The 57,671-nt window shown below is 61.1% G+C and carries 50 protein-coding genes (2 of these 50 running past the window's edge); 28 read left to right on the forward strand and 22 right to left on the reverse strand.

Annotated features, from left to right (window positions below; all coding sequences use genetic code 11):
• The 3 genes in view from P9L99_12250 to P9L99_12260 are tightly spaced (at most 34 nt apart) and all read right to left on the reverse strand, a layout consistent with a single transcriptional unit that may run on beyond the window.
• On the reverse strand, positions 1–540 hold the start of the coding sequence (locus P9L99_12250; protein ID MDP8224124.1) for an efflux RND transporter periplasmic adaptor subunit. 672 nt of this gene lie to the left of the window's left edge; the window shows 540 of its 1,212 coding nt (coding positions 1–540); it begins with the start codon at positions 538–540; its stop codon lies beyond the left edge, outside the window.
• 4 nt (positions 541–544) lie between these two features.
• Positions 545–1,888, reverse strand: a complete 1,344-nt coding sequence (locus tag P9L99_12255) for a TolC family protein (GenBank protein MDP8224125.1) — start codon at positions 1,886–1,888, stop codon at positions 545–547.
• 34 nt (positions 1,889–1,922) lie between these two features.
• A complete protein-coding gene (locus P9L99_12260; GenBank protein MDP8224126.1) occupies positions 1,923–2,546 on the reverse strand; it encodes a PadR family transcriptional regulator in 624 nt (207 codons plus the stop codon).
• Positions 2,547–2,688: 142 nt separating this feature from the next.
• Here P9L99_12260 and P9L99_12265 point away from each other — a divergent pair, with 142 nt between their 5' ends.
• Positions 2,689–3,528, forward strand: coding sequence for a hypothetical protein (locus P9L99_12265; GenBank protein ID MDP8224127.1), 840 nt, complete (start codon positions 2,689–2,691; stop codon positions 3,526–3,528).
• Positions 3,529–3,541: 13 nt separating this feature from the next.
• Here P9L99_12265 and P9L99_12270 read toward each other — a convergent pair whose 3' ends face one another.
• Complete coding sequence (locus P9L99_12270; protein MDP8224128.1) at positions 3,542–4,882, reverse strand: alpha/beta hydrolase-fold protein; 1,341 nt, start codon at positions 4,880–4,882, stop codon at positions 3,542–3,544.
• A gap of 163 nt (positions 4,883–5,045) precedes the next feature.
• On the opposite strand from P9L99_12270, the gene P9L99_12275 reads away from it, so the two are divergent.
• A complete protein-coding gene (locus P9L99_12275; protein MDP8224129.1) occupies positions 5,046–6,644 on the forward strand; it encodes a hypothetical protein in 1,599 nt (532 codons plus the stop codon).
• Positions 6,645–6,716: 72 nt separating this feature from the next.
• Here the strand turns inward: P9L99_12275 and P9L99_12280 are convergent, their stop codons facing one another.
• Positions 6,717–7,220, reverse strand: a complete 504-nt coding sequence (locus P9L99_12280) for a hypothetical protein (GenBank protein ID MDP8224130.1) — start codon at positions 7,218–7,220, stop codon at positions 6,717–6,719.
• A 150-nt stretch (positions 7,221–7,370) separates the two neighbouring features.
• Between P9L99_12280 and P9L99_12285 the strand changes: the two genes are divergently transcribed.
• The 6 genes from P9L99_12285 to P9L99_12310 all read left to right on the forward strand — a co-directional run bounded on the left by P9L99_12285 (position 7,371) and on the right by P9L99_12310 (position 11,860).
• Positions 7,371–7,733 (forward strand): hypothetical protein, encoded by a 363-nt coding sequence (locus tag P9L99_12285; protein ID MDP8224131.1) that lies wholly within the window; start codon positions 7,371–7,373, stop codon positions 7,731–7,733.
• A 7-nt stretch (positions 7,734–7,740) separates the two neighbouring features.
• A complete protein-coding gene (gene mltG / locus P9L99_12290) occupies positions 7,741–8,811 on the forward strand; it encodes an endolytic transglycosylase MltG (GenBank protein MDP8224132.1) in 1,071 nt (356 codons plus the stop codon).
• Positions 8,808–9,317: a hypothetical protein gene (locus P9L99_12295; protein ID MDP8224133.1), complete on the forward strand. Its 510-nt coding sequence runs from the start codon at positions 8,808–8,810 to the stop codon at positions 9,315–9,317. The genes mltG and P9L99_12295 overlap by 4 nt, the downstream gene beginning before the upstream one ends.
• A gap of 71 nt (positions 9,318–9,388) precedes the next feature.
• Positions 9,389–10,444, forward strand: coding sequence for an alpha/beta hydrolase (locus P9L99_12300; GenBank protein ID MDP8224134.1), 1,056 nt, complete (start codon positions 9,389–9,391; stop codon positions 10,442–10,444).
• 56 nt (positions 10,445–10,500) lie between these two features.
• Positions 10,501–10,950: a hypothetical protein gene (locus P9L99_12305; GenBank protein ID MDP8224135.1), complete on the forward strand. Its 450-nt coding sequence runs from the start codon at positions 10,501–10,503 to the stop codon at positions 10,948–10,950.
• A 13-nt stretch (positions 10,951–10,963) separates the two neighbouring features.
• A complete protein-coding gene (locus P9L99_12310) occupies positions 10,964–11,860 on the forward strand; it encodes a polyprenyl synthetase family protein (protein ID MDP8224136.1) in 897 nt (298 codons plus the stop codon).
• A 71-nt stretch (positions 11,861–11,931) separates the two neighbouring features.
• Here P9L99_12310 and P9L99_12315 read toward each other — a convergent pair whose 3' ends face one another.
• The 4 genes from P9L99_12315 to P9L99_12330 form a co-directional block, all read right to left on the reverse strand.
• Positions 11,932–12,645, reverse strand: a complete 714-nt coding sequence (locus tag P9L99_12315; protein ID MDP8224137.1) for a hypothetical protein — start codon at positions 12,643–12,645, stop codon at positions 11,932–11,934.
• Positions 12,646–12,737: 92 nt separating this feature from the next.
• Positions 12,738–13,859, reverse strand: a complete 1,122-nt coding sequence (locus P9L99_12320; GenBank protein MDP8224138.1) for a hypothetical protein — start codon at positions 13,857–13,859, stop codon at positions 12,738–12,740.
• A 226-nt stretch (positions 13,860–14,085) separates the two neighbouring features.
• Positions 14,086–15,036, reverse strand: a complete 951-nt coding sequence (locus P9L99_12325; protein ID MDP8224139.1) for a transketolase C-terminal domain-containing protein — start codon at positions 15,034–15,036, stop codon at positions 14,086–14,088.
• Complete coding sequence (locus P9L99_12330; GenBank protein ID MDP8224140.1) at positions 15,033–15,872, reverse strand: transketolase; 840 nt, start codon at positions 15,870–15,872, stop codon at positions 15,033–15,035. The genes P9L99_12325 and P9L99_12330 overlap by 4 nt, the downstream gene beginning before the upstream one ends.
• A 182-nt stretch (positions 15,873–16,054) precedes the next feature.
• Between P9L99_12330 and P9L99_12335 the strand changes: the two genes are divergently transcribed.
• The 3 genes from P9L99_12335 to P9L99_12345 all read left to right on the forward strand — a co-directional run bounded on the left by P9L99_12335 (position 16,055) and on the right by P9L99_12345 (position 20,028).
• Positions 16,055–17,233, forward strand: a complete 1,179-nt coding sequence (locus P9L99_12335; GenBank protein ID MDP8224141.1) for a tetratricopeptide repeat protein — start codon at positions 16,055–16,057, stop codon at positions 17,231–17,233.
• Positions 17,226–18,503 carry a CAP domain-containing protein gene (locus P9L99_12340; GenBank protein ID MDP8224142.1) on the forward strand — a complete coding sequence of 426 codons (1,278 nt, stop codon included), beginning with the start codon at positions 17,226–17,228 and terminating at the stop codon, positions 18,501–18,503. The genes P9L99_12335 and P9L99_12340 overlap by 8 nt, the downstream gene beginning before the upstream one ends.
• A gap of 97 nt (positions 18,504–18,600) precedes the next feature.
• Positions 18,601–20,028, forward strand: coding sequence for an NCS2 family permease (locus P9L99_12345; protein MDP8224143.1), 1,428 nt, complete (start codon positions 18,601–18,603; stop codon positions 20,026–20,028).
• On the opposite strand, the gene P9L99_12350 is transcribed toward P9L99_12345, so the two are convergent.
• The gene (locus P9L99_12350) at positions 20,025–20,771 is read right to left on the reverse strand and encodes a hypothetical protein (protein MDP8224144.1); all 747 of its coding nucleotides are present in this window, start codon (positions 20,769–20,771) and stop codon (positions 20,025–20,027) included. The two genes, P9L99_12345 and P9L99_12350, sit on opposite strands and share 4 nt — an antisense overlap.
• 65 nt (positions 20,772–20,836) lie before the next feature.
• Positions 20,837–21,475, reverse strand: a complete 639-nt coding sequence (locus P9L99_12355; GenBank protein ID MDP8224145.1) for a hypothetical protein — start codon at positions 21,473–21,475, stop codon at positions 20,837–20,839.
• 89 nt (positions 21,476–21,564) lie between these two features.
• Here P9L99_12355 and P9L99_12360 point away from each other — a divergent pair, with 89 nt between their 5' ends.
• Genes P9L99_12360 through P9L99_12375 form a run of 4 tightly spaced genes read left to right on the forward strand, consistent with a single transcriptional unit; the run spans position 21,565 to position 26,784 of the window.
• Positions 21,565–23,076, forward strand: coding sequence for a radical SAM protein (locus P9L99_12360; protein MDP8224146.1), 1,512 nt, complete (start codon positions 21,565–21,567; stop codon positions 23,074–23,076).
• Positions 23,073–24,341: a radical SAM protein gene (locus P9L99_12365; GenBank protein ID MDP8224147.1), complete on the forward strand. Its 1,269-nt coding sequence runs from the start codon at positions 23,073–23,075 to the stop codon at positions 24,339–24,341. The genes P9L99_12360 and P9L99_12365 overlap by 4 nt, the downstream gene beginning before the upstream one ends.
• Positions 24,338–25,843, forward strand: coding sequence for a radical SAM protein (locus tag P9L99_12370; GenBank protein MDP8224148.1), 1,506 nt, complete (start codon positions 24,338–24,340; stop codon positions 25,841–25,843). Before P9L99_12365 ends, P9L99_12370 begins: the two co-directional genes overlap by 4 nt.
• A complete protein-coding gene (locus P9L99_12375; GenBank protein MDP8224149.1) occupies positions 25,840–26,784 on the forward strand; it encodes a radical SAM protein in 945 nt (314 codons plus the stop codon). The genes P9L99_12370 and P9L99_12375 overlap by 4 nt, the downstream gene beginning before the upstream one ends.
• On the opposite strand, the gene galK is transcribed toward P9L99_12375, so the two are convergent.
• The 4 genes from galK to P9L99_12395 are packed head-to-tail and all read right to left on the reverse strand — an operon-like array spanning position 26,773 to position 32,061.
• Positions 26,773–27,939, reverse strand: a complete 1,167-nt coding sequence (gene galK / locus P9L99_12380) for a galactokinase (GenBank protein ID MDP8224150.1) — start codon at positions 27,937–27,939, stop codon at positions 26,773–26,775. The genes P9L99_12375 and galK overlap by 12 nt on opposite strands.
• Positions 27,923–29,398 (reverse strand): GAF domain-containing protein, encoded by a 1,476-nt coding sequence (locus P9L99_12385; protein ID MDP8224151.1) that lies wholly within the window; start codon positions 29,396–29,398, stop codon positions 27,923–27,925. Before P9L99_12385 ends, galK begins: the two co-directional genes overlap by 17 nt.
• Entirely contained in the window at positions 29,385–30,395 is a 1,011-nt protein-coding gene (galT, locus tag P9L99_12390; GenBank protein MDP8224152.1) for a galactose-1-phosphate uridylyltransferase, read from the reverse strand. The genes P9L99_12385 and galT overlap by 14 nt, the downstream gene beginning before the upstream one ends.
• Positions 30,391–32,061 carry a glycosyltransferase family 39 protein gene (locus P9L99_12395; protein MDP8224153.1) on the reverse strand — a complete coding sequence of 557 codons (1,671 nt, stop codon included), beginning with the start codon at positions 32,059–32,061 and terminating at the stop codon, positions 30,391–30,393. The genes galT and P9L99_12395 overlap by 5 nt, the downstream gene beginning before the upstream one ends.
• Before the next feature lie 149 nt (positions 32,062–32,210).
• On the opposite strand from P9L99_12395, the gene P9L99_12400 reads away from it, so the two are divergent.
• The 3 genes from P9L99_12400 to tatC all read left to right on the forward strand — a co-directional run bounded on the left by P9L99_12400 (position 32,211) and on the right by tatC (position 34,534).
• Complete coding sequence (locus P9L99_12400; protein ID MDP8224154.1) at positions 32,211–32,768, forward strand: hydrolase; 558 nt, start codon at positions 32,211–32,213, stop codon at positions 32,766–32,768.
• Between the two features lie 15 nt (positions 32,769–32,783).
• The gene (locus tag P9L99_12405; GenBank protein MDP8224155.1) at positions 32,784–33,569 is read left to right on the forward strand and encodes a hypothetical protein; all 786 of its coding nucleotides are present in this window, start codon (positions 32,784–32,786) and stop codon (positions 33,567–33,569) included.
• Between the two features lie 200 nt (positions 33,570–33,769).
• Entirely contained in the window at positions 33,770–34,534 is a 765-nt protein-coding gene (tatC, locus tag P9L99_12410) for a twin-arginine translocase subunit TatC (GenBank protein ID MDP8224156.1), read from the forward strand.
• Here the strand turns inward: tatC and P9L99_12415 are convergent.
• Positions 34,531–36,468 carry an FG-GAP-like repeat-containing protein gene (locus P9L99_12415; GenBank protein MDP8224157.1) on the reverse strand — a complete coding sequence of 646 codons (1,938 nt, stop codon included), beginning with the start codon at positions 36,466–36,468 and terminating at the stop codon, positions 34,531–34,533. The two genes, tatC and P9L99_12415, sit on opposite strands and share 4 nt — an antisense overlap.
• Positions 36,468–38,219 (reverse strand): OmpA family protein, encoded by a 1,752-nt coding sequence (locus tag P9L99_12420; GenBank protein MDP8224158.1) that lies wholly within the window; start codon positions 38,217–38,219, stop codon positions 36,468–36,470. The genes P9L99_12415 and P9L99_12420 overlap by 1 nt, the downstream gene beginning before the upstream one ends.
• Before the next feature lie 251 nt (positions 38,220–38,470).
• Between P9L99_12420 and P9L99_12425 the strand changes: the two genes are divergently transcribed.
• Together P9L99_12425 and P9L99_12430 are read left to right on the forward strand one after the other, a co-directional pair.
• Positions 38,471–38,833: a PAS domain-containing protein gene (locus tag P9L99_12425; GenBank protein MDP8224159.1), complete on the forward strand. Its 363-nt coding sequence runs from the start codon at positions 38,471–38,473 to the stop codon at positions 38,831–38,833.
• Positions 38,834–38,960: 127 nt separating this feature from the next.
• A complete protein-coding gene (locus P9L99_12430) occupies positions 38,961–40,877 on the forward strand; it encodes a pyruvate carboxylase subunit B (GenBank protein ID MDP8224160.1) in 1,917 nt (638 codons plus the stop codon).
• A 9-nt stretch (positions 40,878–40,886) separates the two neighbouring features.
• Here P9L99_12430 and P9L99_12435 read toward each other — a convergent pair whose 3' ends face one another.
• Complete coding sequence (locus P9L99_12435; GenBank protein ID MDP8224161.1) at positions 40,887–42,737, reverse strand: aldehyde ferredoxin oxidoreductase N-terminal domain-containing protein; 1,851 nt, start codon at positions 42,735–42,737, stop codon at positions 40,887–40,889.
• A 283-nt stretch (positions 42,738–43,020) separates the two neighbouring features.
• Here P9L99_12435 and P9L99_12440 point away from each other — a divergent pair, with 283 nt between their 5' ends.
• The 6 genes from P9L99_12440 to P9L99_12465 all read left to right on the forward strand — a co-directional run bounded on the left by P9L99_12440 (position 43,021) and on the right by P9L99_12465 (position 51,336).
• Entirely contained in the window at positions 43,021–44,526 is a 1,506-nt protein-coding gene (locus P9L99_12440) for a Do family serine endopeptidase (protein MDP8224162.1), read from the forward strand.
• Positions 44,527–44,781: 255 nt separating this feature from the next.
• Positions 44,782–45,651 (forward strand): helical backbone metal receptor, encoded by an 870-nt coding sequence (locus tag P9L99_12445; protein MDP8224163.1) that lies wholly within the window; start codon positions 44,782–44,784, stop codon positions 45,649–45,651.
• The gene (locus tag P9L99_12450; protein MDP8224164.1) at positions 45,648–46,433 is read left to right on the forward strand and encodes a heme ABC transporter ATP-binding protein; all 786 of its coding nucleotides are present in this window, start codon (positions 45,648–45,650) and stop codon (positions 46,431–46,433) included. The genes P9L99_12445 and P9L99_12450 overlap by 4 nt, the downstream gene beginning before the upstream one ends.
• Positions 46,433–47,485 carry an iron ABC transporter permease gene (locus P9L99_12455; GenBank protein MDP8224165.1) on the forward strand — a complete coding sequence of 351 codons (1,053 nt, stop codon included), beginning with the start codon at positions 46,433–46,435 and terminating at the stop codon, positions 47,483–47,485. The genes P9L99_12450 and P9L99_12455 overlap by 1 nt, the downstream gene beginning before the upstream one ends.
• 103 nt (positions 47,486–47,588) lie before the next feature.
• Positions 47,589–49,973: a hypothetical protein gene (locus P9L99_12460; protein ID MDP8224166.1), complete on the forward strand. Its 2,385-nt coding sequence runs from the start codon at positions 47,589–47,591 to the stop codon at positions 49,971–49,973.
• Between the two features lie 10 nt (positions 49,974–49,983).
• A complete protein-coding gene (locus P9L99_12465) occupies positions 49,984–51,336 on the forward strand; it encodes a hypothetical protein (GenBank protein ID MDP8224167.1) in 1,353 nt (450 codons plus the stop codon).
• Between the two features lie 145 nt (positions 51,337–51,481).
• On the opposite strand, the gene P9L99_12470 is transcribed toward P9L99_12465, so the two are convergent.
• The 4 genes from P9L99_12470 to P9L99_12485 form a co-directional block, all read right to left on the reverse strand.
• Positions 51,482–52,972 (reverse strand): choice-of-anchor L domain-containing protein, encoded by a 1,491-nt coding sequence (locus P9L99_12470; GenBank protein ID MDP8224168.1) that lies wholly within the window; start codon positions 52,970–52,972, stop codon positions 51,482–51,484.
• Positions 52,973–53,107: 135 nt separating this feature from the next.
• Positions 53,108–54,667, reverse strand: a complete 1,560-nt coding sequence (locus tag P9L99_12475) for a hypothetical protein (GenBank protein ID MDP8224169.1) — start codon at positions 54,665–54,667, stop codon at positions 53,108–53,110.
• 367 nt (positions 54,668–55,034) lie between these two features.
• Positions 55,035–55,613, reverse strand: coding sequence for a phosphatase PAP2 family protein (locus P9L99_12480; protein ID MDP8224170.1), 579 nt, complete (start codon positions 55,611–55,613; stop codon positions 55,035–55,037).
• A 78-nt stretch (positions 55,614–55,691) separates the two neighbouring features.
• Positions 55,692–55,943: a hypothetical protein gene (locus P9L99_12485; protein ID MDP8224171.1), complete on the reverse strand. Its 252-nt coding sequence runs from the start codon at positions 55,941–55,943 to the stop codon at positions 55,692–55,694.
• Positions 55,944–56,283: 340 nt separating this feature from the next.
• On the opposite strand from P9L99_12485, the gene P9L99_12490 reads away from it, so the two are divergent.
• Complete coding sequence (locus P9L99_12490; protein MDP8224172.1) at positions 56,284–57,507, forward strand: M28 family peptidase; 1,224 nt, start codon at positions 56,284–56,286, stop codon at positions 57,505–57,507.
• A gap of 120 nt (positions 57,508–57,627) precedes the next feature.
• Positions 57,628–57,671, forward strand: the 5' portion of a protein-coding gene (bamD, locus tag P9L99_12495) for an outer membrane protein assembly factor BamD (GenBank protein ID MDP8224173.1). Its footprint extends 718 nt past the window's final position; the window shows 44 of its 762 coding nt (coding positions 1–44); the start codon lies at positions 57,628–57,630; its stop codon lies beyond the right edge, outside the window.

Genomic DNA, 57,671 nt, shown 5'->3' on the forward strand with positions numbered 1-57,671 from the left:
AGCCGTGGCCAATTGAGCTTCGGCCAGCCGCGTCTTGGCTTCGGCGGAATCAGCGTTGCCGACAACCATGTCGAATTCTTCCTGGCTTAGATGCCCTTGGGCCAAGAGCTTTTTCGCGCGGTCCCGTTGGTCGCCGTACAACTTGGTCATGGTTTTCGCTTCGGCCAACTGAGCGTTGGCGCTGCGAAACGCAAGCTGGTACGCGGAGGCGTCGAGAATCACCAAGGACTGGCCTTTGCGGACCCGGTCGCCCAGATCGGCCCGGATCTCGCGCACGCGCGCCGACACTTCGGCGTTGAGTTGCGCTTCTTCCAAGGCCTGCAAAATTCCCGTTTGGACGATACGCTCCACGAAGGGCTGCGCCTGCACGGTCACGATGTTGACGGGCCAGCGGTCTCGTTCGACTTGTCCGGCGAGTTGTTCCGATTGGCTCAGCGTACGGTTCAAGACCGCGACCGTGATCGTCGCCGCCAGAAACAACACGAATAAACCAATTACCACCCAACGCCGCCGGTTGTTCGTCTGCCCGTTCTGCGTCATCGGACTAGTCCTCCGTCTGCGCGCTTGCGTATTCCCAATCGGCCAAGGCAACGTAGAAATCGCTAATGGCGCTGATCAAATCGGATCGCGCCTGCAAGTAGGCAATCCGGGCATCGAGTAGTTCCAGATTGGTCGCCATGCCCAACCCGGCCCGGCTTTCGACGATCTCGAGATTCGCCTGCGAACTTTGGACCGCCTTGCGCGCCGACATGACCCGCAGGCGCGCGCTGCGCAAATTCAATTTCGAGGCATACGCGCGCTGCAAAAACGTGCGGTTGAATTGATCGGCGGCCATCGACGCCTGCTGGCGGGCGCGAACGGTTTTGCCGATGCCCGTCACGCGGCGCAGGCCTTGGAAAAGCGGTATCTCCACCGTGATGCCCATGTTCCAACTGGTATCTTCGTCGGGTTCGATCGTGTCGTTGGTGAGCCAGTTATAGTTGTAGAAAAAATTGACGTTGGGGAACAATCCGCCGATTTGCGCTTCGGCTTCCACGCCGGCCAGTTTCACCGTCCCGGCGGTTTGCCGCACGGCCGGGTGGTTGTTGATTGACAGCGGGTCGTCAATGCCGACGCCTTCGATGCCCTTCGTTTTCTCGATTTCTACCGTTACCGCGTTGGTATCCAGACTCGGCAACTCCCAGCGCTGATTGACGGGGCCGCCAATGATCCGGGCCAGTTGCATGAGCGCCTGAGCGTGCGCGTTTTCCGCTTCGGCCACGCCGCCTTCGGCCTTCGCGGCTTCGGCTTCCCAGCGCAGCACGTCGGATTTGGTCGCCGAGCCGACTTCGTATCGCGCCCGTTGCAGACGCAACGATTCCTGCGCCAGCGACAACGCCTCGCGGGCCACAACCTTCAGTTCGCGCGCGGTCGTGACGCCGTAATACGCCTGTTTCACTTCCAGGGCGACGTTCATGCGCGTGTTCTGTTCGCCCAGGTGAGCGTTTTTGCGCGTGAAGGCCCCCGCCCGAATGGCGGCGATCTCGGCGGCGCCGTTGAAAATCGGTTGGACGACGGATACGGCGCTGGAATAGCTGTCCTCGAAGACAGACTGCTTGGCGTCCGGATTGAATTGCTTCTGCAATTCAAACGCGGCTTCCGCGTCGCTGAAAGTATCCTCATCCAGGCGCGACCAGGTCGTGTTGTAACTGACCCGCGGCAGGTAGTTCGAAATCGAGTTGGCCAGCCCCCAATCGGCGGCGGCGCGTTCGTATTGAACCTGTCGCATGGCGCGGCTTTGCCGCAAGGCGAGTTCAATCGCCTTTTCCAGCGTCAGTTCCTCGGCGGCGACCGGCACAGCGGCCATTAGAAAAAACATCACAAGCAATGCTGCCGTTCGTTTGCCCATGGAGAATCTCCTCGGCGCGTCCAAGCGCGACGATCTAATTGGTTTTGACTTCCTCGCTCACTTCGTGCGGCGGATGGGCGTCGAGCCAATCACGCACCGATTTGCCCGCAAAGGGATCGTGATTGGCGAAACGCTCGGCCACTTCGAGCAGGAAATCTCTCTCGGTTTCAAGATGCATCTGGTGATGACGGACCAATATCTGCGCGATTTCGTTTCCGTGATGCGTTGTTTTCAGCGCTTCCATCAGTTCGTAAAGTTGCTGCGATTTTTCGGCCCGGTCGTGTAGTTTTTCCTCCACCAATGAACGGTCCAAACTGCCGCTGAAGAACAACGCGACATCCAACAAGAAGAAAAACTGCTGGTAGGCGTCGAGGCTTTCCAAGAGCATCTCGTCGAAGGCGTGGCGGCCTTTGTCGGTGATCTGGTAGATCATGCGCGAGGGCTGCGCCCCTTCCTTTTCTTCACGCACGGGCTCGACCAAGCCCTCCTGCGCGAGCTTTTCCAGCGCGTAATAAATGGAGCCGAATTTGATGTTGGTCCACGGACCCATGAAACGTTCCATCACTTTCTTGAGTTCGTACCCGTAGAAATCCTTCTCCTTGAGAAAACCCAAAATCGCCAATTGCACGTTGTACGCGAATTTCTTATTTCGATTCATTTATGGGACCCCAGCACTCCGTTCGTGGTTCACTTTTGTATATTCAATAACGAATATGCTGTCAATCGAATCCTTGCGGCGCCGTCGCGATCGATATACCCTGCCGCCACCCATTGATTTCAAGGAAGTTGCGCCGACCAACGTGAACAAACAACGCACCATATACTTCGTGTGTCTCGCAACTCTTCTCATCGCCGGTTGTGTCCCCGGTCAGCGCGCGCACGACATCGCGCTTCACCGCTTTGGTGACGCCGACGCCACGGTGTTGCTCGTTTCGCTACCCGACCACCTTTGGATCGAGTCACACGATTCCACCCTTGCCGGTCGGCAGGAAATCAATATCGAATCGCGGCGCGTCCCCATCGATTTGCGGGATATCGCGGCCGACTGGCCCCAGCGCCTGGCTGCCTCGTTGACCGCGTGGCGCAATCCCCGTTTCGTGGCTGCCTCGACGGCGGAGCAGTGGGTGGAGCGATTCGCCGACGATCCTCGGCGAGTCGGGCAAGCGAATTATCGGTTGCTCGAACCTTACCGCCCGCCACCGGCGCGCCGCGATCCCTTCGCTCCACGCCCCGCTTCCGAAGGCGACTTGAACGATCCGTGCGCCGAGAAGGCGTTGGTGCGCGCGACAATTCGTGTCGATAATCTGCCTCGTCCTTTGTGGTACGCCTTGGAGCCCGAGCGACTCGCGGCACATTTCGGCGCCGATCAATTGTTGTTGATTTCCGTGGAATCGATTCATGTGCGCCAGGAAAGTGCGCGGTCGGACGTGACGTTTCAGATTGGCGCTCACTTGCTCGAACTGCACCATCCGCTGCTGGCGCTCAGTGTGGCCGACCCATTCTCCGGCACGGGACCAAACGGGCCGCAAGCCGAAAACTGGGGCACCGTGAAAGAAAGTCTGGACAAGGTCGTGACGGGCTATGCGGACGTTCTGGCGCGTCACCTTGGTTGGCTGGGCGACCCGAAATCCGACAGTTAGCCTACCGCGTGACTCACTTCGCCTGAAAGCGTTGATTCATCCAGTTGATCGCTTCCCGCAAGTGCTTGTTGAAGAAGGGCATGTCGTGTCGGCCGGGCCGGACGTGTGCCTCGGGGTACAATGTGGCCCCGGCGGCGGTGACCAACTTGTCAAACTCGAAGCGTTGCGCATCGATGTTGAAGTCGTCCTTATCGCCCACCAGGTACCAGATATGCACGCCGCGCAAATCGGGCTTTTCCGCGCGCAGCCGATCCACCGGGTTGTTGTCCCGCACGCGTTCCCAAACCGCCTTTTCGTCGGTCCATACCGGGCCGCCGAGTTTGTCGGAGTCGAACACCGGATGCAGGAACATCCGCTCCACGAACAAGCGCCCGCGGATGCCTTCGTGCGTGGTCATTTTGCGGTTGGGCCGGTCCTTGGTAATCGGTTGGTAGCAATCGGGCGAATAGTCGGCGAGGCGATTGTCGCCGCCGCAGCTATAGCGAAGGTCCAAACCCGGATAAAACGCGCCGACATTCGGGAAGCGCCGCGGGTCATCCAGCATGTAGTTGATCGCCATCATGCCGCCCATGGAACCGCCGAGCAGCACGGTGTCGCCGGGCTTGTCGGAGATGCGGTAGGTTTCCAACAGGTACGGCATTATCTCCTGCGTGAAATGGTCGGCGAAGCGACCCACATTGGAGTTGACGCCCCAACTGCCGCCGTTTTCATCCCACGGCGTAGACAAATCATCCAGACCGTTTCCACCCAGCGAAGAGTCGGGAAAAACCGTGATCGTCGCCGGTAAGCGACCCGCCTGCTGCGCTTCATCCAGCGCCTTGGCGAAAGCGTAGATGGCATGCCCCGGCCGTTGCCCAAAACCGTGAAAGGCCACGATGAGCGGCAGTTTGTCGGTCGTTTCTTCATACCCTGCGGGGAGGTGGATGAACATGTCGCGCGGCCCGGCCACCATGCGGCTCGGGAAACCCTCGCGGCAGCGAATCCCCTTGCCGGTCGCCGTCACGCCGCCGAGCGGATCGGCCATGCCCTCGCCTTCTCGACAACCGCGCTGCATGTACGCCACGATCGTTCCGGGGCCGTCGTAGGAGATACCTGGGGAAGCCCAAGGCACAAAGCGCATGCCGTCGGGGACCCATTCCGGCTGGCCCTTGTTCGGTGCGGCTTGTTTCCGCCAACCGGCCCGCTGGCGCGACACGGAAACCACGATGATCACGGCCAGCAAGACGAGTACGACCGCCGGCACGAGGCAGCCGATCACCACCAACTTGCGTCGCGGCTTGCGCGGCGCGGCGGTTTCGCTTTCGGTCGCTTCGTCGGTTGTTTCGGCTTGCTGCATATCGGTGTCGTGATCCATGGTCGCATCCTTTCTCAAACTGCCGCTTTGTATCACACCGCATGCCGCGTCGAAAGAGGATGAGCGCCCGGCGGTCAATCGCCGTTTTGGCGCCGCTGTTGACGAGGCGCGTTTTTACCCTCCTAATAGCGGGCGTTCTGTGAACTGCCGCAAGGAGCCTGCCATGCGTCGAGTAGTAGTGATTATTTCGTTGTTTCTTTCCCTGACTATCGGTATTGCGGCCGCCGCGCCGCCCGATCCGGTCCTGCACGAAAAAGCCCTGGGATACGTGGATTACATCCAGAATTGGGCCAGCAACGGCTTCGGCCCGTGGGAAGATTGGGATTCCATCGGCGGTGTCTGCGAACAGACGTACACCGACGAAACACTTACCGAACTCGAACGTTTGCGCGGCAGCGGCGATTCGACGATTTGGACCGGCATGTACTGCGCCAGTCAAGCGCTGCGCTACATGTCTACCGGCGAAGAGGCCGCCCGCGACGAAGTGCTGCGCGTGGCCGCCTACCTGCACCACGTCAAGGAAGTGACCGGCACGCCCGGCTACGTAGCCCGTTTTGTGGCGCTGGACGAAGAGCCCTGGAACCGGGAATACGTTGGCCACGATTCCAAAATTCTCGGGGAAGGCGAATACGAAGGTTTCTACTGGGTCGACAACACGAGCCGCGATCAATACACCGGCTGGTGGCTGGGATTATCGCTGGCTTACGAAGCGGTGGACGACCCGGACATGCGCGCCACGATTCGCGCCGATTTCAAGGACGTGATCGACACGCTGGTGGAAAACCATTGGCGCATCGTGGATCAAGACGGCATCGTCGACGGCAACGGCGCGGCCTCCGTGCTGCCCACGCTGCGCTTATCCTGGGTGCTGCAGGCGGCCAGCGTCGGCGCCGATCCGAGCTATTGGGATCTGTTCGACGAACTGTGGGACAACTGGGCTTGGTATCTATGGCTCGACAATTTCACGTGGCTCAACACCTACGGCCAATACTTCGGCTTCAACTTGAATCACAACACCTTCCTGCAGTTGTTTCGCTTGATCCCCGATCGCGAGCGCTTCGATTACCTGTGGCGGATGTGGAATTTCAGCGTCCGCAAATGGGTGCAATGGACGCACAACGCCTGGTTTGACTCGGTGTATCTCGCCGGTTGCCATCGCGGCGGAATGTGCGAGGCGCCCGAGATAGAGGACATCGGCGCGGATATCGTGAACACGTTGACCATTTTTCAGGAGGCGCCCAATCAGGCGTTCAACCGCACGCCGCCCGAGCTGCCGTTGGATCCCTTCTCCGTGATCATGGACCAGTTGCAGGAATGGCTGCCTTTCCTGGAAGACATTTTCGGCATCAGCGTGCGTACCAAAGAACCGCATGATTTCGAAAACCGCTGCTGGTCGGATATGATCTGGCAACGCACTCCCTACCACATTTCCTGCTCCGAGCAGCCAGCCAACCGCGTCGGTCCCGGCACGGACTATTCCATCGCCTATTGGACCGCGTTCTACTACGGCGCGGTGCCCAGCGACGGCCCCTACGGCGACGACGATTTGGGAGACGACGACGACGACACCACCGACGACGACACCACCGACGATGACACGGCCGGTGACGACGACACAATCGATGACGATGACGACGCCGACGACGACTCGGTCGATGACGACGACGACGCCGTTGGTGACGATGACGACACCGATGATGGTGTTAATGACACCGATGACGATGATGATGATGACAATGACGACAGCGGTTGCGGCTTGTGATCGACTGATTCAGCCAACAAAAAAACGGCCGGGCTAATAACCCGGCCGTTTCCTTTTTTTCGACGCTATGTACTAAGCCAAACGGAAGCTCGCAACAAAAGCGGGAGTCGTGCTGAAGCGGAAGTAGGTGATCGACTTCGATACCAGCCGGCCGGTGTCCCGCTCGCTCAGCGTGCCGTAACACGTGGTGTGAGTTTTGTGCACGTTCCACGGGCGGAGATTCACTTTCTCCCCGATAAACAGGTACTCGGTGCCGCCAATCTCAAAGGTGAAGGTGTAGCGAATTTTGCCTTCGGTGAAATAAAGCAATTCCAGCGAGCCATCGCACGGCGCGTCTTCGCACAGCCCTTCGATGGTCACGGTGCCGCGCAAGTCGTTGTACATGAACTTGCCGCCGATGGGGTTGATGAATTCGGATACGTGCTTGGGGCCCCAAGTGACGCGAAATTCCATGAATTTTTCGCCGGGCTCACCGAAACCGGGTTCGAACTCGTGAGTTCCGGTCATGACTTCATCCATCGTAAAGCCCAAACGGCGCTCGTCCACCATGTTTTTGATGTCGTTAATGCGGCCCATGGTCCTCGACTCCTACGTGAATTTATTAACAAGGAAGTGAATTATGAACCAGCTTGACGCGGCGTGTCAACATCCGAGCGTCAACTTTCTTTTTGGAATCGCGTGGGCTAGTATATGCCAAACTTATCCACGCACCGGAGTTGGAATTCGATGCCCAATTTGAACATGGTCCTCCTCGGATTGATCGGCCTGACTTACTTGATGCTGCTTGGCGTTGCCATCACCGGCGCACTCCAACTGGTTCAACGTGACAACAAATCGCTGCGCGCGATACATCGTTGGTCGGCGGTACCGGCCGTGGTGTTTTGGGCGTTGGTTCATGTCGTGGCGATCTTCATCAAATCCAAAATGTTGGTGACTTTTCTGCTTTTTCTGGCCCTGGTCTTCGCTGGCGCGCTGACCGGTTGGCTGGTAAAACCAGGATGGCGCCGCGCGATGCACATCGTGCTTGGTGTGGCGACCTTTTTGTTGTTCACGCTATTTATTTTCGTGAACCTGATGACGGCGGCATAACAAAACCTTGGAACGCAGACGGACCAGCCAGAGCCGGGCGCGAGCCCCGGAGCAGCGGTCGACTGCCGGCGACGGCACACCCGGACGTTTGTTGCTGACAGTCTTGCTGTTGATTTGCGCCACGGTCCTCGCCGCGGCGGTCGGCTTTCTGCTATTCGTACTCCGCGAAGCTCCCGGCGAGCCCGGCGACCCGCCGGTGACCGTCATTATCGAACGCGGTTGGGGCCTCACGCGTATTGCCCGCACCTTGGAAGATGCCGAAGTCATCGCCGATTACCGTGGTTTTATCCTCGTGGCGAAGCAATATGGCGTGGCGAACAGGTTGCGGGCCGGCGAGTACGCGATCAGCCGCGGACTGCCCCTCCGCGACGTGTTGGACCAAATCGCCAACGGCCGCACGGTGTTGCATCGCTTCACCGTGTTGCCCGGTGAGACGGCGTTTACCGTGGCCGCCAAATTGCAGCGGGCCGGCCTGGACGAGAAAAACGCGGCCGACAACCTGGTTACCGATCCGGTTTTTTGCAAGCGGTTAGGCGTGCCGGCGCGGCGCCTGGAAGGGTATCTTTACCCGGAGACCTACACCTACCAACGCGGCGCCAACGCTAACGAATTGCTCACGATGATGGTGGAGCAGTTTTTCAAGGTGTGGAACGAGAAATTCGCGGCCCGCACGCTGGAACAGAAAATGACCGTTCACGACGTGGTCACGCTGGCCAGCATCGTGGAAAAGGAAACCGCCTACGATCCCGAGCGGCCGAAAATCGCCCGCGCCTTTCTCAATCGCCTGCGGATCGGGATGCGCCTCCAAGCCGATCCGACGGTCATCTACTCCCTGGGAAGGCATTTCAACGGCAATTTGAGTCACGCGCATTTGCGGCAGGATCATCCGTACAACACTTACACGCGCAAAGGCCTGCCGCCCGGCCCCATCGCCAATCCCGGCGCCGAAAGCATGGAAGCGGTGCTGTGGCCCGCCGAGGGCAAATGGAAGTACTTCGTTTCCACCAATCGCGGGCATCACGTTTTCTCCGAGACTTACAAACAGCACGTGAATGCGGTAAACAAATACCAACGATGAACACGCAAGCAATCAAATGGATCGGACTTCTTCTCGCGTGGCTGTTGGTAGCGGGGTGCGTGACCGTATCCGCACCTGACGCGACGGACCTATCGAGCACCAAGGTCGTCAACGTGGACGGCCTGAAATTTAAAATCCCTCGTTATTACAAGAAGTTCAACGAAAACGGCGCCTCGGTTTTTCGCCCCGAGCCGCCGGTGCGACCCTCCCCCGGGGTTCTCGTGTTTCAGGAAGAAACAGCCGACAGCACGGCCCTGCTCGGTCGCGCCATGCTCAAGGTGCGCGATAAAATGAGCGGCAATCCGCTGGCGATCAAAGCGACGATCGACGGTCGTGAATGCCTCGGCTTGACCGACGAATTGCTCACCCATTTCATATGGATTTACGTGGTGGAAGGAAAAGACGCCATCTGGCTGCTGCAGATCGTCGCGCCGCTGACGTGGTCCGATGCGCAGGCGATCGCCCTGCACGATATGGTCGTCGAGTCAGTCCGCATCCCCCATTGACTCTTTGTTGACCCCGAAGGCGTGCCAGAGCTATGATGCCCGCCACTTGTTGACCGTGCACCGGAGGCACCATGGCCCTATTGCAGATCGCGGCCGCGCTGGGCGGCGTGGCGGCCGCAGACGTCTTGCTGGCAAAAATCTTCGGCCGGCTCTACGCCAGCGACCGCAAGCCCGACGCCGTTCATTACACCCAAACCGAAGATGGTTGGACCATCGGCTTGAGTGAATACCGCGTACCGGCCGGGGTGAAGGCGAAACGACCGGTCATTTGCTGCCACGGGCTGGCGGGCAACCACCACAGTTACGACTTGACGGCCCGTACGAGCCTCGCCCGCTTTCTAGCGGCGGCGGGTTACCCGACCTTCGTGTTGGATTTGCGCGGCGCGGGCTACTCGGAAAAAGGCGGCCTAGCCTACCAAAAGCCGCTGAAATGGCGTCTATCGGACCATTACTCGAAGGATGCGCCCGCCGCGGTGCAGCGAGTGCTGGAATTGACCGGCGCCAAAAAAGTGCACTGGATCGGCCACAGCATGGGCGGCATGGTCGCCTACGCTTTCCTGCAAGGGCCGCTGGCGGCGAAGATCGAGCGCGTCGCGATTCTGGCGAGCCCCGCGAATTTCGAGTTTTTGCGGCCGGCCGACAAATTCCGTTTCTTTTTGCGCGCCATACCCGGACTTCCTTCGCGGACCTTTACGCAAAGTGCGGCGCCGCTTTTTGAAGTGTGGAAGTGGGTGCAAACCGTCAGTGGCAACATTGACATGCTGCCGGGGCATTACGCATTGTCGGGCGCGAACTGCCAGGACCAAACGCCGAGCCGTCTGCTATACGACTTCACCGAATTCATACGCGTGGGCAGTTTCGTAGGTGACGACGGCCGTGATTTGCTCGACGGGCTCAAGGACGTACGGACTCCGATGCTGTTCATGTGCGGGGAAGCGGATCAGACGGCGCAATACGGTTCGGTGGAGGCCGCTTTCGACGCGTGCGGGTCGCCGAAAAAGGAATTTGTGCTGCTCGGTAAAAGCCAGGGGCATAAGAGCGAATACGGCCATATGACGATTTTGCTCGGCGAACACGTGTACGACGAAGTGTTCCCCCGCATCACCAGTTGGCTGGCTTCGACTTGACCGGCTTCGAGCCGCGCCATAAGCTGCGAATCGAAACGAACCCAAGTGAGGGTATCATGCGCAAGTTATCGATGTTGCTGGTTTTCTTGTTGATCCTAGCGGTTTGCGGACTCGGCTGCGGCGAAGAGCCCGATGACGACGGCGAATCTTGTCCGTCGTTCAAAGATCAACAATTGCTGCCCGATAGCGGCGGGCCGAGCAGCGATTTCGTTTTATGGGTTGAACTCAAAGAAAAAAAGGCGAACCGCCAACTTTCATCCGTGGTCGCCAACGCGTTTTTCGCCGACGGACGCTCAGCGGGCAAAACCTTCGATCTCGTGCGCGTGGAAGAAGAGCCTTACAAGTACCTGCGCACCTTCACCGGCGAGGAAGTTTGCGAGGCAAACACCTGCACCCTGTTTTTCCAGGTTATCGCCGTACACGAAGATGGTTGCCGCAAGAGCTTCGACACGCCGCTGTTCCAGGTCATTTGGCCCGATGAAAGCGACGACGACACTTCCGATTAGTCGAAAGGACGACATGGACATCCGCACATATTTGCAGGAAGGCGCGGCTCGCGTTGAGGCGCGGCTGGCGGAGATCACCGCCGGCGACGCCGCCCCTTTCAGCCTCGTTCATAACGCCATGGCCTATTCGCTTTTTGCCGGCGGCAAGCGCATTCGACCCATTTTGGCCATGGCTTCCTGCGAAGCGTGCGGCGGCGATGTGGATGTTGCGCTTACTTTCGGCTGCGCCCTGGAAATGATCCACACCTATACCTTGATCCACGACGATCTGCCGGCCATGGACAACGACGAAATGCGCCGCGGCCGACCCTCCAATCATGTCAAATACGGCGAAGCGCAGGCGCTGCTTGCCGGTTGTGGATTGCTCACCTGGGCGTACGAAGTGATGGCTAACGAGGGACGCGAGGGGCGGGTGCCGGCCGATATCGCCGTGCGCATCATCGCCGAAACGTCGCGCCGCATCGGCTGGCAGGGCACGATGGGCGGTCAAAGCCTGGACATGATTTACACGACCCAGGGTACGCCGCCTTCGTTGGAAGAATTGCGCCTGATGGAATACGCCAAAACTGCCGAGCTGTTGAACCTGGCGATTCTTCACGGCGCGCTGGTGGCCAATGCCGACGAACCGGCCCTCGCCGCGTTGACGGTGTTCGGCGAAAACATCGGCCTGGCTTTTCAAGTCGCCGACGACGTGCTCGACGTGGTGGCCGATCCCGAACAATTCGGCAAGCCGATCGGCTCGGACAAAGCGCAGGGAAAAACAACCTACGTCGACCACCTCGGGCTCGACGGTGCGCGCAACTACCTCAAAGAATTGCTCGACACCGCGCTACTGGCCCTGGCCGATTTTGACGCCAAGGCCGATGCGCTGCGCGCCCTCGCCCGCTTTATCGTCGAGCGAGCGTACTAACGCCCGTCGCAGAAGCGCGGTTTATCTTCCCGATCAAGGAAAAGGTTATTCTCGGAGCCAAGGAGCCGGCGCTATACCGATGACTGCAACGCGCATGGGCCGACGGCGCATTTGCCGCACACCTCCACTTCCCCCATCGCTTGAAAGCGAAGCGCGTTGGTCTTGCAGCGCCGCCAGCAACGCTCTTTGTTGAGGCCGCCGGTGACGTGAAGTGCGCCCACTGGGCAAAGTCGCACGCACGCACGGCACGTACCGTTGTATAAATATCGGCACCGCTCTTTGTGTTGCGGCTCGCGCGGCGGAAGGTCCGCATCCAGCACAATGCTGCCAAAGCGGCCCGCACAGCCGGCGTCGGTGATCACCATTTGGTGCAGGCCGAGACTGCCCAAACCCGTTGCGACCGCCACGCTCTCGTGGGACCAGGGCACGGTGATCGTTTGCGGGTCGATGCAGCCGGTCGGCGGCCGGCCCTCCGCCTGTACGCCCACTTCGGCCACCGCCGTTTTGATGGCTTCTTTCACCCGCATCAGCAGACGATTGGTCTCGACGTAGGCGCGCGCCCATTTTTCGTCGACTTCCACGTAATGTTGGGCATTGGCGGTGACAATATCGGCGGCAAAAGGCAAGAAAAACGCCACCACGGATTTCGCGCCACCAAGGACGTCTTGCGGTGCGTCGTATTGCGCATGCACGACGTTGCGCAAGTTGGCAAAATTCGGGTGATCGGCGCGCAGATGAGCCATCACCGGGGACCGATACCGAGTAACGGTGCCGGAATGGTGCACGGTCTCTTCCAATGTGTCGCGCACTAATGAAAGCAACCCGTTAGGATTCACCTTGTCATTGTAGCCGAAATTGTCGTGAAAGGGCGAAACTCTTACGCCACAAACGATCTTTGCGCATGATCCCACGGGCGGATGTGATCGTCGATGATTTCGATGGCCGCCGGGCTGGTCTGTGTTTGCGCCTCAAGCCAAAGTTGGTGACTCTCCGCGGCGTGAGCGAGCGCGGCATCCGAGTCGATTTCCTGCGTGGTTAGCGAATGCCAATCCGCCAGTGAAACAAACGCCGGATCGCCGTCGAATTCGGGCAGCGCGATTTGCCGGTGACGCGACATGATTGTGGACATGGCGTAACTTACGCGAGCCAGCAGAAGTTTGGCTTCCTCGGCTAACACGTTGCAGCTTTTTTCGTACACCGCGTCCACCTTCGCCGGATGTGTCGCTTGTTTTCGCAGATCACGCAAGATTTCGCGCATGTAAGCCGGATCAAAATGCCGCTGCGCGAAAAACCCGAAACGCCTCAGAAAATTATTCACGGCCGGCGCGGAATGCGGATCGTCCAGCGGTCGTGGCGGCCATACTCCGGTGGCGACCAGAATTTCAAACCCCAGGGTTTGCAGTGCGGCGCGCCAACGCACCGGGGGCGACCGGTAGTCATCCTTCAACGCACCGCTCTGAGCAGTCACGGAGGGATAGAAAGCGCAGAGCGCCAGGCAAGCCAAGGCCGGGCGAAATGCTTGTTCAATAAGGCTATCCACTAAACGCAGGCAGTCGTTGGGTGTTTCCAGTTCAGCGATGCGTCCAAATGTCTCGTCGAGGAAGGCGGCGCTGCTTTCCAACCGCTCGAATGAAGATTTCGCCTCATGCTCGACGCGTGGATCGGGCTCTTCACTTTGCCGCCATTGGGACGGCCAATTGTCCGCCCAGACGCGGTTCAGGCAGGACGCGGCTACATACAGCCGTTGGTTGTGAATGAGCGCGAGAGGCTCCACAGCCTCGGTCGGCGGATCCACCGCTTCGCGCAATGCTCCCTCGAGCGCTCCCGATTTCACGAGAATATCCTGATAAAGTGGCGAAAGCACTTCTTGATAAAGCTCGCCGAACGCCCCGGCCACGTACACGCGCCTCCGGGGCCGCGGCGAGGCCACGGCCATAGCCAACGGCGGGAGACAACCAGCCAAGACGAGCAACAGTCCACTTGCAGCCGACACTGACATCACAAGCTCCCCAATCTCCATGGACGATTGTTGCGAGGTGTGCCGGATTCTTACACGGTGGGACCCATAAAAAGATGACCGGCGTCTGTTCGTCGATTGATCCAAGGTGTCAGTAGACCGGTCGCATTCTCCAACGATTCAATAACCATGAATTGCTAATGCTCCGATCAGTTGCAGAAAATATGTGAAACTGTTGGCGGCATGTCAAGGGATAATGTCGCAGCCGTCATTTTCCGGCGAACTCCCGCACCTGCCGGGCGGCGACCGCAATGTCCTCAAAAGTGATGTTGAACTCCGCGAATAACTCCTCCGGTTGCCCCGAAGTTCCAAAGCGATCGCGAATCCCAATCAACCGCATGGGCGTCGGCCTCTGTTGCCCCAACAACTCGGCTACCGCGCCTCCCAGGCCGCCGGTGGTCTGGTGTTCCTCGCAGGTTACGACGCATTCGCACAAGCGGGCCGCTTCGATGACGGCCGCCTCGTCCAACGGCTTGATCGTATGCACGTCGAGTACCAGGGCCTCCACGCCCTCCCCGGCCAAAAGCTCGGCCGCCAGCAGCGCGTGATAAACCATGTGGCCGGTGGCGATCAGCGCCACGTCCTTCCCTTCCCGCCGCACAACGGCTTTGCCGGGTTCGAAGGGTTGGTCGGCGGTCGTGATGATCGGCACCGCCTCGCGTCCGAAGCGCAGGTAGACCGGCCCCACGATGTCTGCCGCGGCCAAGGTGGCGCGGACAGCTTCGTGATAGTCGCACGGCGAGAGCACGGTCATGTGCGGCAAGACGCGCATCGTGGCGATTTCTTCCAGGGCCTGGTGCGTGGCGCCGTCCGGGCCGACCGACACGCCGCCGTGCATGCCGCCGATTTTTACGTTGAGTTTCGAGTAGCAAATCGTCGTGCGGATTTGATCCCAGGCGCGTCCGGCCACGAACACGCCGTAGGTCGAGACGAAGGGGATTTTGTCCATCAGACTCAGGCCCGCGGCCATCCCCAACATGTTTTGTTCGGCGATACCGGCATCGAAGAATCGGTCTGGGTACTTCTCGGCGAACCAGGAAGTGGTCGTCGACTTGGCTAAATCCGCATCCATCACCACCACGGATTCGTTGGTTTCGCCCAGCTTGAGAAGAGCGTCCCCGTAGCCGGCCCGCGTGGGTTTTTCGCCGTATATTTTCATGGCGCGTCCTCCGGATCGGCCAGTTCCGCCAGCGCTTGGGCCAATTGATCGTCATTGGGCGCCTTACCGTGCCATCCCGCCTGGTTTTCCATGAACGAGACGCCCTTGCCCTTGATCGTTTTGCCGACAATCACCGTGGGCCGGCCGTCGCGACGCGGGAATTCGGCCAGCGCCTCGACGATCGCGCTCATGTCGTGGCCGTCAATATCGTGAACCGCCCACCGAAACGCGCGCAGTTTGTCCGCCAGCGGTTCCAGCCCCATGACTTCCTCGACAAAGCCGTCGATCTGCAAATTGTTGTGGTCGAGGAATACCAGCACGTGGTCGAGCCGAAAATGCCCGGCGGCCATCATCGCTTCCCAGATTTGCCCTTCCTGCACCTCGCCGTCTCCACACACGACGTAGCAGCACGTGTCGCGGCCGTCCATGCGCGATGCCAGCGCCATACCCACCGCGATCGACAATCCCTGGCCCAAACTGCCGGAGCCCACCTCGACGCCAGGCGTCTCCATGCTGGGATGACCCTGCAAATGCGAACCAAGACGGCGCAGTGTCGGCAGGTCCTCCGGCGGAAAATAACCGCTGCGCGCCAGCGCCGCATACAGCACCGGGGCCACGTGGCCCTTGGAAAAGATCACGCGGTCGCGTCCCTCCCAATGCGGATCCGCGGGCCGGTGTCGCAATTTGTGAAAGTACAGCGCGGTGACGAAATCGGCAGCCGACAGACTTCCGCCGGGATGGCCGGAACCGGCCGCGTGGGTCATCACGAGAATATCCCGCCGAATCTGCCGCGCGGTGCGCACAAGAGGGTCGATATTGATACTGGCGGCGTTCAAGCGATTTCCTCCATTTCCCGAGTGCTTTTTTCGCCCGGAGGATTAGACTATCAACAAGAAATTAATAGCTTCGGGGAGTGTATCAGCCTCCCCGACCGGCGCAACCGGCGGGACTTGCCCTTGACGCGGTTTGGCGAATAGGCTAGTTGAGCAACCCGGCACACGAGAAAAAAGAGAAGAATATGGACCCCGAACTTCGCCGCCTGTATTTGCAGGACCTGAAAGAAATCGACGCCGAGATCGAGAAATTCGGTCCGACGATCGATTTGCTTTTGGAGAAGGCTGAAATCCTCGACTTCCTCGGGCGGCAAGAAGAAGCGTTGGTCGTACTACGCCAGGGCTTGTCGCAAGAGCCGGAGAACGCCGAACTGTGGAACAATGTTGGCGTCGTCTTCAAAAACATGGGCCGTTACGAAGACGCCTTTGAAGCGTTAATGAAAAGTCAGCGTCTGAGCCCCAACCGTTCGATCACCGTCAAGAACATCGGCGACGTTCTCTTTTTCATGTACCGCGACGACGAAGCCCGCCTGTGGTACGAACGCGCCCTCAAGCGGGACCACAACGACCCCTGGGCGCTGACCGGCAAGGGGCAGATCCTCGTCAACAACAACAGTTACGCCAAGGCGCTGGAAACCTTCGACCGCGCGTTGGCCATCGAGCCCGAATACGCTTGGGCTCTGGGTGGTCGCGGGATGGCGTTGCTCGGTTTGGGGCGCTTTGAGGAAGCGGTGGAAGCCTTTCAGGAAGCCATCGACCTGGACCCCGATTGGGACCATCCGCACTGCGGCAAAGCCGAGGCGCTGCATCGCATCGGCGAGTTGAAAGAAGCGGAACTGGAATACCGCACGGCGCTCCGGTTGGACGAACTCGACCCCCTCAAGTGGCAGGATTTGGGCAACGTATTGATCGACATGGGTCGTTACCGCGACGCCCTGCGCGCCTTTCGCCGTGCCGCCAATCTTGACGACGAACTCGGCCGCGCCCACAGCGGCATGGCGCACGCGTTGGACATGCTCGGCCGCGGTGAAGAAGCGCTGGCCGAATATGACAGGGCGTTGGCCATCGACGACAGCGACCCGTCGATTTGGAACAATCGCGGCGTGTTGCTGGCCGAGAACCTGAACCGCGTCGACGAGGCGCTGATCAGTTATGATCGCGCGCTGGACCTTGAGCCCGAGTACCACCTGGCGCGTTTCAATCGTGCGCAACTGTTGGCGAAGATGGGCCGCGAAGACGATGCGGTTACGCTGCTGCGCGGTGTCGTCCAAGTCCTCCAACGCGACGGGTTGGAAGCCATCCCCGAGTTGCGTCGCGAAGATGTCGAATGGATGGAATCCTACTTGGCTGGTCGGCATGGGTGATACTTCGCGCCGGTTCGCCAGTCGCGACACAGGCTGGGCATCTACCGGCCCGAAGCTCCGCAACCCACTGCTCGCGATTTTGCTGCTCTCCCTTGTGTTCTCCACGGCGTGCCAAGCCAGACAGCAACCGACTCCGGAAGCGACGATGTTCAATCAACGCATCGCGGGGTTCTCCTACAACGACGGGGAGAATACGGTTCGCCAGTTGGTAGCGCGTTGGGCCGCGTTGGCCGGTCGCGCCACGCCGCAACTCGATTCGGGATTGACCGTCGTTTGTCGCCGTCTGGCCGAGCGCATGAAAGCCGGGGGCGCTAATTCCATCTCGCAAATCGACAATCAGATCGTGCAGGACGAGATGATCCGCGCCGGGGTTTCTGACGCGGCGATTCGTACGCAGATGGCGTCGGTGCCGACGCTTGACGCGCTGGACCAAGTGTTGAAAGACGCCATTCAGCGCGAATTGGGTGAAGGGCGTTACACACATTTCGGCGTCGGCGTCGCCAAGCAGTTTTTTCCGCGCGGCTACTACGTCATGCTGTTGTTCACGCGGCGGCCGATCACGCTGGATCCATTCCCGCGACAAGTGGCCGACGGCGAACGCGTGGAACTTGCCGGCACCCTGCTGGACGGGCTCAAAACCCCGCGGGCGTATCTGTCCAAGCCTTCGGGAAACGTGCACGACGTGCTGCTCAACATCAACAAAGACGGTTCCTTCTGCACACACGTTTTCTTCAACGAAGGTTCCGGCGAATACCGCGTGGAGATTTCGGGGGAAAGTTCGCTGGGACCGGAAATCGTCGCGCTGATGCCCGTGCAAGTCGGCGAGTATGAAAAACCGAAAACGCCCGACGTGCTGCCCTTGGCCAAAACTGCCGAGCAAGCCCGCAACATGGTGTTCCAATACGTCAACAAAGCGCGACGCGACGCCGGTTTGCCGTCGCTTAAACGTAACGTCGGGTTGGAGCGCATCGCCCAATCCCACGCCGTCGAAATGAGCAAGCTGCGTTACGCCGCTCACCGCAGCCCGACCACCGGCATGATCTCCGACCGGGCCAATAAAGCCGGTATCAAATGGCAACGCATCGGCGAGAACGTGGCACTGAATCAATCCGCGCTCGCCGCTCACATCAGCCTGATGGAATCACCGGCCCACCGCGCCAACGTCTTGAATCCCCACTTCACGCACTTGGGCATCGGCGTCGTCTTCGCCGACGACGGCCACGGCCATCGTCTCGTGTACCTTGTCGAAAACTACATGACCGAGCGGTAACCCGCCGTAACCCCTCCGACTTGCAACTCCATCGCATCTTGACGAAAATGGACCTGCCGATTCCATCCACTATTTAATACCAAGCGGAGGATTTGCCATGCTGGCGCGCTTCTTTGAATTCGAGAAGCACGGGACGGATTTGTCTACCGAGATTCGTGCCGGGGTTACGACTTTCTTGACGATGTCCTACATCATCGTCGTCAACCCGGCGATATTGGCCGCCGCGCAAATCCCCAAGGGACCCGCCACCATCGCCACGATCATCGCCGCGGTCGTGGGGACGCTCATCATGGGCCTCTACGCCAAACGCCCCATCGCCGTCGCCCCTTATATGGGTGAGAACGCCTTTATTGCCTTTACGGTTTGCAGCCCGGCGTTGATTGGCGCTTCGTGGCAAACGGCTCTCGGCGCGATCTTCATCGGCGGCGTCGTGTTCGTCATTATCACGGCGCTCCGCCTGCGCGGCTGGTTGGCGCAAGCCGTACCGTCGAATTTGAAATACAGCTTCGTGGTGGGCATCGGCCTCTTTTTGACCTTTATCGGCTTAGTGAATACCGGCGTCGTCGCGCTGCCGGGCGTGCTGGACGTGCTCAACATCGACGGCATGCCGGCCGAAACGAAGGTCGGCATTTTGCAGAACTCATTTTTCGGAAACATCCCGCCGCCGCCGGTGCGCCTGGGCGATCTGACTTCGCCGCACGTTCTGCTGTCCCTGGTCACTTTGGTGTCCATGGTGACCTTGATGATCCGCAAGGTGCGCGGCGCGATTCTCTACAGCATCCTGGGAGTGACGCTGCTTTCGATCATTTTGAAAGTATCCGGCGTGGACATCCTCGGCGTGAATCTGCCCGATCGCGTCTTTGCGCGGTGGGCCGACATCAAGGGCGTCAGTGAAATCGCCTTTCAACTCGACATCCTCGGGGCGCTCAAGATCAGCTTTATCCCGGTGCTGCTGACGGTTTTCCTCATGGATTTCGTCGACACGATGGGCACGCTCATCGGCGTATCGGATCGAGCCGGTTTCCTCGACGAAGACGGCAACCTGCCGGAGATCGAAAAACCTATGATGGCCGACGCCGTGGCCACCGTCGTCGGCTCGCTCGTCGGTACGACGACAACCGGCGCGTACATCGAGTCGGCGGCCGGTATTGAGGAAGGCGGCCGCACAGGCTTTACCTCGGTCGTCACAGCGCTGCTGTTTGCCGCGGCGCTTTTGTTCACGCCGGTTTTCACCATCGTGCCCGCGTGCGCCTACGGTCCGGCGCTGATCGTCGTGGGTATCCTGATGCTGGGTGCGGTCAAGAAAATCGACTTCGATGACATGACCGAGCTGTTCCCGGCCTTCATGACGATCGTGCTGATGATCTTCACTTACAACCTGGGCATCGGCATCACGGCCGGGTTCATTTTCTTCCCGCTCACGAAGGTCTTGGCCGGGCGCGTTGAGGAAATCAACTTCGGCACGTGGATACTCTTCGGCATCAGCGCCGTGTTCTACATGCTGTACGGAATTACGTTCCACTAAGGGGTGTCGGTCTGATCCTTCGTGTGGATGCCGCCGCCGAAGTGAATGCCCAGCAGCATGTAGCCGCCGGTTAGGGACATGTCGGGTCCGTCGCCTTTGACATCCTCGTCGTTGCCGCTGCCCGAGGCGACGATGTTCCAGTCGTCTTCCCCGAGCGGGGCCAGCATGCCGACCGTGAGCGCGCAGGCCATGCCGAACAAGCCGTTGCCGTCGCGGTAGAACGTAGGCGTCCACTCCATCGTCACGCCCAGGCGCCCCAGCACCGCCGTCTTATCGTAGGTCAGCTTGTTGCCGCCCTCGGGCATGTCGATCTCGCCGAAATCGCCGGGCACTCCGTCGAGGATCAAACGCACCGCCGTACCGCCCAGGCCGATTTGCGGTCGCAGACGCCATTGCGGCCGGGCGATCGCGTCGTAGCCGAACACGAAATTGCCGTGGTAGCCGAGCAAATGCGCGTCAGCCAACATGCCCTGCTGGTAGAGCGAGAACATGTGCCCCTCGAAGCCGAGGTGAAAGCGGCTGCCCAGAATGCCGTAGACTTGGCCGCCTACCAGCGGCACCACGCCGGGGAAATCCATGACGCGCAGGTCGTCGAAGTAGTCGTTGAAATCACGCAGGTCGTAGAAGGCCGAACCCACGTCAAAACCGCCGTAAATGCCCCATTCCAGCACTTCGTCGTCCGCGGCGGCGGTGGTCGCGCCCACCAGCAGCACGACGATAGCAATCAACACGATCTTTCGCATGTTTTTCCTCCGAGATAACGCCCGCAGCATATCACATCGGCTTTTGCTTGTCGGATTGGCGGCGGTCAAGAACCCCTTTTGTCCGCCTTGTCGAGCAAGTCTTTATACGCCGGGCTGAAAAGAAGCGTGCGCACGACGTCGGCGTCGAAGTCGTAGCGGCCCGGCACCGGCTTTTCCATGCGACCGGCATGGAAGGCGCTCGCGTGGCTCGGGTTGGCCAGTTCCACGTCCTGCCAGGGTTCGGCGGAGAGGCCTCCGTTTTCATCGACGGTGAAAAAGCGGTAGCGAAGCGTCACGTGCGGCCACCGCGCGGCGCGATTCTTTTCGGGCTGAGCGAACTCGTAATCCACCGCGCTCGCCGACACGAACACGGCGTATTGAAAGCCGGTGAAATCGTCATCGGCCTGCCGCACTTCCACGCGCGCGAACGATTTCTTAAACCAGCGCGCGAGTTCCTTGACCACGTCGGCGGTCGTAAGCCGGGTCGAACCGGCCGGATTCCATTCCGGTCCCGCGGCATCCAAAAACTGGATGCGCCACTCGCGCAGTTCACTCGCGCCGTCATCCGCGACAACCGCCACGGCCGCCGCGCGCTGCGTTTTCGCGTAATCCGGCAACTTCATTCGCGTCGTGAGCTTTTGCTGGAAGCCGCAGCCCGCCAGCAGAATGACCAAACACGCCAACCCGATTGTCCGCTTTCGCATGGGTGTCTCCGTTCGTTATTCTGTGATTGAACAACAATTTGAACTTCGTACGCAAATCGCGCTTAATTGGGGATCGAAAAGGAGCCGCCATGCATCTGGCGCTGGCGTATCTCGGACGCGAAAGCGTCCCCCTCGAATATCTCTCGGCGGCGGCCAAACGAGCCGGCCATCGCGTGAGCTTTGCCTACGACCCCGGCGCGTTCTCCGACAACGACAACGTGTACCACAACGCGTGGCTCGAACGCCGCTTCGCCCGCATCGACCTGCTCGAACAAAAGCTGCGACGCGATCCGCCCGACGCCATCTTGTTCTTCGTCTACTCCAACACCTTCCAGTGGGGTCTCGAACTGGCGCGACGCGTGCGACGCGACCGCCCGGTGCCGACGATTTTCGCCGGCCTGCACGCCACCATGGCGCCGGCGGCGGTGCTGCGCGAACCCGAGGTGGATTACGTCATCGTCGGCGAGGGGGAAGAAACTCTGCCGGAGTTGCTCGACTGCCTCGCCGCGTCGCAGTCGCCCGCCGAAGTGCGCGGCATTCAATACCGGGAGGACGGCGAAGCGCGCGCCACGCCGATGCGTCCACCGCTCGACCTGGAAACCCTGCCGCTGCCGGATAAGGAATTGTTCGCCGACGAATTCAACATGGCCGACGACTACGTCATCCTCTGCGGGCGGGGTTGTCCGTGTTCCTGCACGTATTGCCGCGAGGGCACGATTCGCCGCCTGTACGGTAAGGGATACTTTCGCCGGCGGCGCATCGATTCGATCATCCATGAGCTGGAGACCATGCGCGCGCGCCACGGCTTCGGGCGCGTGATGATCGACGACCCCATTCTCTTCACGCCCAAAGCGTGGACCCTCGAATTGCTCGACGCTTATCGGAGCCGCGTCAACCTGCCGTTTCGCTGCTACGGGCAGGTCGGACACTTCGACGAAGAGATCGGCCGCGCCCTGCTCGACGCCGGTTGTTACGGGCTCGAATTCGGTTTGCAGACGGCGAACGAAGAAATTCGCCTCAACATCCTGGGCCGCGACGACAGCGATGAACAGATGCGCCGCGCGCTGGAAATCTGCGACCGCATCGGCCTGCGTTACGACCTGGACCACATGTTCGGTCTGCCCGGCGAAACCGAACAGGATTTCATCGACGCCGCCCGCCTGTACGCCGATGCCCGCCGCCTCAACCGCGTCAAGGTGCACATGCTCGCCTACTTTCCCGGCGCGCCGATCGTCCAGACCGCCGAACGAATGGGCGTCATCGGCCCCGAAGTGAGCGCAGCCATCGAACGCGGCGAGGTAGGCGATATCTGCCGCGAGCCCGGCGCAAACGACGAGCAAACCCGGCGCTTCATGCGCGAGTGGAAAACCTTCTACAAAGTCATGCCGCTGCTGGGGCGACGCCTCGGCCGCGCGTTTATCGATCGCGGTTGGCACCGCTGGTTCGGTCGCCTGCCCTTCCCGGTGGAGATTCTCCTGCAACTTCTCGTGGCGCTGCGCGGTCGCGACCAACGCTTCGTCGTGTACATCAAATACCTTTGGTTCCGCCTGCGCCGTCACCGGCAGGTGCGCCGCGAAGCACGCGCGATGGGCTGGTCATGAGCGAGCGCTTTCCTATCCCGACCCGGGCCGCGTGCCCGACCTGTCACCGCGACGGACCGGCGTGGATCGTCGAGAAGAACGGCGACGCCTACCTGCGCGTCACCTGCCCCGAACACGGCGAGGATGAGGTTTTCTTCTGGCGCGACGCCGAGCTGTACCTGCGACTTTTCCGCGACCGCACGCCGGGGGTTTTGCCCGACGGCCCGCTCGACCTTCGCGCGGGCGACGCCGCCGGATTCGTGACGACCTACGCGCTGGACGTCACGCTGCGCTGTAACATGCGTTGCCCGACCTGCGTGTCGGCCGTCGGCAACGAAACCCCGCCGGACCCTTCTTTTGACGAACTCATCGCGCGTTTGCCCGATCATCGCGGCGACCGCTTCCCGCCCAACCTCGCCTTGGTCGGCGGCGAGTCGACCCTGCGCGAGGACCTGCCGGAGATCATCGCGGCGATTCGTCAGCGCGGTATGGAGCCGCGCCTGAACACCAACGGCGTGCGCCTGGCCGAAGACGGTTTTCTGGCGCGCCTGCGGCAGGCCGGTCTGCGCTGGGTCATCCTGCAGTTCGACGGCATGGACGCCGCGCCGTCGGTGGCGTTTCGCAATCAGGATGTCAGCGCGCTGAAATTCGACGTGATCGACAGAGTCGGTGCGCAGGGGATGTTCGTTCACCTCGCGGTGATGGTCGACAAAGAGGTTAACGGCGAGCAACTCGGCGACATTCTGCGCTTCGCGGCGCGCACGCCGCACGTACGCCGCGTCTCGTTTTATCCGCGTTCGCACATCGGCCGCGTTGACGACCCCGCCCGCGCCGGCACGCATCTGGCCGACGTTCTTGGCGCCCTCGAACGAACCACGAACGACGAAATCACCCGCCGGGATATTCTCGCCGGCGGCCGCCTCGGCAAATGGCTGCACCGCGTGACCGGGCATCCGATGTTTCGCCGACGCGTCTGCATCCTGCCCTTTGTCCTGGTGCGCGACGGCGACCGCCTCGTGCCCGCCGCCCGCCTGCTGCGCCCCAGCGGCCCGTTTCGCTACCCGCGGGCGTTCGCCACCTTCATGGCCGCCGCCCGCCGCAGCCGTCGCGTCGACGAAGGCGCGTGGGGTCCGGACGTGCTGTTTTGCAACATCGAGAAATTCTATGAACTGCACGCGTTGGACCTGGTCGGCGCGCGCATGTGCCACCACGTCTACCTCACCGGCGCGGGCGCGCGACCCTTTTGCGTGTATAACAACCTGCTGCGCGAAGGGGCCTGTCGATGATCGCCGTGCGCGGCGCACCGCGCGTGTTGTTCGCCAAGCCCGCGCCGGGTTACCGCGCCTGGCCCTTTTCCAACGACTTCACGCGCACCTTGTACCGCGCTCCCTCCTCGGCCTATCCCGCCCTAACCGCCGCAGTGGGCGGGGACGGCATCGCGTTTTACGACGGCGTTTTCGAACCGGGGGCTACTCCGGAGAGGTTGGCGCGGCTCGCGGCGCAGTTCCCAATCGTGGCGATGGGCGTCGTTTCGCCGGTCATGGCGCTGACGACCGAAGTGCAGGTTCGCGCGTTGCGAAAATTCGCTCCCGACACGCGCATCGTATTGGGCGGCCACCACCCGACTTTCTACGCCGAGCAATGGGTGCGGCGGGGCGTGGACGCGGTGGTGCGTCATGAAGGCGAGGACACGTTTCCCGAATTGGTCGAACGATTCCTCTCCGGTGCCGACCCGGCCGGTGTGTCGGGCGTCACATGGTCGCGTGACGGCGAGCCGGTGCATGAGGCGGACCGCGTCAACCGGCGCGACCTTGATTCGCTGCCGCTGCCGGACTGGTCGATCATCGACTTTTCGCTGTATGACCTGGGCCTGCTGCCGCACGGGCGCACCGGCACGGTCGAGACGGCGCGGGGTTGCGGCCACCATTGCAGCTTCTGCGCCGCGGCCGCGATGTGGCACCACCATCAACGCTTCAAAGGCGTCGAGCGTGTCACGGCGGAAATCGACGCTCTTTACCAGCGCGGCGTGCGGCAGTTGATGATCGCCGACGATAATTTCGGCGTGCATCGCGAACGCGACCTCGCCATTTTCGATCACCTCGCAAAATACGACGTGGCGTTGTGGGCCTTCGTGCGCGCCGACACGGTCTACCACGACCCCGAGTGGGTGCGGGCCGCGACCGCCGCCGGGCTGCGCATGGCGCTGGTAGGTTTCGAGAACCTCAGCACGGCTGTCCTCGACGCCTACGACAAAGACCAGAAAGGCGATCTGGGCTACGCCGCGTATCGCGAGGTGTACCGCAGTCTCAAAACCGCCGGGGCATTTGTGTACGGGCTTTTCGTGCGCGACTACGAGTTCTCGGACGACGACGCCTGGCCGGCGCGGCGCATCGCCAAGGTGTGCGATATCTCGGCGCAGTCACGCTTCATTCCCATGCGCGGCGTGGCCGGGGCGGAGAAGTTGGTCGAACACGGTTACGAACTCAAAGACATGTTTTACCACGACCGTTTCTGGCCGAGCTTCACCCGTGACGGCCGCGTGCAAGACGCCCGCTTTGCCAAGGCGCTGGTCGTCGACCTGCTCAAGCCGCGCAATTTCGTAAAGATGTTTTTCGGCAGCTACGTGGAGCGCACCTTCTTTCGCCGCCTGTACGGTGGCCTGCTGCGCGACGTGCTGGCCGTCACCCCGCGTCGCTGGCGCGTAGCCCGCATCGCCGCGCGCCGGAGTTGGTCGCCGCAAAAGCGGCAGGAAGCGATTGTGCGCCTCGTGCTGGGAGCCGATCGATGAACCGCCGCCGCCGCGCCACCGCCTTTTGGCGAGGCACCGCCACGGTCGACGCGCCACCGGCATCGTTGGCCATTGAAACCACGACGTGCTGCAACCTCGAGTGCGTCGGTTGCCTGCGGCAGTGGGACTCCATGCCCGCCGGGCACATGGACGCCACGGTGTACGAGGCCGCACTCGCGTGGCCGGGAATTGAATCGGTGCTGTTGTACGGTCTGGGCGAACCGCTGCTCGATCCCGACATTTTCGACCGCATCGCGGCCGCCCGGGCGCGTGGCCTGTTCGTGCAGCTAAGCACCAACGGCACACTGCTGGACGAACACCGGCGAGCCTCGTTGCTCGATGCCCAGCCGCATGTCGTGATCGTTTCACTCGACGCCGCCGATGCGGAGACGTATCGCCGGGTGCGCGGCGAAGCCGACTTCAACGCTGTTACCGAAAACCTGCGCGCCTTTGCCGCCGCCGCCGCGCCGCGCGGCATTGCCTGCATCGTGCAAATGGTGCTGCTGCCCGAGAACCGCGATCGGGTCGACCACTTCCGCAGCGCGTTCGCCTCCCTGCCCGGTGTCACGTTGCGCTTCAAGGCCGACGAAACACTGCCCCGCCGCCAAGCCGCGCAACATCGTCGCGCCGGCCGCGTTTGCCCCGTGCTTTTTGCCGGGCCGACCTTCATCCGCGTGGACGGCTCCGTGTTGCCTTGCTGTCACATGTTGGAAGAGGAACCGCTGGGCCGGGTGGGCGACGTCGATCCCGACGCCCTGTGGCACCACGAGCGCTTGCGAGAATTACGCGTGTTGCACGGCGCCGGACGAATCGAAGAAATCGCCGCGTGCAACCGCTGCTCCCTGCCTCTGCCGCCGCGCAGCATCACCGCGACCGCCCTGTTGCTGCCGCCGCGTGTTTTCCGCCGATTGCTGCCGTTCGTGGAACGCTTACTGAGGTGATGGGGGACGGATTGACTGCCGTGTCACGCGCGCGCCGTCGCCGGGGGTGACGAGGTAAAACGCGCCCGGACGGCCGGTGGCTTCTTCGTATAGGGATTGCGCGTCGGCCAGAACGTCGGCCGCGGCGTCCGGGTCGACCAGGGCGATCGTGGCGCCGCCGAAACCCGCACCCACCATCCGCGCGCCGTTCGCGCCCGATCGGCAGAACGACTCGGCCATGGCGTCGAGTTCCGGACAGGAGACTTCGAAATCGTCGCGCAGACTGGCGTGGCCGACATTGGCAATCGCGCCGATGCTTTCGTAGTCGCCCGCCGCAAGTGCCGCAGCGAAGCGGTGTACTCGTTCGTTCTCGGTTACCACGTGCCGGGCGCGGCGCCAAAGTTCGTCGGCGATCGTGTCGCGGGCGGCGTCCAGCATCTCCAGCGACACGTCGCGCAAGCTCTGCGCGCCCAGGGCCGTCGCGGCAGCCTCGCATTCCAGGCGGCGTTGATTGTATCGACCGTCGGCCAATTCGCGTTTGACCTGGGTGTCGCCCACGATGAGTGTCAGTTTCGCACGATCGAGCGGTATCATGCTGTAGGACAGGTCGCGGCAATCCAGCAACATGGCGCTGTCGGCCCGGCACGTCGCGCTCGCCATCTGATCCAGCAGGCCGCACATCACGCCGGTACGGTGTTCGGCCGCCTGACAGAGCCGCGCCAGCGCAATGTTGTCGCGCCACGGTTTACCGACGAGTTCCGCCACGAGCATCGCCGCGGCCACGCTGAACGCCGCGGAGCTGGATAGACCCGCGCCGTCGGGCACGTCGCCGAGGAAAAAAAGGTCGAGGCCGGTCGGCCGGATTCCGGATACCAGCAGTTCGGCCACGATGGCGCGCAAAAAATGATTCCAGCCCGTATCTTGAGGTTCCAAGCCGACGGTGAAATTCGTGGCCTCGCCGGGAAAATTGGCGCTGTAGGCGCGAACGCGCCCGCTGGATGTCAGCCGCCCCGCCGCGTAGACGCCGAACTCAATCGCCATCGGCAGAACGAAGCCCTCGTTGTAGTCAGTGTGCTCACCAATCAGATTCACCCGGCCCGGCGCAAAAGCGATCGCCTCGGGCTGCTCGCCAAAGGCTTCGAAAAACGATGCGCTCAGCTCAGGCGTTTTTGACATTAACGGGTTCGTCCTCCAATACGGCGAGAAATGCCGCCACGCAGTCCGGGTCGAGTTGCGAACCGGCCACGCGCCTGAGTTCGGTCACCGCGGCTTCGTGCGAAAGCGCCTCGCGGTAGGGTCGATTGGAAATCATGGCGTCGTAGGTGTCGGCCACGGCGATCACCCGCGATCCGAAGGGGATCTCGTTGCCGGCCAGGCCGCTCGGGTAGCCGGCGCCGTCGTAGGCTTCGTGGTGATGCATGATCAGCGGAAGGCAGCGAGCCAGATGCCGCACGGGCGCGATAATGTTGCTGCCCATTTCGGGATGGGTGCGCAGGATCTTCCACTCGCTGTCGTCCAGGCGTCCCGGCTTGAGCAGAATGGCGTCGCGCACGCCGATTTTGCCGATGTCGTGCAGCATCGCCGCGTTGCGAATATCTTCGATTTCGCGGTCGGACAGCCCCAGCTTGCGGGCGATCTGCACCGCGTAGGTCAGCACCTTGGTCGAATGGCCCGACAGGTAGGGGTCCCGCGCTTCCAACGCGTTGGCCAGACTGACAATCGTGTGCAGGTAGCTTGTTTGCAGGCTGTTGTAGAGGTTCGCGTTCTCGATGGCCACCGCTGCCTGCCCGGCCAGCAGCGACAGGAACTGCACGTCCGACTCGAAAAAGCGGTCGCGGCCCATGAAGTTCGTCAGGTTGAGCACGCCGATCGTTTTGTTTTTGACCCGTAGCGGCATGCTGATGGCGCTTTTGATTTTGTCGTCTTTCAAGTGGCGGACAAAACGCTTGTCTTCCTCGCCATGGTTGATGATCACCGGCTCGCCGCTGGCCGCCGTATAACCGGCGATGCCCACGCCGATCTTGCCGCGCCACTTATCGAACGCCCCCTTGTCCAAACCCACGGCGGCGCGAATGCGCAACTCGTGGTCTTCAATCAGCATGAGACTGACGCGATCGCAGCGCGCCTCGCGCTTAGCCGTTTGGACGATTTCAGACAGGAGGGTGTCGAGTTCCAAGTTGAGCAGAAAATCCTCGCTGATTCGCGCCAGGGGCGTAAGCGTCGAGGATCGAATCGTCTCGCGAACCCGCAACGCGCGCTTCAGCGCGTGCGCCAGGCGAGACAGAATGCCTTCCTGATCCAGGGGCTGTGCGAGCACTTCGGCCCAACCATCGCGCAAGTGGCCGATGATCATCTCCTCGGACGCAGCGGCCGGCAGAATCAACACGCCGATCACCGAAGGATTGTTGCTGACCAAGTCATTGGGGTCGCTGCCTTCAGGCACGGCGGCGGCGTCAAGCACCAGAGCGTCGTAGCGGCTGCGACTCAATTCCTCGGCGCCGCCTTCCAGATTCCCGGCGGTCGTGACTAGGTAGCCCCGTCCCGAAAGAGTGCCGACGACCTGCGAGGTCAGCGACGGTGTCGTACTGATTACCAGAATCCTTGCTTCCATCATCTCGGCGTTACTCCTGGGCATCGGCCAGCATATCCCGCAATTCGGCGGCTTTCTCTTCGGGATAGCTGTCGTTGATAAATAGACCCGCGCCGGTTTCGCATCCGGCCCGGTATTTCAATTTCGTTTGGCTGCGTCGTATCGGATTGAATTCCACGTGCAAATGCGTACCGGTCCCCGCTTCCCCGCGGACGGGCGCCTGGTGAAAAAATTTCATGTACGGATACGCTTTGCCGTAGGTGTTGAAGTAAGTCTGCAAGATTCGCTTCATGCCGCGCATCAGGCCGCGCAATTCTTCGTCGTTCAATTCGCCTAAGTGGGCCGCGCATCGATTCGGGTAGAGGTGAACTTCGTAGGGCCAGCGGGCGTAGGAAGGCACGAACGCCGTGAATTCGCCGTCGTCGAACAGCATGCGTCGGCCGTCGGCGCGTTCCTCGGCCAGAATGTCGCAGTGTAGGCAGCGACCGTGGCGCTCGTGGAATTGCTTGGCATGGCGCATTTCCGCCGCAGGCACCGGCGGCACGACGGGAAACGCATAAATCTGGCCGTGCGGGTGCGGCATGGTGACACCGATTTCTTCGCCGTGGTTCTCAAAGATGTACACGTATTGAACGTGCTCGTTTTCGAAGTGGGCCAGATATCGATTCCGCCACAATTTGGCCAATTTAATCAGATGATCGAGGGGAAGTTCCCGCAGCACCGTGTTGTGGTCGGGATGATACAACACCACGTCGCAGGCACCGAAGCTGGGCCGGATGGGAATCAGACCCGTGGCGGCAATCTCCGGTTCGGGCGCCGGCGTGGCGAACGACGGAAAATCATTCGGGAAGATGTGCACGTCATAGTTGTCCGGAACGCGGCCGGAACCGGGGCAAAACGGACACCAATCCCTTGGCATCTGCGGCCGGTCCATGCGATGAGTGGCGGTCACAACCCATTCGCCGCGCAGCGGATCCCACCGAAGTTCGCTCATACAACTCCTCTCTTCGCTCTTTTCGGTCGAAAGGCGCCTTTTTTCAATTGATTTCCGACGTATGTCGGACTTTTTTCCGGCGGTACGCCTGTAAATACAGGTTGGAGCAATCCATGTCCCGCTCGTAGAAGGATTCGACCCACTCTGCGAGTGCCGGGAAAAAAGGCGCGGGGCGTTTGCGGTGATAACGAAACTCCCCGGACGGCGCTTGCTTGTACGTCACAATATACGCCGGGGGGTGCGCATGCAACTCAGCGAGCAATTCCGCGCGATTTCGGCGGACCTGCGGCGACTCGTCACCGTACCAGCGGCCTTGGTCGTCGGGCTGCTCTACGGCGACGTTGAAATACATGAAATGCTTCGTGGGAGCGCGGCGGTCGGCGAACCAGTAAATCCCCGGTTCGTAATCCCACACGTAGATGCCGTCGGCGGGCGTCGTATTCTCGCGCGTGCAGCGGCCGACTCGCTCCAGCCAATGGCTCCAGGACATATACCGGGGCAGATTGCTTCGAAACCAGAAGTAATCGCCGTCTTCCTTCCACTGCAACCGCCCGATTTTGACGCGGTCGACGGCGGCTTTTGTCGCAATGCGCCATTCCCACCGAAACGCGAAGGCCACGAGCGCGATCGTCACAACGATCAACACGACGCCCACTGCGCGCGGCCATTTCGTGCGAAATGCCAACGCCCACACGCCGATGCCCGCCCCGGCAGCCAGCGGCGGCGTGAGTAAAATGAAGTAGTGATCGAAGAATTTCGTGCCGACGACTACCGCCGCAAACGCCGCCACCAACCACACGGCGATGAGCCGGTAGCCGAGGATCTGCGAGGCTTTCGGTTTGTCCACCAAGGGCACCGCGAACGCCGCGATCAACGCGCCGATCATGGGCACGACGGGTAGAAACTGCCACAAGAAATCGCCGCCGGTGACGCGCATCCGCTCCCACAGGAAAATCGCCGCCTCCGAGGACATATACGAAACCGCCGCGCCGGGATGCAGCGAATTCCACAACGAGCCCAACTGGCCGCGCGCCGCAAAAAACAGCGCCGCGAACACGATCGGCAGCAGCGCGCCGACCGTGGCGACGCCGACGCCGGCGATCAGCTTTCGCACCTTCGCGCGCTTCTCGTTTTCATGCTCCAAGGCGAACCACAGCCACGGTAGCGCCAGCAACGGCATGACGACCACGTTCTGCTTGGCCAGAAGGGACACCCCCGCACAAATCCCCGCCGCCGCTAAGTTGACATGCCAACGGCCCCGCGACGCGCGCCACAAAAACCAAAAGCCCAGCGCCGTGGGCAGTAAAGTCCAGGTCTCAAAATTCGGACAAGGGCCGTTCGTCGAGTTACTAGCGGAGAAAAAGGCGTAGAAAATCGCCGCCAGCACGCCGGCGCCGGTCGAGAGGATGGAACGCGCGAGGAAAAACAGCACGACGGCCACGGCAAGGTGCCACAACGCCGAATACAGGTAGATCACCTTCATCGACTTGCCGAACAGCGCGAAAAGCCCCGCAAACATAAGGTAGCTGAGCGGCGGTTTGGTCTCGACCGTGTCGCCGTATAGGTCGCCGCCCAGGAGCAGTTCCTGCGCGCTGTATACCGCGCCGGCCAGGTCGGGATCGCAAAACGCCTCGTCGATCACCGGCTGCCGAAGCCATCCGGTCAGGGCGGCAACGACAACAAATAAGACGATAGCGGAGACGGCTTGCTTCATGCCGCTAACCAGTTAGCACAACTTCTCACCCTCAGGCAATTGATTGCGCCGATAAAAAATTACTCGCGGCGTCTATTGACCCGCCCCGCCCGCCGTGTCTACGATTAACCTGGCACACGAAGAACATCCAATGAACCTGGGAGAGCCCCATGGAACTCGACGGCCTCATTCCGCGTGAGGCAACCGCTTTGGTTGTCGTGGACATTCAGGAAAAACTTTTTCCTCACATTCACGACAAGGAAGCGCTTCTTGCTAATGTGGTAAAGACGATCGACTTCTGCCGTCGGCTCGACATCCCGATCGTCATCACCGAGCAGTACCCAAAAGGCCTCGGCGCGACGTTGCCCGAAGTCAAGGATGTGCTTGAGGAAGACTATCGGCCGATCCCGAAAACCGCTTTCTCCTGTTTCGGCGAACCCGAGTTCACGGCCAAGGTTGCCGACCTCGATGTCGACACCCTCATCGTGATCGGCATCGAAACCCATGTGTGCGTGGCCCAAACGGCGCTGGTCGGCGCGGCGCAGGAATACGAGATGATGCTCCTGGCTGACGTCGTGGGAGCCCGCGACCCGTTCAACCACGAACTCGCCCTGCGCCGCATGAGCGACGAGGGTGTCTTGGTGGGTACGCGCGAAATGTTCTTCTACGAGATGTTGGTCGAAGCGAAGACCGACGACCACAAAACCGTTTTCGACCTGCTTAAATAACCTTAGGACGCGCCGATGCGAAAGCTTTTATGGATCGCACTTGCGGTAACTCTTGCGCTGACGTGGATCGCGTGCGAAAAAAAACCGCCGCCCGCCGCCCCCGCGCCAACGCCCGCGCCGCTACCCGACATTGAACTCGGCGGGGCCGAGCCGATGCCGTCCGACCAGATCGTTCCGTACCTGGAAAAGCAATTGACCCGGGCGGCGCGTACCGATTCCGGCGACGTCGATCGGTTGCAGATCAACCTGAAAAACCATTTCGGGTGCCTCGAGAATAATAAGACGGACGACTGCCGCTTCATCCTGTGCAGCGCGCCGGCCATCTACGCGGGCGACGAAGCCTACCAACTAGGCCAAGTGGATGACGCGTTCTCGTATTTCACCGCCGCGTACAATCTGCTCAAAGAAGAAGTGGCCAACAACATCGAACGACGGAACAACCTGGAAAGCGAATTCGAAGCGGCGCAGAAAAACGGCACGCCCAGCGACGATGACAAGCGCCAGTATTGGTACCGTCGCGCCATCTTGACTCAGATGCTGTTCCGCAACCAAGCGGAGGTCTCCCGGGTGATGACGCGCTTGGCCCTGTGCTTGAGCGAACAAGGCGACAAGGAAAATGCCGACAACGCCCTGCTCGCCGGGAAGACCTTTCTGCAGGCCGCGGCGGACGAGTACCGCGCTTACTACGATGTCCGCGGCAAGTTGACGGCACTGCTCATTCCGGGCGATCCCCACAAGGGCGAGAACTATAAAGCGGAACTCACGAACCTCGACTCATTGATGCTTGTGCGGCACTTTTAGCGGCGGCCCATGTGTTTCGATGAGGTCATGGCCGAACGCATCGCCGAACGGGATTCACGCGCCGCCCGCTGGATCGCCAAGGATGCGTTGCGGGAACTGACCACCAAGAAAATACGAGCGCGATTGGCGGACTAGCCTTGCTCCCCGCGTCAAACTGCCTTTTACTAACGGCGTCCGTTTCCGTCGTGTGAGGTTTGACGATGTCCGACGCCATGCCGACCGGCCCCGATCTGCTCAGTGTCTTTGCCGACCTGCGCCGCCGCGTGTTGCGCATAACGCTGGCCATCGGTGTAGGCGCCGCCGTCGGCCTGTACTTCTCGAGCGATTTGCTGCTGATCCTGAAACTGCCGTTCCTGTCGATCATGGGCCAGAACCGCAGTCTATATTTCACCGCGCCGCACGAGTCGTTCATGGCACACCTTTGGCTCGGACTCATCGCCGGGCTGCTGCTCGCCGCGCCCTACGTCTTTCTGCAAATCTGGTGGATCGCCTCGCCGGTGCTGTATCGCAAGCGGCGGATCATCTTCTTCCTGTTCGCCATGGCCTCGGCGCTGGTTTTCGTATTGGGCGCGGTGTTCGGCTATTTCGGAATCCTGCCGGCGGCGCTCGACTTCCTGGTCAAGCGCTACGAAACCGGGGAGATGTTCACGGCGATGCTGAAAATCAGCTCCTTCATGAACTTTTCGCTGAAGCTGTTGTTGGTGTTCGGCCTTGGCTTCGAATTGCCGGTGCTGATGGTGCTGCTGGGCCGTTTGGGCATCGTCAACGCGCGGATGCTGTGGCGCGGTTTCCGCTACGCCGTGGTCATCATCGCCATCGCCGCGGCGGCGTTGACTCCTCCCGACGTCGTGACGCAACTCATGCTCGCCGGGCCTCTCGTGTTGCTTTATGTGATGGGAATGGCGTTGGTCGCCGTGGTCGGAAAACGGCGCACGATCTTCGACACCGACGAACCCACCGACTAGCCGGTGCAGCCGCCTCCGCCGTAGATCCCCACGTCCTCGTCCTCGTCGGAATCCCAGACACCGTCGTGGTTGTCCGGTTCGCCGCCCGGCGCGCTTCCACCGCCGCCGTCGTCATCGCCGCCGCCGTCATCATCGTCGTCGCCGCCGTCATCGTCGTCGTCACCCGGGAAATCGCCGATGGTCACCGCAACTTCATCCGGATCGCTGGCGAACTTGCAGTCAGCCACGACGAGTTCAAACCGATACACGCCTTTTTCCGTGGCGGTAAACAGCGGTGTCGCGCTTTGCGGTTGGACCAGATCGACGTTTTCCGGTCCGGCCGTCTGCGTCCACGTGTAAGTGATCGCCGCGCCTTCCGGATCGATCGAGTCACGGCCGTCGAGCACGACAGGCACGTTGGGCACACCGCTGCGGTCGGCCCCGGCATCGGCTATCGGCGGCAAATTGGTTGCCGTGGCGATCACTGCGTACGCCGCCCCGCCGCTGTCGCGGGTCGGATTGCTCGGCGAGAAACCCGGTGCGCCGAGCAGATAATCGAGCACGCCGTCCTCGTCTAGATCGGCCAGGGCCACCGCGAAACCGGTGTCATCACGCACCGCCGCGCCGACGAAACGGTGCAGCGGTTGGTCGACCCCGGCCAAGTCGATCTCGTATTGCAGCGGATACTCCGGGTCGCCCTCGATTACGTAGGCTTCGCCGTACCCGGTTGAGTCAAAGCCCGGCGCGCCGATCAACAAATCGTCGACGCAATCGCCTGTGACATCCCCCGCCGCTACCGCGAAACCGAAACGCGCCCCGGCGTCCGGGCCGTGTACGGTCAGGTCGGCCACGGATAAATCAATGGTCTCCGGCCACATCGCTTGACCGAGCACGACGAACACGTCGCCCGCGGCGGATTTCTTGGTCGGCAAATTCGGGGCCGCGATCACTAGATCAGCCATCCCGTCGCCGTCGATGTCGCCCACGGTCAGCGCCGCGCCCACGTTGCCGGTTCGATTTTCCCACGAGATGCGACTGTCGGGCGTGTCGGCGGCTAAGTTGATGCGCAACACATCGGAAAAGGGGCGCCCCTCGATCACGTACACGACACCCGGGAAGCCTTCCTTCGCGCCCGGCAGCGGCGAGGACAGGCTTGGCGCGCCCATCGCCAGATCGTCATAAGAATCGCCGTTCAGATCGCCCAGCGTCAGGCCTTCGCCGAGGCGCTGGCCATTGGATTCGCCCACGATTTCGATGTCGGCCTCGTTCGCTTCGGGCCGCAGATCGATCACGCCCACCAGCGTGTCGCCGAGAAAGCCGTAGACTTTGCCCGCCGCCGACGCCCCGACGTCTTCGAAAATCGGCGCGGCCACGAACAGGTCCGGCGTTTCATCGCCGTCGAAATCGCCGGTCGCCAGACTCACTCCGAACTGGCCGCCTTCCTTCTCGCCCCAAATCGTCACATCGGCCCCGGTGGTCGTACCCAGTTGGTCGGGCCATTTTTCGCGTCCGAAATACACGAACACGGCGCCGAGTTGATCCTCCGTGCTGGGTCCCGGCGCTCGCGCGGCGCCCACTACCAAGTCGTCGAGTCCGTCGCCGTTGAAATCGTTCGCCGTGAGGCTGAAGCCGAGGTATTGCTCGGTCTCGCCCAACACGGTTACGTCGGCCGTATCCTCGTTGAAATCCAGGTTGCCGGTCAGCGAACCCTCGCTCGAAAGCAGCACGAACACCGCGCCGCGGTAGCTTTCGTCGCCCGGAGCGCCCATGGCGATATCCGGCAAGCCGTCGCCGTCGAAATCGCCGGCAGCCAGGCTATACCCGAGGTTCGATAATTCGCCTGGACCCCAGAGGCGCAAATCGACCGCCGCCGGTTCGGATAAATCGACGTCGGCGGCACCCGCCGCGACAGCCCACAGCAGAAGCAGCGCGATCACCCAACGACGCGCGCTCATTAGTCTCCCCCTTCGATGATGAATTCGACCCGCCGGTTACGTTCGCGGCCCTCCTCGGTTTCGTTGGTGGCGATCGGCCGCGATTCGCCGAATGCGGCGACAGTGAGCACGTTGGCCGCTACGCCCTGCGCTACCAAGAATTGCTGGACCGACTCGGCGCGTCGCTGCGAAAGTTTCATGTTGTATTCGTCGGTTCCCTCGTCGCTGCAGTGGCCTTCGACGATCACCTGCTTCGGATTAATTTGTGTGATCTTGTTGGCGATTTCCCGCAGCACGGGTTTGGAAATCGGCCGCAGGTCCGCCGAATCCAAATCGAAGAAAATGCGCCCCGATTTTTCGATCTTGCGGCGCAGGCGCACGGTAATCGTCGTCGTCTCATGCGCTTGGACATCGGCCTTGGTGAGCACGGCCTCGTAACCGGTCGCCACCGCGGTGAAGGGAATCGTCCCGGGTTCCACGGCTTCGGTATATTCGCCGCTCGGGTTCTCAACGACCTTCTCGTCCGCCGCGCCGGGGTTGAAAATGAGGCGGCTGTCGAGCCGGTGGCCTTTGTCCTTATCCAGCACAATCACCGTCAACCGCGTCTCCAGCGGATACAACACCACCGTCACCGTCGCGGACTGCCCGGCGAAGATCTGCGCCTCGGCCAGGCCGGTTTCGAAATCGGGCCGCGACACGCGAACTTGATAGGTGCCCGGCGCCAAATCGGTTACGGCGAACGTGCCGTCGGTCGTGTTGCCCAAGCGCAACTCCGCGCCTTCCAAACCGACTTCGGCTTCCAGGGGAACGCCGTGCGTATCCTGCACGACGATCCGCAGATGGCCGGTGCTGGGGGGCGGTTTCGCCTCGATCTCCGGCCGGTAATCGACCCCGGCGAAGAGACGGAAATCAGGGCTGCCCACGCCGCTGGTCACGCCCGGCCCGCCGCCGCCGATGATCCGCAAACCCGGCACTTGCGGCATGCGCCAGCGCCCCACGGCATCGAGTTCCAACGGATTGCCGGCAAAATCCCGGTTGTTCTCCGACTCGTACATCTCGCCGTGCAACTCCAGGCTCACGTTGATGCGGTCGGTGATGTCCCGCGTGACGCCCACCGCGAGCGGAAATGCGTTGCGCACCTGCGTATCCAGCACGCCGGACCGGCCGCGATACCGCCAGCCACCCGACAGCCCCATGCGCACCCAAGCGAGGTTGATCTCGTACGTGCCCGTCAGTCCGTAGGTCATGCGGCCGTCGCCGAGCATCGCGTCCGCGTCGCCGGTCGGAAAGGTCACGAAAGGCGTCACGGCGACCCCGAAGGGAAACATTCCTTCTTCCAAGATCCGGACTTTGGTGAGCAGGCGGATATCGCCCATGGACGTGCGGTTTTGGCGCGAGGAAATGCCGTCGGCGTCGCCCAAATCATCGAAGGTTCGCGAGCGGTTGAACCAGTGAATCGGCACGTGCAGGCCGACATTGACCATCTCGTGCGCGGAAAACGAGCCCGTAAGATCGGTGCTCAACATTCCGTCCACGACGCCGGAGACGCGATCGTTGTTTTCGCGCACCTCCACCGGGGCGTTGGCGTAGTCGATCAGCGCCCCGAGGGCCCAGCGAAATTGCGGCATGGTTTGCGCATCTTCAAAGGTCAAAAAGCGGCCCGCAAACGGAGAAGGATGAAAGAGATGGCTGTTGAATCCCTCCGCGGCCGAGGCAATTCCCGGCCATACGAGCGCCAGGACCAGCAGCCCGGCCAACCCGCGAATGCGCATCTAATACACCTCCGGCTCGAGCGGCACACCGCGCGAAAAAGCAAGCAAATCCCAATCCGATAATACCAGAGTAGCCGACGACCTTTCGATGTCAAGTCAAGATATGGACATCTGCACCCCAAAATGTACTAGATTGTGTATCGGCCCGCGATTTATATGTTGAATTGTTTTCGCTTTTACGCTAGAATTAAATCAATTGGATTATCTTCAGCAATGATTGCTGATAAATTTATCCTGTTTCGGAGTAAAAAATGAGCGACCCGCATGAAATTTTTGCGCGTTATCGCGATTCCGCACACGCAGTGTTCCTGGAAACCCTCGGTGGGAGAGTCGTGGATTGCAACCAAGCCGCTTTGGACCTGTACGGTTACACTCGCTCGGAAATGCTTCGGTTGACGGTTTTCGACCTCGTACCCATCGAGATCGCGCATCGTATTCCGGACATCATTGTCGCGCAATTGCAGGCCGGCACCTTTTCCACCGTCGCCAAGGGTGTGCGAAAAAACGGCGAGGTTTTCGACACGGAAGTGAGTACGGAGGTGATCGGCGAACGCGAAGAGAAATTCATTCTCGCTCAAGTCACCGACTTATCGACCGTGGTTTCGGAATCCTAAGCCGCCCTCGATTTCGTTTCGAAATCATCCGGTAGCGAAACGCTTGCCAAGACTGCTAATTCCTGTTACGCAAAGGTCCATTGCGACCCCTTCGGTTGCGGTTTAACGAGCGAAAGGAGCTACTACCATGGCGCCGGCTCACCCGTTGAAGATCACCGACACGACCTTGCGTGACGCCCACCAAAGTCTGTTCGCCACCCGCATGCGTTTTGAAGACATGGAACCGATCATCGGCATGCTCGACGCCGTGGGGTTCCACTCGCTGGAAGTGTGGGGCGGCGCGACCTTCGATGTCACGCACCGCTTCCTGCAGGAAGACCCGTGGGAACGTTTGCGCAAAATCAAGGCGCTCGCCAAACACACGCCGCTGCAAATGTTGTTGCGTGGTCAGAATCTCGTCGGCTATCGCAACTACGCCGATGACGTGGTGCGCGCATTTTGTCTGCACGCCGTGGAATGCGGCATGGATATCTTCCGTGTTTTCGACGCCCTCAACGACGGCCGCAATTTCGAGGCTGCTTTCAAGACCTTGCAGGAAACCGACGCCCACATTCAGGCCACGCTTTCCTTCTCGCTGACCGAGCGCCGCATCGGCGGGCCGGTGTTCACCTTCGAGTACTACAAAAGCAAGGCGAAGGAATTCGTCGAGATGGGCGCCCACTCCCTGTGCATTAAAGACATGGCCGGGTTGCTCACGCCGCAGGACGCCGCGTTGCTCGTCGTGGAACTCAAAAAGATCGTCGACGTGCCGATCCAACTGCACGCGCACTTTACCTCGGGCCTGGCCGACCTGGCCTACATGAAGGCCGCCGAGGCGGGCGTCGATATCATCGATTGTTCACTGGCGCCGGTGGCCTACCGCAGCGGTCAACCGGCTGTCGAGCCGATGATCGTCACCTTCGAAGGTACTGACCGCGATACGGGCCTCAGCCTCGACGCCTTGCACGAGGTCAGCAAATATTTGGAATCGATCACGCCGAAGTATCGTCACTTCATGAACACGTCGAAAACGGCGGTCATCGACGTGGACGTGCTCAAGCACCAAGTGCCCGGCGGCATGCTGAGCAACCTCGTCAACCAAATGCGCGAGGCCGAAGCGCTCGACAAACTCGACCTGGTGTTCCAGGAACTGCCGCGCACCCGCGCCGACCTCGGCTTCCCCCCGCTGGTGACGCCGACCAGCCAGATCGTCGGCGTGCAGGCCGTCATGAACGTCCTGGGCGGCGAGCGCTACAAGCTGATCAGCAAGGAAGTGCGCGATTACTGCTACGGCCTCTACGGTCGGCCGCCCGCGCCGATCAACGAGGAAGTGCGCAAGAAATGCCTCGCCGGTTACGAACGCGGCGAAACGCCCATCAGCCAGCGCCCGGGCGACATCCTCGAACCGGAAATGCCCGCCGCGCGCGAGGCCGTGAGTGGATTCACCGACGAGATTGGCGATGTGCTGACCTACGCGCTCTATCCGCGTACCGGCATGGATTTTCTGCGCTTCAAACACGGGCTCGACGAGAAAGCTCCCGGCGAGAAGCCCCGCACGCTGGAGGAAATACGCGCCGAAGAGGAACTGATCAAAAAGGCGCTCGCCGGCGAGTTGAGCGAAAAACCCGCCGCCCCGGCGTTGAAGAACGCGCAGTCGGTCCGCGTGTCCGTGGATGGTGAACTGTTCGAGGTCCAGGTTGAAACCGACGGCCTCAGCGGTTTCCAAGTGGGCGCCGTGACGCCGGCAATCGCCGCGCCGACCGCCGCTCCCGCCGCCCCGCCGCCTCCGGCCCCTGCGCAAGCGACCGCGGCAGCGCCCCCGGCACCCAAGCCGCAAGCCGCCACTTCCGGCAAGGCCGTGGTGGAAGCGCCGATGCCCGGAACGATCGTTCGTTACGAAGTCGCGGAAGGCGACACGGTCACCGCGGGGCAAACCGTTGTCATCTTGGAAGCGATGAAGATGGAAAACGCGCTGCCCGCCCCGGCCGACGGCACCATTGCGTCGCTGACCAAGGCCAAGGGCGAGACTGTCAAGCGCGGCGAAGTGTTGGCGGTGATCCAGTAGCCGCGGCGTTTATTCGTATCGCGCCCGCGAGGCCGTCAGTAGACGATCCGGAATCGTCTGCTTCCCGGCGGCCACTTCCTCGAGCACCTTCGCACCGGTGTCGCGTACCGCTTCAAACGGCACGTTGAAACAGACCGCTTCGTCTTCGCTCTGCGCATTACCGTGGGTCGGCTGGTCGTAAAACACCTGCGGCAAGGCTTGAATCTCCACGCCGCGCGACTTGTTGAAGTCATGGATGTCGCGGATGAGCGCCGCCGAAACGCGCACCATGTCTCCCACTTCGAAGGGCCGGCCGGCCGCGGCCAGAATTCTCTCGCAATCCACGAGCGTGTCGAGGCTCGGGCCGATGAAAAAGCACATGCCCAGTTCGTCGACCGCGCCGTACATCGCTATGCCGTGCATCGTGTTCAACACGTGCGTATCCGCCGGGAGCGCGTGATCGGTCGGATCGTAAGGCTGGTCCAAAAAGTTGTGCCGGCCGGGTCCCGCGCAACACTCGCCGTGTCGACCGTAGGTCCAACTCAAGCCGACGCCGGTCTGCAGCATGCTGCGCCCGTTGTGGAAGGGCAGCGCGTGACCACCGACCGTGAAATGCCGCGGCAGGCCGTAGAATTCCTCCACCGCCGCCGCGCCCCGACGAAACAGCCGGCCTCGCTCGGTGTCACCGGCGATCGCTTCGTGCAACAAGCGCCGCATGGATTCGGTATCGCCGTAACGCACGCCGGTATCGGCCTTCGTCTCGGTGGCCAACGCGAAAGCCGCCAGCGTCACCAACCCTTCGATGTGGTCGTAGGCGTGATCGTTGGAATGTTGCGTCACCCACGTCGTGAAGGGCAGCACGTCGGCAAACAGGCCCAGGTTTAACACGCCCTGATAGGTTTCCCATTCGCCCGCTTTGAACACTTTGTACTCGCCGTTGTCCGGCAAGATCACCACCTGGCTGCATTTATTCGGGCAACCCGGCAGACAGGAGTGACGACTGATCTTGAGCCCGTGCTCTTCGGCCAGGCGAATTTGGTCGCGCACCAGCGACTCGGGCAACACCGCCGCGTAATGCTCGGGCGGCAAGTGGGCCGCGCGAAAAAGATTCGTCAGCCCGTGCCCGCCATCGAACCGACCCTTTGCCGCCGCGCCATACGTGCCGCCTAACAGCGGTTGTTCGGGGTCGTCGGAGCCGGTCAGGTTGGTGTTCCACTTCGCTTTATGCAACGCCCGCAGCGTCTCGGCTAAACGCGCCTTGTCGAACTCCATCCCATGCCGAACCTCCGCCGATCGCTCCACGACGATCCCCACCAAACCGTTGCTGCCAAAGCGCGTCGTGCCGCGCCCCGCCACGCGATGAGGTGGGTCGCCGGGCCGGGCATTGCAGAGAATCGCATTGAACAAAAAGCCCATGGATGCGGGATCGGTGATCGCCATGCCCACGTTGTTACCGTGGCGGCGATAGATCGCCTCGGCCAGCGCGTACGTGCCGACGATGTCCTCGCCGTATTCCGCGAGCGGGCGCAGTGCCGCTTCGCCCCCGGCGTCCACGTGCAGCAGCAGCGGTGTTTCGCTTTGACCGACTACGCCGATCCCCGCGATTCCCTGCCGCGTCAGGTACCGGGTGATCAGCCCGCCGCTGCGACTGCCTTGCAGATTGCCGCCGAGCAAACTGATGCCGTACACGTTGAGCTTCCCGGCGAAGCCCAGCCCCGTCGCCGCCAACGGCGTGAATCCGGAAAAATACACGGTGTCATCCGGCGAATCGGCCTCCATGATCCGCCGCGCCGCCAGCGCTTTGCCGAAACCGGCGCCCTGGTCGAACGCACTTGTCTCAACGCGCTTGTCATCCAGATAAACCGACATTTCCTTGAGCATGTGAAACCACCACTTGTTGACGTCTGATGCGTAGCGTTACGCGCGGGCAAAGTATCACCAACCCAGGGAAGCAGACAACATGCGTCGTGAAACATAATGGTGGGCGAGCCGCGCCTCTTTTCACGGCAAAAGCGAGAAAGATTTCGATCCGAAACGGTGTTGAAAACTCACGACAAGTGATTATGATTCCAGCGGAACTTTTTGCCCAAGGTGTTTTCTTATTTGAGACTCGGCCACGGGCCGAAAGTGGGTTGAAAAGAAACCGAAAGAATGGAGTCGCCCCGTGCATTTACATCGCTATCTACTTGTTATTGCTCTGTTTGTTTCGATGATCGCGGCCTTCGGCCTCGTGGCGTGCCAGTCCGCCGACAAAGCGGACGACGGCGCAACAGCCGGCGCCGGCAAGAAAACGCCGAACGTTCTTGAAGCGCCCAAGCAACCGCCGGCGCAAGCCGCGCCCACGCTGGGTTTTTCCGACGTCGCGGAAGAAGCCGTCAAAGGCGTAGTGAATATCTCCTCGACCAAAGTCGTCAAAACCCCGAGCCGCAATTCGCCCTTTTCCCACGATCCGTTTTTCCGGCGCTTTTTCGGCAACCGCTTTCCCGACCAGGTGCCCCGCGAACGCCGCGAGCGCTCCCGCGGTTCCGGCGTGATCATCGCCACCGACGGCTACATCCTAACCAACAACCACGTCGTGGAAGACGCGACCGAAGTGCTCGTCGTCCTTTACGATCAGCGCGAATTCGTCGCCCAGATCGTCGGCACCGACCCCAAATCCGACGTCGCCGTACTCAAAATCGACGCCACGGATCTCGACCCGCTCACCTTGGGTCGCTCGGCCGACCTGCGGCTGGGTGAAGTGGTGTTGGCCATCGGCAACCCCTTCGGCCTTTCACACACCGTGACGCAGGGGATCGTCAGCGCCCTCGGCCGCGCGCGGGTGGGCATCGCCGACTATGAAGATTTCATCCAGACCGACGCCGCTATCAATCCCGGCAATTCCGGCGGCGCGCTGGTCAATACCCGCGGTGAACTCGTGGGCATCAACACGGCCATCGCCTCGATGACCGGCGGCTATCAAGGCGTTGGCTTCGCCATTCCCGTCGACATGGCCCGCGTCATTATGGACAGCCTCGTGCAGCACGGTCGCGTCGAGCGCGGCTACCTCGGCGTGCTCATTCAGGACGTGCGGCAGGATATGGTCGATCAATTCGGCCTGAAAAAACCGCGCGGCGCGATCATCGCCGACGTACTTAAAGAGGGCCCCGCCGACGAAGCCGGGCTCCAACGCGGTGACGTCGTGATCGAAATGGACGGCCTGAACATTCAGGACTCCACGCACCTTCGTAATCTCATTTCGCAAAAGCACCCCGATGACAAAGTGGAACTGCTCGTCGTGCGGGACCGCACCAGGCGCAACATCACCATCACCATCGGCCGGCATCCCGATGACGCCGCCGCCGTGCCCACCAGCACACCGGATCAAGAGCCGGTCAGCGACCGCGTCACCCTGAGCGGGCTAACCGCCGTGACGCTCTCCCCGGCGCTCGCCAATCGTTTTCAATTGCCCGCCGACGCCCGCGGCGTCATGATCGTAGACGTTGAAAAAGACAGTCCTGCCGCCGCCGCCGAGCTGCAAACCGGCGATCTGATCATGGAACTCAACCGCATGCCGGTCGCCTCGGCGGCTGACTTGGACGCGGCCGTGAAAAACGTGAAGCGAAAAAAGCTTCTGCTGCTCATCAACCGAGCGGGTACGACGACCTTCGTTGTGCTGCGCGCCAAGTAACGCCGACGCCTGAACAACCCGGCCCCTCGTCGCTCGACGGGGGGCTTTTCTTTTGGGTATTCTGAACCCGTGAAACGTTTTTGTGCGGCGTTGGCATGACTCGGAATTCATCCAACCGGTGGACGGCTTGCCCCGGAAACCGAGTGGCGGCTCGGCATGGTCTTCGGCATCTGATTTGCTTGACATGGTTGGCCGCGACAGACCATCATTAGCGCCTCATTTCCGCGAAAATGCTCGAGTGCCGATGGGAGACACATGAAACTACGGTGGTGGCTGCCTCTGTTGCTGATCGCGCTTGTCGCCTGCCACAGCAGCGCGCCGCCGCCGGTCGCCGATCATCCCACGCGCATCGTGTCCATGCTGCCGAGCTTCACCCAAATCCTCGTGGCCATGGGCGCCGGAGACCGCATCGTCGGTCACACGTCGTTCTGCCCGGCCGAGGGTGTACGCGACGATGCAGTGGTAATCGGCGCCGCGCTCAACGCCAACTTCGAAAAGATCGTCGCCGTGCGGGCCGATCTCGTCGTCGCGCAGGACACCATGGAAGAGCATGTGAACAAGCTGCGGGCGTTGGGCCTGCAAGTGGAGCCTTTGCCGGCGGAGACCATCGACCACGCGTGCAACGCCGCCGTGCGCCTCGGGCAGCTTCTCGGTTTGGAAACCGAGGGGCGGCAGGTCGCCGCCGACATGCGCGGCGGGTTGGACGCCGTGCGCCGCTCGGTCGCCCGTCAAAAGCTGGTGCGGGCGCTGATGGTGGTTGGGCATACGCCGGGCGAACTGCGCGACATTACCGTCGCGGCGGGGAAAACCTTCCTCAATGAACTGCTGCAAGTCGCCGGCGGGATCAACGTGGCGGCCGATGCGCCCGCGCTCTATCCCAAATACAGCACCGAAGAAATTCTGCGCGCCAACCCGGAAGTCATTTTCATCTTCGTGCCGCAAATCAAACCCGACCCCCAGACCGCGCCGCGGGAGCTGGCCTTGTGGCGAACCTTGTCCTATCTTCAGGCGATGAAACAAAACCGCGTTCATGTGATCACCGATCGCTTCGCGCTTTCGCCGGGCACCGACATGGCGGCCACGGCAAAAAAAATGGCCGCGCTGCTGCATCCGGAGACGCCGTGAGATTTCGCGTCGCCGGCCTGCGCTTCGCCTACCGCGTCAAGCCTGTTTTGAGCGAGGTCGACCTGACCATCGACGCCGGAGAAATGGTCGCCCTCGTCGGCCCCAACGGCGCGGGGAAATCCACGCTGCTGAAACTGCTGGCCGGGTTTTTGCGTCCCGACGCCGGGCGCGTTGCTTATGCCGATCGGCCGCTGCCGGATTGGGACGCCGCGGAACTGGCCCGGCACGTGGCGCTCGTCCCGCAGCATGTCACCTTTTACTTCCCCTACACGGTCTCGCAATTCGTGCTCATGGCCAGGCACCCGCACCGCGGCTATTCGCCCTTTGAAAGCGAGGCCGACGTGCAAGCTGCCAGCCACGCCCTGGAAGCCACGGGCATCGCCGAACTGGCTGACCGCAGTGTCCTCGAGTTGTCCGGCGGCGAGCGGCAACGCGCCCTGCTGGCCGCCGCGCTCGCTCAAGAGCCCGAAACCCTGTTGCTCGACGAACCCACCAATTCCCTCGACCTGCGTCACCAGATGGCGCTGCTTTCGACCCTGCGGCGGCAAAACGAAGATCAACGCCTGACGGTCATTCTGGTCACGCACGACCTCAACCTTGCCGCGCGCTACTGCCCGCGAGTCGTGCTGCTGCACGAGGGCCGCATCGTCGCCGACGGGAACACCGCGAGCATCCTGACCGCCGAGCGCATCGCGCCGATCTACGACACGCCGGTCGAGGTCGGGCGGCGGGCCGATGGCGTCACTCCCTACTTGCTGCCGCTGGAACGGGAGGACGGTTGATGCAGGCGTTGACCCCCAGTCGTTTCGCCGCGCGGCTGGCGCCCTTCGTCCTTTTCCTGCTGGCCGTGTTGGTGCTCGCGCCCCTAATCGGCAATGTATCGATCGACCCCGTGAAAGCCTGGACGCATCGCCACGATCTGGCCGGCAATGTTGACGCCTCTATCCTGTGGCTCACGCGCGTACCCCGCGTGCTGTTGGCCGGTCTCGTCGGCGCGGCGCTCGCCTTGGCCGGGGCGACGTTGCAGGCCTTGCTGCGAAATCCCCTGGCCGAACCCTTCACGCTTGGCGTGTCCTCGGGCGGCGCGTTCGGGGCGGTGGTGGCCATCAAGTTGGGACTCGATGCGACGGTGCTGGGGTTCTCCCCGGTGATGTTCGCCGCGCTGCTGGGCAGCATCGCCACGGTGGGTATTGTGTATGCCCTGGCGCGCACGCGGGGCGTGATTTCCACCAACCTGCTGCTCTTGGCGGGCGTGACGATCAGCTTCTTTTTCGCGGCGGAAATTCTGCTCGTTTTTTATCTCGCCGATTTCACCGAAACGCACATGATGCTGCGCTGGATGATGGGGTCTCTCGACGTGGTGTTTCATCCCCGCAGCCTCGCGGCGAGCTGGGGCGCGCGACTCAGTTTTGCGACGGCCGGTCTGGCGTACGCGGCCGGCATCATCGCGTTGCTGGCCCACGCGGGCGCGCTGAACCAACTGAGCCTCGGGCCGGAAATCGCCCGCAGCCGCGGCGTGAATGTGCGGCGCGTGCAACGACTCAGTTACTTCGGCGCCTCGCTGATTACCGGCCTGGTCGTGGCGCTCGCGGGCCCCATTGGCTTTGTCGGATTGATCGTTCCCCATGCGGTGCGCTTCTTGATCGGCCCCGACCACCGCGTCTTGCTGCCCGCCTCCTTGCTGGCCGGGGCGGGTTTTCTCATCTTGTGCGACACGGCGGCGCGATCGATTGTCTCGGGCGTGGAGATTCCCGTCGGCGTGCTGACCGCGACCCTCGGCGGTCCCTTCTTTCTTGGCTTGTTGATCCGCGCCAAGCACACAGGCCGCATTTAGTACGCCCTGGTCGCAAACCACTACAAAAACACAAAAAGCATTTGACAGTACGAAAAACGATATTGGACAATGATTGCTCCAGGGGCGGAAAAGAGAACTTTTTGTGGCTAACAAAATATCTTTGTTTTTATTGATTGGATTTGTGTGCGCGGCGCTATGGACCGGCGCTTGTCTGGACAACGACGATGACGACGCGGCCGATGACGACGACGCAATCGATGACGATTCAGTCGCCGATGACGACGCAACCGATGACGATACGGTCGCCGATGATGACGCAATCGATGACGACGCCATGGATGATGACTACACGCTTGACGATGACGACGACGACGACGATGACAACGACGATGACGACGACGATGACGATGACGATGACGATGACGACGACGACGATGACAACGACGATGACGATGACGACGACGATGACAACGACGATGACGACGACGATGACGATGACAACGACGATGACGATGACAACGACGATGATGACGACGATGATGTGACGCCCGTCGACTTCGAGCGAGAACTGGTCATGGGCGGTACGCCCGGCTCGCATGGGATCTCGTGTGCGGAAGGACCCGGCGATACCTGGTATGTCGCCGCCGGCAACGGCGACGTCATCTTCATCTACACCCTCGACGGCGACACCGTCACCTCACGTGAATTCATCTCCGGCAATGCGGGGTCACCGGTCCTCGCCCGCGACGACACCGGGGTTTTGCACCTGATCTACGACGACGCCCTGCTCGAGCGCATCGTCTATGCCCGCCGCGACCCGGCCGGGTGGACCCGGTCTTACTTCGACAGCCGCGGTTTCGGCCAACGCGCCGATCTTGCCCTCGACTCCGCCGGCCGCCCGCATGCCCTTTACGTGCGCCAAGTGGGTCAAGACGACTACGTCCTGATCCATGCCTGGCTCGATGGCAAAGCCTGGACCTTCGAAAACATCGCCCCCCTCGCCTGGCCGGGCGGACTGGCGATCGATGCGGCCGGCGTGGCCCACGTTTCCTGCCAGCATAACGACCGCCTGCACTACGCCACCAACGCCGGCGGGACCTGGCACCTTGAGATCGCCGACGCCATGCAGCACACGGGTGCCTACAGCGACCTGGCCATCGACGAGGGCGGCCATGTCCACATCGCCTACCATTACGGCGACCCCGTCTGGTGGAACGACACCATGATCTACACGACCAACGCCCCAGGAACCTGGACGCGTAAAATCTTTCTGGGCGACTACGGCGGCCTGGTCCCGCACATCCGTGTCGACACGGCGGGGGCGGCTCACCTCAGTTCCTTCGCGCCCTACTCAACATTAATCAAGTACTACACCAACGCTTCGGGTGCCTGGGTCGTTGAAAGCGCCGCACCGCCGGCGAACGGCGAACCAACGGGGAACAGCAGTCTCGCTTTGGTGGCGGGCGTACCGCGCGTGGTCTACGCCGACCGCGTCGCTGACTCTCTTCAAGGCGCAATCCGCGACGCGAAGGGTTGGACGCCCTTCACCGTTGATGAAGGCGGCGTATTCCGATCCCGCGACATGACGATCGACGCCGCCGGCGCGCTTCACTTAATCGCTTTCGACGATTCCCGCGACGACCTGCTTTACGCCACCGACGCCACCGGGTCCTGGCAGATCGACACCATCGACGAGAGCGATCTCGCCGGCCGACATGCCTCCCTGGCCCTCGATGACGCCGGCGTGTTGCATGTCGCCTATACCATCGAACGCGAAATCGCCGAGGATACCCGCGCCGAACTTTGGTACGCCACCCGCGACGGCGACTCATGGCAAACCGTTGCCGTCGACGCCGCCGGTGACGCCGGTTACCTTTGCGACCTCGCCTTCACCGCCGGTAACGCGCCCGCCATCGCCTACTACGACCGTACCGCCCGCCGCCTGATCCTCGCCCGGGATGCCGGAGCCGGTTGGGAGTTCACTGATATCGACGACGCGAGTTACTATGACCTGGCCATCGCCGTGGACGGGGACGACCACCTGCACATCGCCTATACCTATTTCGGCTCGACCCGCGGCTGGTACTACGCCACCAACGCTTCGGGCGATTGGGGCACCTGGACCATCAACGACAACTGGGCCGGCGAGGACATCGCCATGGTGATGGACGAGCAGGCCTTCGCCCACGTCGTCGATTTAACCAACTGGGGATCGGAATACGCCAACAACACCAGCGGCACTTGGGAATCCGAATATGTCGGCGACCTCGATCTCGACGTCGCCGACCTCTATCGCGACGCCGCCGGCGGCCTTCACGTCATCGGCGCCGACTACAACGTATTGACCTATGCCTACAAAACCGGCGAATCCTGGGAAAGCATCCCAACCTTGCTCGCCGATTGCCAATACAGCAAAACCGCCCTGGTTTCCGAAGCCGACGGCGATATGCGCGCCGCGTACGGCAATGCCGGCGCCGTCTGGATTATGCCGATCCCCCCGGTGCCCAGCGGCACCGCCCAACCTTAGGAGAATGGCGATGCGGTACGCGGCCTGGCTGTTGTTGCTGTTTTCTCTTCTTTGCTTGTTTGTCGTCACGGCCTGCGATGAGGACGATGACGAAATCGATGACGGCGACGCATTCGATGACGATTCGGTCGACGATGACGACGCAATCGATGACGATTCGGTCGCTGATGATGACTCAATCGATGACGACGCCATGGATGACGATGCGATCGATGATGACGATACGGTCGATGATGACGATACGATCGATGATGACGACGACGATGATGACGACGATGACGATGATGATGATGATGATGACGACGACACCTTCGCCGAAGAACATTGTCAGGACGACGGCGACTGGTTGTTCGAAACCATCGACGACAGCCACCCTCTGATCGGCAACATCTCGTTGGGCCTGGACAGCGCGGGCGGGCCGCAGGTCGCGTTCGATTATTTTGAAATGCTGACCGGCATCGTGCACGCCACTCGAGACGAAAAAGGCTGGAACCTGACCACCCCCTCGGTGTTTGAAAGTTGCGCGAAACCCTCGCTGGTGCTGACTGAGGACGACACGGTCCACCTTTCAGTGACGCGGTTAATCGACTACGGATCGATGACCATCAGCCACGGATGGTTGGCCGGTGCCGATTGGAACGTCGAGTTGATCTACGGCAATTTCGCTTGTGGAACCTCGATTATCGCCGGCCGGGAAGACTCCGAGTTACACGCCTTTTTCGGGTGCAACGACACCACCTTCTCTCCCAGCGCCATCGTTTCGCGCAATACCAACGGCCCTCTTTGGTTGCCGCTGTTTTCACAACCCGGCGACGTGTACGCCGGTATCGCCGCCATGGACCTGGTTGTCGATGTGGAAAGTCGCCCGCATGTGGTGTCCGGAGTCGGTGGATTCTACGTCCTTGAATTGTTCAAGCACTCGGTGCGCGTGGACGGCGATTGGCAGCGGCAGGTCATCGAGCCGGAGGTGTATGCGCCATATGACGCGTCGTTGTTTATCTCGACTACCGGCGTGCCGACGGTGGCTTACACTATCGGCGACGGCACGATCCACGTCGCGTGGCAGTCCGGCGACCATTGGGCGCCGCAGAATGTCTACGCGCCGGGCGACCCGGGCTTGGTGGAGGCGGCGGCCGACGCCTGCGACAATATCCACCTCGCGTTTGCCGATCGAAGCGAAGCGATCGTTCGCTATGGCGTGCAGCGCGGCGGGGAATGGCATTTTATCGATCTGGACGCCCCGCCGGCCGCGGTGGCCGGCCTGTCGATGGCGCTGGACGATCACGGTAGACCGCACGTGGCCTACACGGACGACGAGACCGAGACCGTCGTCTACGCCTACTTCGCGCCGCCCGCCGATTGAGACACACTCGGCCCGAGGCTTGATACCCGTCTTACGTGCCGGCTGGTGACCGCATCATCTGGGCACGACGCGCTTTTCTATCGAGGATTACAAAAAAGGCCGGAACCCGTAGGTCCCGGCCCGTTTGACGATACTGGTTAGCGGTTTATTCGAAACCGACGTAGTCGATGACGCCCGCGCTGTCGTAAATCGCGTCGGCCACGTCGCTGACAGTAATCAGCACCGTGATCGTCGCACCCGGCTCGACGCCGTATTCAGCAATGTAACCATTGACGTTGTCGTCGTTGCCGTCACCACGCGGCGTGTTGTCGTTCTCGCCGTTCCATTTCAGGTGACCGTCAAAGGCGTTGCCGCCGTTGGTCTCGCCCGGTGTCGAATCGGCTGCATTGGGACCCGCGTCGACGCTGTCGGCGATGGTGCCGATCACGCCGCCGTTGCTTATGAATTCCCAATTGTTCGGACCGTTGACCGTACGATTCACGACGTAGTCGTACTCACCCTGAATGATCACGGTGAAGATATCGTTGTACGGCGAGCCGACCCATTCCTTGTATTCCTGGCTCAGGAAGTCGAAGGAAACCACGAAGGTATCGGTATCGTCGGGCACCATGAAGGTGCGCGTCACCGTGCAGCTCTGCAGGCCGCCCGCCGTGGGCGAACCGCTGGAAATGAAGCCGAAGGATTTGTCGGTGTCCGCGCCGGCCGGGAACAGGTAGTCGTAGTCGTCGCCGGCGTTGGTAACCTGCGCGAAGCAATCGCCGGTGGACGCCCAACCGGTGTCTTCGTCGTCGAATTCGAAGTAGTAGCCGCTGCTGGGCGCGCCGGGATCCGGATCGTCGTCGTTGCCCAGATCAGTTTCGCCGGCGTCGACGATGTTCGTGTTCACACCGTCTTCAAGCTGACTTTGCGGCGGGGTCTCTTCGGGATCCTTCGGGTTCTCTTCGTCGGTGACCGGGGCGCTGTCGCTACCCGTGCAATCGCCGGCGTCGAAATTCACCGCGGCCGGGGCGCCATCCACGCTGGGCAGAGCCCAACTGCCGTTGCCCGCCGCGAAAGTGAAGAAGGGGCCCTTGGAGGCGAGCACGAGCACCGTGTTGGCGGGCGGCGCGTTGCCGTCGCAATCGGTGACCATGCCCTTGACGAAGCCCACGGCGTTGCGTGCGTGATACGCCGCGTACCAGCCCGGACCACTGGAGCCCACGCTGGCGCCGAGCACGTCAATGCTCTCGCCGTCGAGTTTGATTTCACCGCCATCGATCAAGATTTTGTTCGCGTAACGCAGACCGTTGCCGCCGGTGTCGCCTTTGGCCGCGACCTTGCCGATCATGATCTGGTTGTCGAAGTCGCCGAAGTCCAACCCGAAGTCTTCCAGCGGCGAAATGTCGACGGAAAAAGATCCGTCGATCTGTTCGGCCAATTCAGCATCTTCAAGATTGACTGCGAAGATGAAATCCCAACCAAAGGGCGTATTCACGCCCGACAGGTCTTCAAAATCTTCTTCGGTCAATTCCCAATCGTAATCCGTTAGTTCTTCGAGTGCTTTTTCGGCCGCATCTTCGGCCGCATCGCAGCCCGTAAGCGCGAAAATGGCAAATACCGCCACGAAAAGCCACGCGAGTTTACTCCACCGTTTCATTTCACCCTCCCATGATGGGTTATTGGTGTTTGTCATGTTCGTTTCAACAAAGAACGTGTCGGGCGTTCGACCCGGTGAGGAACGCTCGACGGTCCCTTATACAAAGTTGCTCTTATATCTGTCAATCAAATCGGCTCAGGGCGCCAATTCAGTCTCGCCGCTCGAAAACGGATTCCGCGTCCCATCGGTCACGGCCACGCGTACGTGATCGCGCTCGTACAGCAGAATCACCTTCTTACCAGGTAGATCACCCAGCACCCGATCTAGTTCCGCCCACTCTGCAAAACGGTACTCTTCGATCTTATCTCCGTAATAATACTCGAATATTTTCCCGCCGCCGAGTACGTATGCGCCCTCCATGTAGTAAATCGAGTAGAAGGGCGCCGGGCCGGGGTCACGATTGCTGACGATGATCCGCTGCGTGGGCAGTTCGGGCAGTTGCGCGCGAATCTCATTCATCAGTTTGGCGCACCAGACGCCGCCGGTTCGTATCCGTTGCGTCTTGTGGACGATCGACTGCCCGTGACTCCAGGCCAGAACCAAGAGAAACGCGACCAGTATCGCCAGCCAAACGCGCCGGTTTCGCGATGCCAGATAGCGTATCCACGCCACGATGGCCGCCCCCATGATCGCCGCGAAAATCGCGTTCGGCTTATACGCGTACAGCTCACTGACCTGATTTAGAAACACGTCCGGCGTCATCACCACGAAAAGCAGCACCAGCAGGACGATCAGCGGCGCGCGATCGCTTACTCGGCGGCGGTAACGGATGGCCACCCCGCCGCCCAACAAGACGAGCACGGCCACCATCGAGGCGACCCACGCGGTCATGAACGGAGCCGAATTCAACCGCAACACGATGATCGAACTGCCGACCGGCGTCACCATCGCCAAGAGAAAAAGCATAATGTTTTTCGGGACATTCAATCCCGGGCACAAACCGTACCGTCCCGGACCGCAGATTTCCGGCCCTCCGGCACCGGAGTGCCAGCGCATGAGAAAATAAACCGTCAGCACGACAACGTAGGGCGCCGCCAGTGTGACGGCCCGCGCAACGCGCTCACGCTTGGCCGCGCGGCTCAGTTCCCAGATCAGCAGTACCGCCAATGCCGGCACGTAACTGATGCCCGCGTCTTTCCACATCAGCGCGACAAATAGCCATGCAGCGCTGATCAGCGCTTCCCACGACAGTAGCGGCCGTTCAGGATATCGGCGCAGCGCAAAGCCCAGCGCCATCATCCCGCAGAAGGTGGAGTAGACCTGGCTGGCCGCGTCATTGGATAGGGCTGCCATCGCGTTGGCGTGGCTCAGAGCGAAAAAAGCCCCGGCCAGTAGGGCGACCGCACGATCGAAGCGTAAGCGCCGTACGAACCAATACACGGACAATACGGTCAACATATGGCCGACGATGGTCGCCCAGCGGTACAAAAAGGGATCGTCGCCCAATTGCGCCATGTCGGCGCGAATCAGCAGAAGGTCCAGAGGGCGGTAAAACTCAGGATTGTAAAACACCGTGACAAGGTGCCACCACGGCTGATCGAGCGAAGATTTCACCGTAGCCCAGGAAATATAATCGTCGGCGAAGAGCATGAGATCGTCGCTGGTGCCGTACAGTGCCAAGACCGTAAGCAAAACCCCGGTGATGCCGACGGTTCGGTTCTGCATCAAGTACGTTTTCACGCTACGCCAGTTCACGCGCTGTTCCACCCTCTTGCGCCCGCCGTCCAGCCTGTGGACAGATCTGTGGATGAATTTCCACCGGTCCGATTTCCGCAACAAAATGGCGGATTTAGTCTCAATTTTTCACTATCAGTAAACAAACCCAAGAAAACCGGAATCGCGAAGTAAAAATGTTTATATCTTTCATTTCAATAACTTATCAAGAATCATTGCTAAGCGGAAGAAATCTCTTTCGTGATCCGCGTTGGCAGCAGCCCCCTCTTTTCTTATTGGCCTTGCCATTGTGTATCTCGGGTTCAAAAAGGTTTCCACTCACAACTTATCCACAGGTTGGTTGCCATGAAAAAATGTCCGATTTTTCAGCCATTTGTCAATTTCAACGTCAATTATTTTGCCTACCGGTTGCGACATTATTGGGACTTCGCGTTTCAAATCTCTTTGCCAGTGAGTCCTTGGCCATCATCGTCAACGCGGCGAAGACCGCCCCGATCGCGTAGCCGAGCAACACGTCGAGCGGATAATGTACGCCCGCGTAAACCCGGCTCCAACCTACCGCCAGTGCAACGATCACGAACACCGGTGCGAGCCTTCGATAACGTATGGAAAACAAAAGAGCCGCCGCGGCAATGTTGGCGGCGTGGTTGGAAGGCATCGAAAAACCGCTCTTGCGCCCCAGCAACATGCGCACACCTTCCAGAGCGATGGTGGGCCGCGGCCGGCCGATCAGCGGTTTTAGAACCTGGGCGCAAAATACGTCGGTTAATACGACGGCAACGACCGCCGCCAAGACAAACCAGCGCCCCTGCCGCCCACCCTTGACGAGCAAGTACGCGGCAAAGGCGCCGAGAGGAACCCACAGCCACCACGGATCCTGCAGCGCCACCGCCAGCCAATCCAAGCCCTTGGCGGTGAACCCACGGTTGATCAGCTCAAATAGCCGTAGGTCTAGTTCGTAAAGCAACTTTGTTACGCCTCAGCACAAAAGAAGAAGGGCGCCCGTTGAGAGGCGCCCCGTACGTTCCATTCTCGTGTGAAGTGCTTACTTGCCCTTCTTGCCGAAGCCCTTCGCTTTCTTGGCTTTTTTCGGAGCCTTTTTGCCGATTTTCGCGGGTTTCGGAGCCGGAGTCTCAGCCTTCGGCTTAATCGCGGCGGGAGCCGGAGCCGCGGCCGGGGCCGGTTTCATGGCCGGTTTCGGAGCCGGTTTCGGCTCGTCTTTTTTGCTGCAGCCAACCAGCGCAAAAAGGCTGAAGGCGAACAGTAAAACAGTGATGATAACGATAGCGCGTTTCATTCGAGCAACCTCCATCAATTGTTTGCAAAGTTCGAAGGGACTGTATACCACAGTACCCAGAGACAAACGAGATCTTTTCCCGATTCGCATATCAGTATGACGATCTTCGCCCGTCTTTGTTCCCTTCGCCGGTGAACCGAGTTGCCGGTTCCGCCCACTCGCCGTATTCCAAACACCAAACCACCCGCGAGCCAATTGGACGCCCTCAAGATGATTTCTGTTTTTCAATGGCGGTAAGTGAGCTTAGAAAAAACATAGTAGACCGCCTCTTTGATGTCAATACGTTTTTATGTATGAATACGTAACGAACACCGAACGCGATTCAACAAGGGGACAAAACGTGCGAAAATTCAACGCGAAACGGGCTGTGGACTACGCTCGCCGACTATCCTTCCCGAGATTGGTCGGGACTCCCGCCGAACCCGAGGCTCGCCGAATCGTGCAAAACTGGCTGGCCGAATTGGGACTGCAACCGAAAGAAGACGCCTTTCACTTCTTCCCCATGTTGCCCTTCGGCATGCTGCGCGTGTTGCTCGGCGCCGGCCTGCTCCTGTTGATCATCCACCGACTGTTGCTCAGCTCCGTCCCCTGGTTCGGAGCTTTGTTCGGCTTGGTCCTGCCGCTGGTCGCCCGCAAACTGTGGGCCCGATACCGGCGCGCCGCGGCCGAGAAACTGTACGACCGCCGGGCGGAACACCCTTTCGTCGCCGCTGTGACTCCGGGAGCCGGGTGGCAACTGCGCAGCAGCAATATCGTCGCCGACCTACCCTGTCGCGGCGAACCGGTCGAGCGCTTGGTCCTTTCGGCGCACACGGACTCCAAAAGTCAAAACATGTCGATCGTCACCCGCGCCGTGTGCTCGATCCTTTTCACGCTGGGCGTATTCGTCTTGCCCCTGGCCACGACGCCCGCGCTGTTTTGGCCCGCCTGGTTACTCGGCTTGCCCGGAGTGATCTGGTGGACATTCTGGGCCCTGGCTGTGCTTTCCGGTGTCGTATTGCTCACGCTGAAGGTCGCCAACGAATCACCCGGCGCGGTCGACAACGCGGGCGCTTGCGGCGTGCTGATGGAAACCGCGCAGGCCTTGGTCGCGGACCCGCCCGCCGGTGTGGCGGTGCGTGTGCTGTTCACGGGAGCGGAGGAACTGGGCTTGGCCGGCGGTTACCACTATGTGCGCGGGCTGGCCGAGGAGCCCGAATGGCGCGAGGCGACGTATCTGAACTTCGAGGGTGTCGGGCTGGGCACGAAAATATGGCTTGCCACGGGCACGGGACCGGATAAACTCCGTCAAGCGGCGGCCGAGCGGGCCGTAGAATTCGCCGAACAGGTCAGCGCCGCGGCGGGTGTAAAAACCAAGCGCCTGGGGCGTCTGGTCGGTGGTGAGGCGGATCACATTCCGCTCGTGGAGGCGGGGCTGGCGGCGGTGACGCTGATGTTTTCCGGCCCGAACGGGACGAAAATTCACACCGCCGGTGATCGGCCTGAGTTGATCCAGGAGTCTTCGCTGGCCGCGGCGGGCGAAATCGTGCTGGCGGCGATACGTCGTCTGGAAAAATCGAGGTGATGAGAAAAACCGGTTTTCCCTTTTAAATCAAGGGACATACCATATAACCGAAAGAAAAGCTTGACATTTTCCCCTCTAAACTCATATATAGAAGGCGAAATTATGGTCTCGAGGAAAAGCGTGCGTTTGGCCAAAAAGTTACCGAATCGACTTCTTTTTATCGC

Source organism: Candidatus Lernaella stagnicola, from assembly GCA_030765525.1.
In the GTDB taxonomy this organism is placed as follows: Bacteria; Lernaellota; Lernaellaia; order Lernaellales; family Lernaellaceae; genus Lernaella; species Lernaella stagnicola.

Coding starts and splice junctions, on each gene's coding strand:
- P9L99_12255 (MDP8224125.1), bottom strand. CDS start 1,888: ATGGGCAAACGAACGGCAGCATTGCTTGTGATGTTTTTTCTAATGGCC.
- P9L99_12260 (MDP8224126.1), bottom strand. CDS start 2,546: ATGAATCGAAATAAGAAATTCGCGTACAACGTGCAATTGGCGATTTTG.
- P9L99_12270 (MDP8224128.1), bottom strand. CDS start 4,882: ATGGATCACGACACCGATATGCAGCAAGCCGAAACAACCGACGAAGCG.
- P9L99_12275 (MDP8224129.1), top strand. CDS start 5,046: ATGCGTCGAGTAGTAGTGATTATTTCGTTGTTTCTTTCCCTGACTATC.
- P9L99_12280 (MDP8224130.1), bottom strand. CDS start 7,220: ATGGGCCGCATTAACGACATCAAAAACATGGTGGACGAGCGCCGTTTG.
- P9L99_12285 (MDP8224131.1), top strand. CDS start 7,371: ATGCCCAATTTGAACATGGTCCTCCTCGGATTGATCGGCCTGACTTAC.
- P9L99_12295 (MDP8224133.1), top strand. CDS start 8,808: ATGAACACGCAAGCAATCAAATGGATCGGACTTCTTCTCGCGTGGCTG.
- P9L99_12300 (MDP8224134.1), top strand. CDS start 9,389: ATGGCCCTATTGCAGATCGCGGCCGCGCTGGGCGGCGTGGCGGCCGCA.
- P9L99_12305 (MDP8224135.1), top strand. CDS start 10,501: ATGCGCAAGTTATCGATGTTGCTGGTTTTCTTGTTGATCCTAGCGGTT.
- P9L99_12310 (MDP8224136.1), top strand. CDS start 10,964: ATGGACATCCGCACATATTTGCAGGAAGGCGCGGCTCGCGTTGAGGCG.
- P9L99_12320 (MDP8224138.1), bottom strand. CDS start 13,859: ATGTCAGTGTCGGCTGCAAGTGGACTGTTGCTCGTCTTGGCTGGTTGT.
- P9L99_12325 (MDP8224139.1), bottom strand. CDS start 15,036: ATGAAAATATACGGCGAAAAACCCACGCGGGCCGGCTACGGGGACGCT.
- P9L99_12335 (MDP8224141.1), top strand. CDS start 16,055: ATGGACCCCGAACTTCGCCGCCTGTATTTGCAGGACCTGAAAGAAATC.
- P9L99_12340 (MDP8224142.1), top strand. CDS start 17,226: ATGGGTGATACTTCGCGCCGGTTCGCCAGTCGCGACACAGGCTGGGCA.
- P9L99_12345 (MDP8224143.1), top strand. CDS start 18,601: ATGCTGGCGCGCTTCTTTGAATTCGAGAAGCACGGGACGGATTTGTCT.
- P9L99_12350 (MDP8224144.1), bottom strand. CDS start 20,771: ATGCGAAAGATCGTGTTGATTGCTATCGTCGTGCTGCTGGTGGGCGCG.
- P9L99_12355 (MDP8224145.1), bottom strand. CDS start 21,475: ATGCGAAAGCGGACAATCGGGTTGGCGTGTTTGGTCATTCTGCTGGCG.
- P9L99_12360 (MDP8224146.1), top strand. CDS start 21,565: ATGCATCTGGCGCTGGCGTATCTCGGACGCGAAAGCGTCCCCCTCGAA.
- P9L99_12365 (MDP8224147.1), top strand. CDS start 23,073: ATGAGCGAGCGCTTTCCTATCCCGACCCGGGCCGCGTGCCCGACCTGT.
- P9L99_12370 (MDP8224148.1), top strand. CDS start 24,338: ATGATCGCCGTGCGCGGCGCACCGCGCGTGTTGTTCGCCAAGCCCGCG.
- P9L99_12375 (MDP8224149.1), top strand. CDS start 25,840: ATGAACCGCCGCCGCCGCGCCACCGCCTTTTGGCGAGGCACCGCCACG.
- galK (MDP8224150.1), bottom strand. CDS start 27,939: ATGTCAAAAACGCCTGAGCTGAGCGCATCGTTTTTCGAAGCCTTTGGC.
- P9L99_12385 (MDP8224151.1), bottom strand. CDS start 29,398: ATGCCCAGGAGTAACGCCGAGATGATGGAAGCAAGGATTCTGGTAATC.
- P9L99_12395 (MDP8224153.1), bottom strand. CDS start 32,061: ATGAAGCAAGCCGTCTCCGCTATCGTCTTATTTGTTGTCGTTGCCGCC.
- P9L99_12400 (MDP8224154.1), top strand. CDS start 32,211: ATGGAACTCGACGGCCTCATTCCGCGTGAGGCAACCGCTTTGGTTGTC.
- P9L99_12405 (MDP8224155.1), top strand. CDS start 32,784: ATGCGAAAGCTTTTATGGATCGCACTTGCGGTAACTCTTGCGCTGACG.
- tatC (MDP8224156.1), top strand. CDS start 33,770: ATGTCCGACGCCATGCCGACCGGCCCCGATCTGCTCAGTGTCTTTGCC.
- P9L99_12415 (MDP8224157.1), bottom strand. CDS start 36,468: ATGAGCGCGCGTCGTTGGGTGATCGCGCTGCTTCTGCTGTGGGCTGTC.
- P9L99_12420 (MDP8224158.1), bottom strand. CDS start 38,219: ATGCGCATTCGCGGGTTGGCCGGGCTGCTGGTCCTGGCGCTCGTATGG.
- P9L99_12425 (MDP8224159.1), top strand. CDS start 38,471: ATGAGCGACCCGCATGAAATTTTTGCGCGTTATCGCGATTCCGCACAC.
- P9L99_12430 (MDP8224160.1), top strand. CDS start 38,961: ATGGCGCCGGCTCACCCGTTGAAGATCACCGACACGACCTTGCGTGAC.
- P9L99_12435 (MDP8224161.1), bottom strand. CDS start 42,737: ATGCTCAAGGAAATGTCGGTTTATCTGGATGACAAGCGCGTTGAGACA.
- P9L99_12445 (MDP8224163.1), top strand. CDS start 44,782: ATGAAACTACGGTGGTGGCTGCCTCTGTTGCTGATCGCGCTTGTCGCC.
- P9L99_12455 (MDP8224165.1), top strand. CDS start 46,433: ATGCAGGCGTTGACCCCCAGTCGTTTCGCCGCGCGGCTGGCGCCCTTC.
- P9L99_12465 (MDP8224167.1), top strand. CDS start 49,984: ATGCGGTACGCGGCCTGGCTGTTGTTGCTGTTTTCTCTTCTTTGCTTG.
- P9L99_12470 (MDP8224168.1), bottom strand. CDS start 52,972: ATGAAACGGTGGAGTAAACTCGCGTGGCTTTTCGTGGCGGTATTTGCC.
- P9L99_12485 (MDP8224171.1), bottom strand. CDS start 55,943: ATGAAACGCGCTATCGTTATCATCACTGTTTTACTGTTCGCCTTCAGC.